This is a genomic window from Accumulibacter sp. (genome assembly GCF_036625195.1).
Taxonomy (GTDB): Bacteria; Pseudomonadota; Gammaproteobacteria; order Burkholderiales; family Rhodocyclaceae; genus Accumulibacter.
The window spans coordinates 5,141,822-5,194,397 of the sequence record NZ_JAZKUG010000001.1 but is presented as its reverse complement, the minus strand read 5'-3'; the positions used below and the strand labels follow the sequence as shown (position 1 = coordinate 5,194,397).

Genomic DNA, 52,576 nt, shown 5'->3' with positions numbered 1-52,576 from the left:
TCAAGGAAGGGCAGGATCTGGTCAACCTCGAAGACATCGCGACGCTGAAGGTCGATTTCCGCCTGCCCGAGCTCGTACCTGCCGCAGTTGCGAAGCCCGGGCAGCAGCTGGAGGTGGCGAGCGACGCGCTGCCGGGCGAGCGTGTTCACCGCCGTCGCTCGAAGCGGTCGACCCGCTGGTCGAGGCCGGCGGCCGCGCGATCTCGCTGCGCGCCCGGATGAGCCAACCCGAGCGGCACCTGCGTCCCGGCATGTTCGTCCGCGTGCGCCTGATCTTCCGAGAAGCGCAGCGATGTCGCTGATGCTGCCGGAACAGGCGCTGGTGCCGGACCGGGCAAGCAGCCAGTATCGTCTATCGCGTCGTCGAGGGCAAGGCGCGGCGGTCGAGGTCGCACCGGCATGCGGCGCGATGCGATGGTCGAGGTGGTCGAGGGCCTGCAGCGCCGGCGAGGTGAAGTGGTCACCGCCGGCCAGCTCAAGCTGCGCGACGGCGCGCCGCGGTGAAGCTGGCCGCGCCGGCGGCAGGCGGCGGCGTGCCACCGGGGCGGCCACCGCGCCACCGCCACGGGGCGGCGGCGGCCGAGGGGCGATGGCGCGGGGTGAGGGCCGATGAAGATCTCCGAGATCTGCATCCGGCGGCCGGTGTTCGCGACCGTGCTGTCGCTGGCGATCATGCTGGTCGGCCTGGTCTCGTACTCGCGCCTGCCGGTGCGCGAGTATCCGAAGATCGACGAGCCGGTGGTGACGGTCGACACGACCTACCGCGGCGCGTCGGCCGAGATCATGGAGTCGCAGGTCACCAAGCCACTCGAGGATTCGCTCGCCGGCATCGAGGGCGTCGACGTCATCACCTCGATCTCGCCGCCAGGAGAACAGCCAGATCACGGTGCGCTTCAAGCTCGAGCGCAACCCGACTCGGCGGCGGCCGACGTGCGCGACCGCGTCTCGCGCGTGCGCAACAAGCTGCCCGACGGCGATCGACGAGCCGGTGATCGCCAAGGTCGAGGCCGACGCCAACCCGATCATCTGGCTGGCGTTCTCGTCCGACAAGCACTCGCCGCTCGAGGTCACCGACGTCGCCAACCGCGTCATCAAGCCGCGCCTGCAGACGCTGCCCGGTGCGGCCGACGTGCGCGTCTTCGGCGAACGCAAGTTCGCGATGCGCATCTGGCTCGATCGCGACCGCCTCGCCGCCTACAACCTGACGGTGCAGGACGTCGAGGACGCGATCCGCGCCAGAACGTCGAGATGCCGGCCGGGCGCATCGAGAGCGAGAGCGCGCGAGTTCACGGTGGTGGCGCAGACCGACCTGTCGCACGGCCCGAGCAGTTCGGCGCATCATCGTCAAGCAGGCGACCGACGCCGCGCGGCTACCCGGTGCGCATCCGCGACGTCGGCCGCGTCGAGATCGGCGCCGCCTCGACGAGCGCAGCAGTCGTCCGCTTCAACGGGCGGCCGGCGGTCGCCGATCGGCGTCATCAAGCAGGCGGTGGCCAACCCGCTCGAGCTCTCGCGCGCCTGCGCGCCGAGGTGCCGAAGCTCGTCGCCGACCTGCCGCCGGGCATGAAGGCGACGTCGCCTACGACACGTCGGTGTTCATCGACCGCTCGATCGACGCGGTGTTCAAGACCATCGGCGAGGCGATGCTGCTCGTCCTGCTGGTGATCTTCTTCTTCCTGCGCAACCTGCGGGCGACGCTGATCCCGCTGGTGACGATCCCGGTGTCGCTGATCGGTGCCTTCGCGCTGATGCTGGTGCTCGGCTTCTCGATCAACACGCTGACGCTGCTGGCGCTGGTGCTGGCGATCGGGCTGGTGGTGGACGATGCGATCGTCGTGCTGGAGAACATCTACCGCCACATCGAGGACGGCATGCCGCGCCGTCAGGCCGCCTTCCAGGGGGCGAGCGAGATCGGCTTCGCGGTCGTCGCGATGACGATCACGCTGGCCGCGGTGTATGCGCCGGTGGCCTTCATGACCGGGCGCACCGGCAAGCTCTTCACCGAGTTCGCGCTGACGCTCGCCGGCGCGGTGATCGTGTCGGGCTTCGTCGCGCTGACGCTGTCGCCGATGATGTGCTCGCTGCTGCTGCGCACGAGACCACGCACGGACGGGCCTACAACTGTGGGTCGAGCGGCTGCTTCGCGGCGCTGACCGCCGGCTACCGCCGGGCGCTGACCGCGGCGCTGCGGCGGCGCTGGCTGGTGATGCTCGTCTTCGCCCTGGTCGCCGGCGGGGAGTCTTCCTCCTCGGCGCGCTGAAGTCGGAGCTCGCGCCGATCGAGGACCGCGGCGTCATCATCGGCGTCTTCCCGGCCCGAGGGCGCGACGCTCGACTACACCGACCGTTACGCGCGACAGATCGAGGACATCTACGCCGGCACCGCCGGACATCGAGCGCTACTTCGTCGTCGCCGGCAACCCGACGGTCGTCGCAGGGCATCTCCTTCGTCGGCTGGTGGACTGGGCGGAGCGCGCGCAAGGCGGCGGCCGATCGTCGAGGAGCTGCAGCCGCAAGTTCATGCGGCGTCCCCGGCGTGCTGGCCTTCCCGATCAACCGCCATCGCTCGGGCAGAGTCCGCGCTCGCGGCCGATCAGCTTCGTGGTCGTCGACCTCGGCTTCCTACGCCGAACTCGAGCGCGATGACGGCGACAGATTCCTCGACGAGGTGCGCGAAGAACCCCGGCTTCACCAACGTCGATACCGACCTCAAGCTGAACAAGCCGGAACTGCGGTGATCGTCAACCGCGACAAGCGATGGCCGACACTCGGCGTCAGTCGAGACCGTCGGCCGCACGCTGGAGACCATGCTCGGCGGTCGCCAGGTCACGCGCTTCAAGCGCGACGGCGAGCAGTACGACGTGATCGTGCAGGTGGCGCCGCCGAGCGCCGCGACCCGCCGACATCCGCGACATCTACGTGCGCGCGCGCGACGGCAGCATGGTGCCGCTCGCCAACCTGGTGCGCGTGATGAGACGCGTCAGCGCCGCGCGAACTCAACCACTTCGGCCAGCGCGCGCGGTGACGATCACCGCCAACCTGGCGCCGGGCTACACCATGGGCGAGGCGCTGAAGTGGATGGAGCGACGGCGCGCGCGCATCCTGCCGCCGGGCTATGCGGTGGACTACGACGGCCAGTCGCGCGAGTTCAAGCTCTCGTCGGAGTCGCTGGCGCTGACCTTCGTGCTCGCGCTGGCCTTCATCTACCTGGTGCTGGCGGCGCAGTTCGAGAGCTTCCGCGATCCGCTTCGTCATCATGCTGACGGTGCCGCTGTCGATGACCGGCGCGCTGCTGGCGCTGCTGCTGACCGGCGGCACGCTCAACGTCTATAGCCAGATCGGCCTGGTGACGCTGGTCGGGCTGATCACCAAGCACGGCATCCTGATCGTCGAGTTCGCCAACCAGCTGCGCGAGCGCGGGCAGGAGATGCGCGAGGCGGTGATCGAGGCTTCCGCGGCGGTGCTGCGCCTGCGGCCGATCCTGATGACCACCGGCGCGATGGTGCTGGGCGCGCGGATGCCGCTGGCGCTGGCGCGGCCGGCGCGGCGCGGAGAGCCGCCAGCAGATCGGCTGGGTGATCGTCGGCGGCATCTGCTGCATCGGCACCTTCTTCACGCTGTTCGTGGTGCCGCCGCCCGGACGGTGTAGATCGAGCGTCTGCTGCCCAGGCTGGCGTTGTCGCCCTTCTTCCGTGCCCGGCTGGCGCCCTTGCCGCTGCATTTTGCCAATCCGCTGTGGGTCGATGGCGGGATCCCCGATTTTGCGCGGCATCTGCAGCGGATCGTCCTGCCGCAGCCGGGCGGCGTCGCGGAGCTGCACGCCTGCGTCGCAGTCCTGCACTCGACCGTGCTCGATCGCCACGCTCCGCTGTGGCAGCTGGCGATCATCGACGGGCTGGCTGCTGGCGAGGTGGCGATCTACCTCAAGGTGCATCATGCCGCCATCGATGGCATCTCCGGCCTCGGGCTGGCGGCGTCGATCTTCGACGACAGCCCGGACCCGCCGCCGCTGCCTTCCGACTGGCGGGCGCTGGTTGGCGAGGCGGAGCGTGCCGGCACCGGCGCGCGACTTACCGGCGCCTTGCGCCATACGGCGACGCAGTCGCTCAGCCTGCTGGCGCAGGTGCCGTCCGCCGTGCGACTGCTGGCTGGACTGATCGGCGGGCGGCGTCAGCCAGCGGCAGAAGGGATGCGGCAGAATCTGGGCTTCGGGCCGCGTACCGCACTCAATGGTCCGATCACCGCCGAGCGCGGCTTCGCCGCCGTGTCACTGCCACTCGCCGGGGTCAGGGCCATCGCCGAGCGGCATGGGGCGACGCTGAACGATGTCGTGCTGGCGCTGTGCAGCGCTGCCCTGCGCGATTACCTCGCCGCGCACGGTGGCGTGCCGCGCAAGTCGCTGCTGGCGACGATGCCGGTCTCGCTGCGCGACGCCGGCAACACCGAAATGACGATCCAGGCGACGCTGACGCTGGTCCGCCTGGCGACCGATGTCGCCGATCCGCTGCGCCGACTGCAGGCGGTACGCGCCGCCGCCGGCGCCGCCAAGGCGCTGACGAAGCGTGCCCGATCGATCATTCCGACCGATTTCCCCTCGCTCGGCGTGCCCTGGGTCGTCGGCGGGCTGGCGTCGCTTTACGGGCGTTCGGGACTGGCGGCGCACGTCCCGCCACTGGCCAATCTGGCGATTTCCAACGTGCCGGGTCCGCGGCAGCCGCTCTATGTTGCTGGAGGACGCATCCGTGCCTGCTGGCCGCTGAGCATCGTCACGCACGGTCTCGGGCTCAACATCACGCTCTTCAGCTATTGCGGATCGCTCGATTTCGGCCTGACCGTGGCGCGTGCCGCGGTGCCCGAGGTGCAATCGCTGGCGACGGCACTGCAGGCGGCCTATGTCGAGCTGGCGCAGTTGTCCGACGTGCCGCCGGCAGCCGGGCAGGCGCAGCAGCCCCGGCGCCGCACGGTGGGTGCCCGGCAGCGCCCGGCAGCGCTGCCGGCCGCTGCCCGCGGCGCGTCTCGCCGAAGGTCTTCGACAGGAGGAGCCTGAGCGCATGTACGAGCCGCATCAGTGGTATGAACTCGGTCTCCTGCGCTCGCCCGGATGGCTGCGGCTGGCGCTCGAGATGCGTGCCGGCTGGGAGTATGGCGCGAGCATCGCGGCGACGCCTTTGCTGAGCATGGCTCCGAGTGGTGACGGCCATCCCGTTCTGGTCTTCCCTGGCCTGATCACCGGCGACCTGTCGACGCTGCCGTTGCGCAACTATCTGCGTAGCCGTGGCTACGCGGTCTACCCATGGGGACTGGGGATCAACCGCGGTCCGCGCGATGGCGTCATCGATGCCTGCCTCGCGCTGCTCGACCGCCTCGCGCGGGAACACGGGCGCTCGCTGAGCCTCGTCGGCTGGAGCCTTGGCGGCATCTACGCGCGCGAGCTGGCCAAGGCGCGACCGGATGTCGTGCGCCAGGTGATCACCATGGGCACTCCGTTCACCGGGCATCCGAAGGCGACGAACGCCTGGCGGATCTACGAGTGGGCGACCGGCCACAAGATCGGCGCGCCGGACATCCATGAACCGCTGCGGACGCCGCCGCCGGTGCCGACGACGTCGATCTTCAGTCGCAGTGACGGTGTCGTCGCCTGGCAGTGCAGCCTCGAGCGCGACAGTCCGCATACCGACAACATCGAGGTGCAGGCGAGCCACCTCGGCATGGGGATGAATCCGCTGACCCTGTACGCGATCGCCGATCGCCTGGCGCAGGCGGAGGATGCCTGGCAGCCGTTCGACCGCTCGGGGTTCAGGAGCTACCTCTACCCCGATCCGCGACGGCGGGCCAGGTACTGATGCCCGCCCTCGCGTCGCTGCCGGGCAGGGAGGCCAGCAGGCCCGCCGCTGACGACGCGCTGCCCGGCGAGTCCTTCGTCAACGCCAACGGCATCGAAATCTGCTACCAGAGTCTGGGCGACGACGACGCCCCGGTGATCCTGCTGATCATGGGGCTGGGCATGCAACTCGTCGCCTGGCCCGACGAATTCTGCCATCGTCTCGTCGAGCAGGGTTTCCGCGTCATCCGCTTCGACAACCGCGACACGGGCCGTTCGACACGCATCGTCTGGCGGCAGCGACCGCGCCTCCTGCTGGCCATTGCGCGCGGCCTGCTGCGTCTGCCGGTACCGGCGCCCTATCTGCTGGCCGACATGGCCGACGATGCCGTCGGATTGCTCGATGCCCTGCAGGTGCCGCGTGCGCACATCGTCGGAGTGTCGCTCGGTGGCATGGTCGGCCAGTGCCTGGCGGCTCGTCATCCGCAGCGGGTGCTGAGCCTGTGTTCGATCATGTCGGCGACCGGCAACTGGCGGAGTTCGCTCGGCAAGCCCGCCGCCCTGCGCCAGCTGCTCGGCCGGCCGGCGAAGCCCGACTGTCTGCGCAGTCGGGCCGACCACCTGCTGCGCGTCTTCAGCGTCATCGGCAGCCCCGGCTTTCCGTCGGATGCGGTCGAGTTGCGCCGGCACGTCGAGCGCGGACTTCGCCGCGCGTACCATCCGCGTGGACAGGTGCATCAGCTCCTGGCCGTCATCGCTGCCGGCGACCGGCGGCGCGAACTGGCATCGATCCGGGTGCCGACGCTGGTGGTGCACGGAGCCGACGATCCACTGCTGCCCGTGTCCGCCGGCCGCGAGACGGCACGGCTCATCCCCGGCGCCCGCCTGCAGATCATCGAGGGAATGGGTCACGATCTGGCGCCCGGCGTGCAGGCGCTCCTGCTCGTTGCGATCGTGGAGCACTGCCAGCAAAGTTACGGGGACAGTATATTTAACTCGCCGTATGGGGAGACGGTCCACCGCCCTGACCCAGCGCCGCGCCGGCTTGGCGACACTGACGGCAATTAAGTATACTGTCACCGATTTGCGTCAAGCCTTGCGTCGAGCGAAGGCGAAGCCGGAAAGTGCGAGTCCGAACAGGGCGAGGGCCGATGGCTCCGGGACACTGGCCGAGTCCACCGAAATGCGCAGATTCTCGAGGGCGAATGATTCGTCATCGATGCCTTGAGAATTCGCAAACAGGAACTCGACGCTCATCGTCGACGCCGAGTGTGCGATGCCTTGCAGCGCGGCGACCGAGGCCATGTCGTAAGCCGCGTCGTTCCATCCCGAGAAGCCGAGCGCGACGTTGTAGGCGAGCTGCGTGCCGCGCACTGGCGACTGGTCGGCAGCGTCAAAGATGTCGTATCCCGCCGAGAATACGGTGGTGCCGTCGACCTTGACTTCGAAGATGTCCGGCACAACTGCTGGGAGTGAGTCCGTCCCAGCTGTCGATCACGGCAAGCAGGAAGTCGATGCCGACGGTGGTGTGCGTCGGCAGCCCGTCCAGGAAAGCCGTGATCGCGGTGCCGCGCGCAAACTGTGAGTCGAAGCCGGCGACGGTCGAATAGAGCTGAGAGGACTCGCTGAGGTTGCCGTCGGTCCCAATGCTGCACAAGCTGAGGGTCCCGCACGACAGGCCGTTCTGGTACGTGAAGACCACTGCGGACTCGGCGGGCGCATGGGCGAGCAGACCAACGGCGAGAGCAGCAAGCGAGGACTTGAGATACGTTTTCATGGTGATATTCTCCGCAGTGAGGATTGGGCTCGGTACGATCCGGTGCCATCCCAGAAGCAGATTCTGTGCCATCAATACATCGCTCTGATATAACGCATAAAACAATTCCCGACCCGGCCGCCCTGTAAGATTTTTCGACACGGACGAACGCTGCGCGCAGACCGGGCCCCTCATCGGGACGCGGCGCTGCCCATCGCGGGCCGGATCCGATCGACGGCCCGACGGCGGGCACGAGCAGGACTTCCTCATCCGGTCCTCCGGTTTGACCGGAGCTCCGGCGCTTGCCAGCGGCTTCTGCCGCACGCGGTCGAGCGCGCCGGCCCAAGGCTGCCCGCTCCTCCTTCGCGCGACGACCCGTCACTGGCGCCGTGCTTCGCGGTCAGTGCAGCAGCACCGCGGGGATGATGACGATCCGTGAGGTCGGCACGGTTCCGCAACCGGGCCGTGCGGCGCTGTTCGGTCGCGCCGGTCTTGCCGCCTGGCGCCGGCGCGGCTGCGCGCTTCCAGCGGCGCGCTGAGCTCTGCCGAGCGCGCCATTGACGCCCGTTGTCGCCGTCCTGGGCTTCAGCCGAAGCGGCCGGTGATGTACTCCTCGGTCAGTTTCGACGAGGGGTTGGTGAAGATGCGCTTGGTGTCGTCGAACTCGATCAGTTCGCCGATGTACATGAACGCCGTGTAGGCCGAGACGCGTGCGGCCTGCTGCATGTTGTGGGTGACGATCAGGATGGTGACCTTTTCCTTCAGTTCGCTGACCAGTTCCTCGATCTTCGCCGTGGCGATCGGGTCGAGCGCCGAGGTGGGTTCGTCGAAGAGCAGGATCTCGGGGTCGGTCGCCAGCGCGCGGGCGATGCACAGGCGCTGCTGCTGGCCGCCCGAGAGGTTGAACGCGAGATCGTCGAGGCGGTCGCGGACCTCGCCCCAGAGGGCGGCGGCGCGCAGCGCCTCCTCGACCTTCTCGTCGATCAGCGAACGGTTGCGGACGCCGCGCACGCGCAGGCCGTAGGCGACGTTCTCGTAGATCGACTTCGGGAAGGGATTCGGCTTCTGGAAGACCATCGAGATGCGCATGCGCACCTCGATCGGGTCGACGTGCCGGTCGACGATGTTGACGCCGTCGGGATAGAGCAGGATCTCGCCCTCATAGCGCATGTTCGGGTAGAGGTCGTGCATGCGGTTGAAGCAGCGCAGGAAGGTCGACTTGCCGCAGCCGGAGGGGCCGATCAGTGCGGTGACCTGGTTTCTCTCGACCGGGAAGTCGATGTTCTTCAGCGCCTGGAAGTCGCCGTAATAGAAGCTCAGGGCTTTCGCCTGCGCCTTCAGTTCGGCGCCGGCTTTCGCGGTGGGGAAGGTCTCGGGATTCACGATGATGGTCCTCTCGTGGCGAGCCGCGGGCTCACCATTTGATCCTCTTGCGGAAGTGATAACGAATCCAGATGGCGAGGGCGTTCATCGACAGCGTCATCAGCAGCAGCACCAGGCCGGCAGCCGCGGCGTTGGCCTGGAAGGCTTCCTCGGGGCGCGAGATCCAGTTGAACATCTGGATCGGCATGACGGTGAAGGGTGCCAGCAACCACTCGAAGGAGATCAGCTGCTCGGGATTGGAGAACGGTGAGGGCGGCAGGAAGGCGATGAAGGTCAGCGCACCGATGGTGATGATCGGCGCCGTCTCGCCGATCGCGCGGGCGAGCCCGATGATGACCCCGGTCATGATGCCCGGCAGCGAGTAGGGGATGATGTGGTGCGAGACCACTTGCCATTTGCTGGAGCCGCAGGCGTAAGCCCCTTCGCGGATGTTCTGCGGGATGGTGCGGATCGCCTCGCGCGTGGCGACGATGACCACCGGCAGGATCAGCAGCGCCAGCGTCAGGCCGGCTGCGGCGATGCTCTGGCCGAGGCCGAACTGGTAGACGAAGAGGCCGAGCGCGAGCAGCCCGTAGATGATCGACGGCACGCCGGCGAGGTTGGTGACGTTGATCTCGATGATGTCGGTCAGCAGGTTCTTGCGCGCGTACTCTTCGAGATAGATGCCGGCACCGATGCCGAGCGGCACGGCGACGATCGCCGTCACCAGCATTACCAGGATCGTTCCGACCCAGGCCGAGAGGATGCCGGCGCTGGCGGCGCGGCGTGAGGGAAAGCTGGTGAAGAATTCCCACGACAGGTGCGGTGCCCCGTTGACCAGCATCTGGCCAAAAAGTGCGGCGAAGACCACGGTCGCGAAGAGCAGGGCAAGGGTGCCGAGCAGGCCGAAGAGCCAGTCCCAGGTCTTGTGGCGGGAGATCAGGCGGCGCATTTCGGCGACGCCGGATTCGGAGGAGGAAGCGCCAATCGATGTCGGGATCATGTTCAGTAGGCCTCGCGGAACCGCTTGCGCAGGAAGTGGCCGATGATGTTGAAGACGAGGGTGATGAGCAGCAGGGTCAGGCCGGCGGCGAAGATCGTCTGGTAGCCGATGGAACCGTGCGGCAGGTCGCCGAGCGCGACCTGGACGATGTAGGCGGTGATCGTCGCCGCCGGCTCGGTGGGGTTGAAGCTGAAGTTCGGCTGCATGCCGGCGGCGATGGCGACGACCATCGTCTCGCCGACGGCGCGCGAGATGCCGAGGATGTACGACGAGGCGAGACCCGACAGGGCCGCCGGGGTGACGACGAAGACCGCCGTCTGCAGGCGGGTCGCGCCCATCGCGTAGGAGGCCTCGCGCATGTGCATCGGCACCGCCCGCATGGCGTCCTCGGACAGCGAGCTGACGTAGGGGATGATCATGATGCCCATCACCAGTCCGGCCGAGAGCATGTTGAAGCCCGGCAGTTCCGGGTAGATCTTCTGCAGCACCGGCGTGACGAAGAGCAGCGCGAAGTAGCCGTAGACGATCGTCGGGATGCCGCCGAGCAGCTCGAGGAAGGGTTTGGCCACCTCGCGCACGCGAAACGGCGCGAACTCGGAGAGGTAGATGGCGAGAATGGTACCGAGCGGTACCGCGACCAGCAGCGCGACGATGGTCGTCGTCAGCGTGCCCGAGAGCAGTGCGATGATGCCGAAATGGGCGTCGTCGAAAAGCGGTGTCCACTGCGTGTCGGTGAGGAAGTCGAGCAGCGGGACGGTGCGGAAGAAGACCACCGACTCCCAGACGAGAATCGCGACGATGGCGGCGGTGGTGAACACCGAGACCAGCGCCGCCAGCATGAGCAGCGTTTCGATCGCCCGTTCGGCGAGCCGGCGGCGCAGCCGCGCCGCCGACCATCCCTGCGGCAGCGCACCCGGTGTCGCCGCCAAGGTGCCTGGCGGATGCTTCAGGGGAAGGATGCTGCTCATCATGCGGACTCCTGTTGGCGGCAGATCGCCGGTGGCCGGGCGTGCCTCAGAGCTGTGCCTCGCGCTTCATCAGTTCCTCTATCGTCAGGCCGGTTTCGTTCTCGCCACCGAAGACGGTGCCGATCTTCTTGCGGGCGATGTGGTCGAGGTTGCCGCTGTAGGCTTTCGCCGGCAGCGGGATGTACTTGACCTCCTTCACCAGCGGCCGCGCGTTCTTCATGTAGAAGTCGACGAAATCCCGGACCTCGGGCTTGTCGAGCGACTTCTCGCTGACATAGATGAAGATCGGCCGGGACAGTGGCTGATAGCTGCCGTTGTCGACGTTTTCCGGTGTTGGCGCGACCGGCCCCTTGCCGCCGTCGATCGCCACCGCCTTCAGCTTCTTCTGGTTCTCGATGTAATAGGCGAAGCCGAAGTAGCCGAGCGCGCCCTTGTCGCCGGCGATTCCCTGCACCAGCACGTTGTCGTCTTCGGAAGCCGTGTAGTCGCCGCGGCTCGATTTGGCCTTGCCGACGATCGCTTCGGTGAAGTAGTCGAAAGTCCCGGAATCGGCGCCGGCGCCGTAGAGCTTGAGCTTCTGGTCCGGCCACGCCGGGTTGACGTCCTTCCAGTTGTTGATCCTGCCCTGCGCGCCGGGCTCCCAGATCTTCTTCAGTTCGGCGACGGTCATGCTCTTGATGAAGGTGTTCTGCGGGTTCACCATCACCGTCAGTGCATCGTAGGCCACCGGCAACTCGTAATAGCGGATGCCGGCCTTGCTGCAGTCATCCATCTCCTTCCTGGAGATCGGCCGCGAGGCATTGGCGATGTCGGTTTCGCCACGGCAGAATTTCTTGAAGCCACCACCCGTGCCGGAGATGCCGACGGTGACGTTGGTCGCCCCCTTGCGGGCTTTCTGGAACTCTTCGGCAACGGCTTCGGTGATCGGGAAGACGGTGCTCGAACCGTCGACCTTGACCACCGGCGGCGCGGCGAAAGCCAGTGGGCTGAGGAAAAGGCTGCCGAGGATGGCGACGGCGGCAGCGGTGGAATGTCGTGCAGGCTGCTTCATCATGGTCTCCTGTTGTGCGGTCCTGACTGCAGAACGAAGTGTGCGCTGGCGCTGTGACAGGTTGATGACGGTCGCCTGCGTCCATCTTGCATGCGTGTCAGTTTCCCTCCTGCAGTCGTTGTCTGGCGGCGATCATCGCGCGCAGAGCTTGCACGAAAGCGTCTCGGTCGAGGTCGGTGAGCATCAGCAGGCCCGCGCGGACGAGTGCCGGCCGGCTTGCGCGGATTCCGGCAGCGGCCAGCCGCTGTTTCAGTTGTCGCAACTGCCGGTATTCCTTCCGTGTCAGCCACAGTTTGCAGGAAGTGCGTGCCGCAACCTCGCCTTTTCCGCGCTTGCGGCCTTTGCTCGGTGACGACGCGACGGCGGTTGCGGCCAGTCGTCTGCGTTTCAGTTCATCGGCGGCTGCGGCGATGACGTCGGCGTTGCGCGATGTGCGGGATGAAGACATAAGGGACTCCTTGGGGAATGCTGGGGGACAGATCAGATGTCGCGGGCCGGGTTACCGCGCGGCCTGCGGTGCCGCTGGCTGCGCGGGCTGCTCCTGCCCTGCAGGTGGCGATCGTGGTCAGGAACCGTGCATCAGTGCCTTGAAGATCTCCAGTGAGTCAGCCGGCCGCATGCGCGCCTTGTTCTCGCCGCCATAAACGCTGCCAAGCTTCCGTGCCGGGATGCGCTCAAGGTTGTCCGCATAGGCGCGTGTCGGCAGCGGCAGGTAGTTCGCCTCGACGACGAGGCGGGGCGCGTTCTTCATGCAGAAATCGACGAACTCCCTGACTGCAGCCTTCTCGAGCGACTTCTCACTGACGTAAAGGAACAGCGGGCGCGACAGGGGCTGGTAGCTGCCGTTGCGGATGTTTTCCACCGTCGGCGCAACGGCTTCCTTGCCGTCGCTGATCGCCACGGCCTTGAGCTTCTGCTTGTTCTCGACATAGTAGTCGAGGCTGAGATAGCCGAGTGCGTCCTTGTCTGCGGCGATGCGTTCTGCCAGGACCCCGTGGTCCTCGGCCGTGCTGGCGTCGGCACGGCTTGCCTTGGCGGTACCCACGACCACCTCGGTAAAGGACTCGAAGGTGCCGGAGTCGGCTCCAGGGGCATAAAGCCTGATCCTGTCGGCGGGCCACGCCGGGTTGAGATCCCGCCAGGTCGTGACCCGCTTCTCGGCTCCCGGCTCCCACAGCCTGCGCAGATCGCTGACGCTGAGGCTGTTGACGAAGCTGTTCTGAGGATTGACGACGACGGTCAGCGCGTCGTAGGCGAGGGGCATTTCGTAGAAGCGGATTCCAGCCTTGGCGCAGGCTTCCATTTCCTTGCTCAGAATCGGTCTCGAGGCGCTGGCAATGTCAGTCTCACCGCGGCAGAATTTGCTGAGCCCGGCTGCGGTTCCCGAGACCCCGATGTTGACGTGCACCTCGTGCAGCTTGGCGCGCTGGAAATCCTGCGCCGCCGCCTCGGTGATCGGATAAGCCGCGCTCGACCCATCGATCCGGACCACCGGGCTGGCGCCGATGGCGAGTGGGCTGCTGCAGGCGAGTGCGGCAGCGAACCAGGTCGCGCCAAGCCAGTTGCGTGCTGTAGACGGGGCGGTATTGTGCTTCATGGTGAGCCTCCTTGGCTGCGGTGGTCGTGGCTGCGTGAGCCGGCGAATCCATTGTGTGACGGCTTGTTGACGAATTGATGACGGTTCTTTGCGCAGGGATCCGTGCAGCCGGTGAGCGGCAGCCTGCAGGCCATCGTGCTGCCCGACTGGCGTCGCGGTTCTCCCTGACAGTCGCTGGCGGCGCTCGCCGCGCTCCCCGGAACGGCGGGCACATGCGCTGCGGGCACCCGATATAATGCGCCCTGACGCTGGCCGCTGCGGTCGGCAATGGCAGGAGGTCTGGCATGGATTTGTGGGCATGCCCCGCGGTCGTCACCGGGGCGGCATCGGGCCTGGGCGCGGAAACCGCGCGCTATCTGAGCGAGGCGGGCGCACGGGTGGCGTTGATCGACATCGATGCCGACAGCGTGCACCGGGTCGCGAAGGACATCGGCGCGCTGGCGATTCACTGCGACGTCGCCGACTCGCAGTCAGCCGAGGAGGCGATCGCGCGCGCACGCGCGGCGCACGGTGCGGCGCGCGTGCTCGTGCACTGTGTCGGTCGCGGCCACAACGAACCCATTCTCGGGGCCGCTGGGCCGGTGGCGCTCGAGGATTTCCGCAAGCTCGTCGAGGTCAACCTGATCTCGACCTTCAACATGATTCGCCTGGCCGCTGCCGACATGGCTGCCCTGCCGCAGCAGAGCAACGGCGAGCGCGGCGTCATCCTGTCGACGGCTTCGGTCTCGGCCTACGAGGGGCAGAGCGGCGAGGCCGCGTATTCGGCATCGAAAGGCGGTGTCGTCAGCATGATCCTGCCGGCGGCGCGCGAACTGGGCCCCTTGGGAATCCGTGTCGTCGGCATCGCGCCGGGGCTGTTCGGGACGCAGACGCTGTTCGACATGGAGAAGAACCTCGACTCACGGCTGGCGCGGCAGATTCCGTTTCCGCACCGCTTTGGTGATCCGGCCGAGTTCGCCATGCTCGTCCTGCACGTCATCAAGAACGTCATGATCAACGGCAGCGTTCTGCGCCTCGATGGTGGCTATCATCGCTGAGTCGCCGCTGCCAAGCGGCCACGGGAGGAAGCCCGGGTGAGCCGGACGGTTCTTCTGTATCTGGTCTCGCATGCCTCGGGTGAACTGGTCGAGATGCTGGCGCGCAACGCCGTCACCCAGCTGGCCGGGGTCGAGGTCAGGCGCCGCCTGTGGAAGACCGTCCGCCGCCTCGACCAGGTGCCGGAAATCCTCGGTGTGCTCGCCGCCGCCCCCGGCTACGTCCTGCACAGCATCAGCCACAGCGATGTGCGCGAAGCCCTCGAGGAAGGCTGCCGCCATCTCGGAATTCCCTTCCAGTTCGCGCTCGAGCCCTTGGTCGGTCAGCTCGCGGAATACACCGGGGCGGCCATCCTGTCGCATCACAGCTCGGGCGATGCCTTCGATGAGGACTACTTTCGCCGTGTCGAGGCGATGAAATACACCCTTGCGCACGACGACGGCGTCGCCAGCGACGATCTCGACGGTGCCGACGTGATCATCGTCGGCGTCTCGCGGGCGACGAAGACGCCGACCTGCATGTATCTCGCATCGCGCGGCATCAAGGCGGCGAACGTGCCGCTGGTGCCGGGCGCGCCACCGCCGGTCGGCCTGCTGCGCGCGAACGGGCCGTTGATCGTCGGCCTGACCGTCGACCCGGCGCGCCTGGCGATGATCCGTGCCGCTCGCCTGAGCGCGCTGAAGGACGAGTCGAACGGCGACTACGCCGACCTCGACGCCCTGCGCAAGGAGGTGCTGGAAGCTCGTCGCCTGTTCATCCGTCGCGGCTGGCCGATCATCGATGCCAGCCACCGCTCGATCGAGCAGACGGCGTCGATGATCATCGAGATGCTGCGCAAGCGGGCCGGCGAGGCGAACTAGAGGGTTTGGCGTCGCCGCCCTCCGGTCATCGGCTGTCCACCTAGAACCACAGGCGATGCAGGAAGAAGGCAGCCAGGCCGACGGCGATCGTCGCCAGCAGCTTGCGCGTGACGATGCCGGCAGCGATGCTGCAGAGCGCGGCGACCAGGTAGGGGTTGGCGGCGGAGAGTTGCCATTGGCCGTCGGGCAGCAGCACGGCGGGAACCGTGATCGCGGTGAGCACCGCCGGTGGGATGAAGCGCAGCGAGTCGCTGAGCCAGGCCGACAGGCTGATCCGTCCGGCGAGACCGAAGAGCAGGTAGCGGATGCCGAAGGTCACCGCGAACATGCCGGCGATCAGCCACAGCTCGTCGCTGCTCATCATCGGGCGAGCGCCGCTTGCGCCCGCAGCAGTCGCTGCGCGAGCATGCCGGAGGCGATGCCGGCGAAGGCCGCGACGAGGATCCCCAGCTTGTAGGGCATGGCCAGCGTCAGCAGCGAGGCGGCGCCCGCGGTGAGGACGCTGATTGCCACCGGGAGCGTACGGACGAAGGGAATGATCATGCCGATGAAGGTCACCGGCATCGCCACGTCGAGCCCCCAGCCCTGGGCGTCGGGAATGCGGTCGCCGAGCAGCAGTCCGGCGAAACAACACAGTTGCCAATTGAGGTACATGGCGATCGACGAGCCAAGCTGGTACCAGTGCTTGCAGGGTGAGGCGTCGGCGCGCTGGAAGCGGTGCACGGTGACGGCGAAGGTCTCGTCGGTCAACCAGAAGGCAAGCGGGATCCGCCAGCGCTGCGGCAGGCTGCGCAGATGCGGCAGGAGGGTGGCGCTGTACAGCATGTGCCGCAGGTTTACGATCAGCGTCGTCAGGACGATGATCGCCACCGGCGTCTGCGCAGCGATGAGCCCGACGGCAATGAATTGCGACGAACCGGCGAAGACGAATGCCGACATCGCCAGCGCGGCGGCGAACGACAGCCCGGAGGTCGCAGCGATGGCGCCGTAGATCAGCCCGAAGGGCAGCGCGCCAAGCAGCAGCGGCAAGGTGTCGCGGACGCCGGCGATGAATTCCTGCCGGCGCAGGGATGATGGCTCGTTCATGGGTCGCCTGGTGGTCCGGGTCGTCGTTGGGGACCCGGATCTTAAACCGAATGCCCGCCGCCTTGCCGTCGCATCGGCGACCTGCAGGGCGGCGACCACGCCACGCGCCCGGTTGCTGCCGCCGTCCGCTCGGCGCTCGCCGGGCCGGGTCCAGGCTGGCTCAGTGGCCGAGCGCCTCGCTCAGGGTGCGGATGTTGTGGCGCATCATGCCCAGGTAGCTGTCGCCCGGAGTACCGGGCGGCGACAGCGAGTCCGAGTACAGGGTGCCGCCGATGCGCGCCCCCGATTCACGGCTGATGCGCTCGAGCAGGCGCGGGTCGCTGATGTTCTCGACGAAGATGGCCGGGATCTTCTCGCGGCGAATCTGCCGGATGATGGCAGCGACTTCGCCAGCGGACGGTTCGGCATCGGTGCTGACTCCGACCGGGGCGATGAAGCGGATGCCGTAGGCGTGCCCGAAGTAGGCAAAGGCGTCGTGCGAGCTCACCACCTTGCGCTGCGTGGCCGGAATGGCGGCGAAGGCGCTGCTCGCCTCACGCGCGAGCGCGGCCAGTTCCCCCTGCAGGCGGACGGCGTTGGCGGCGTAGGTCGCCCGGTTGGCCGGGTCGGCAGCGGCCAGCGCCTGCGCGATGTTCGCCACGTAGCGGCCGCCATTTGCCAGGTCCTGCCAGGCATGCGGGTCGACATCGTCGCCGTGCAGGTGGCCCTTGCCGCCCTCCGCATGCGCTTCGTGCAGCGCTTTCACGCCCTTGCTGGCGACCGCGAGCTGGCCACGATAGCCCGATGACTTGATCAGGCGGTCGATCCAGCCCTCGAAGCCGAGGCCATTGACGATCACCAGGCGGGCGCGCGCCAGCGCCCGCGCGTCGCTCGGCGTCGGCTGGTACACGTGCGCGTCGGCGCCTGCACCGACGAGCGTGTGCACCTCGACTAGCTCGCCGCCCACCTTCTGCGTCAGGTCGCCGAGGATGCTGAAGCTGGCGACCACCGGCAGTCTTTCCGCCGCACTGACGCTGCCGATGCTCGCCAGCAGCAGAACGCGCAACAGCCATCCCAGGGCAGCGCAGATTGTCCGCTTCATTCCGTTTCTCCTTGAGCGTTCAACGTTCGAAATGCCAGCCCGATCGCCGGCGGCTGGCCAGCGGTCCGAGCGGACCGAGGGCGAGCGACAGCAGGTAGGTCGCGCCGAGGGTGAGGACGATCGCCGGCCCGGCCGGCAGGTCGGCGTGGTAGGACAACAGCAATCCGGCGAGCGATCCGGCGAAGCCGATGCCGCTGGCGATCAGCAGCAGCGGTCCGACGTTGCAGACCCAGAGGCGGGCCGCTGCCGCCGGCAGGATCATGATGCCGACCGCCATCAGCGTACCGAGCGCGTGAAAACCGGCGACCAAGTTGAGCACCAGCAGGACCATGAAGCCATAGTGCGCCAGCGGCGACAGGCGGCTGATGCGCGCCAGGAAGGAGGGGTCGCAGGCCTCGAGGACGAACAGGCGCAGGCCGATGGCGAGGGCGACGATCGACAGCGATGCGAAGGCGCCGAGCAGCAGCAGCGCCGGATCGTCGAGCGCCAGCACGCTGCCGAACAGGACATGCAGCAGGTCCACGCTGCTGCCGCGCAGCGAGATGAGCAGCACGCCCGCCGACAGCGACAGCAGGTAGAAGGTGGCGAGGCTGGTGTCCTCCCTGATCACCGTGTTGCGCGCGACGCCGCCGGCGAGCAGGGCGACCGCGAGGCCGGCGGCGAGACCACCGAGGGTCATCGCCGGCAGCGACAGGCCGGCGACCAGATAGCCGATCGCCGCGCCCGGCAGGATGGCATGCGACATCGCGTCGCCGGCCAGGCTCATGCGGCGCAGCATCAGGAAGACGCCGATCGGCGTCGCGCCGAGCGACAGCGCGAGGCAGCCGGCGAGCGCCCGGCGCATGAAGGCGAACTCGACGAAGGGCGAGAACGGCGGCAGGGTCGACAGGAGCTCGCTCACGCCGCATCCCGGTCGAGGCGGCAGACGGCTGCCTGCGTGCCGTCGCCCTGTCCTTCGGCGAGTTGCCGGGCACGCTGCAGGTTGGCGGGGTTGAGGACGCTCGCCGTTTCGCCACGTGCCACCAGTTCGCGGGCCAGCAGCAGCGTCTCCGGGTACTCCTGGCGAACGTGCGCGAGATCGTGCAGGACGGCGATCACCGTCCGCCCTTCGTCGTGCCACTGGCGAACCAGCGCCGCCAGGTCGCGGACGCTGGCCGCGTCGATCGCGCCATAGGGCTCGTCGAGCAGCACCAGCGGCGCATCCTGCAGCATGACGCGGGCGAACAGCGCGCGCTGCAGTTGTCCGCCGGAAAGGGCGCCGATCGGGCGCTTCTCGAGTCCGTGCAGACCGACGCGCTCGATTGCCGCCTGCACCCGCCGCCGGTGCGCGCTGCCGAGGCCGAGAAAGGCGCCGATCTCGCGCCAGAGCCCCATGGCGACGAAATCATGGACGACGATCGGGAATGTCGGGTCGAGTGTCGCCTGTTGCGTCAGGTAGGCGATCTGCCGACGGTCGAGTCCGTTCCGCTCGATGCTGCCCTGCAACGGTCGCAGCTCGCCGGCGATCGCCTTCAGCAGGGTTGACTTGCCGGCGCCGTTCGGACCGACGATGGCGATCAGGCTGCCAGTGGCGATTTCGCCTTGCAGGTGATGCACCGCCGGATGCCGGTTGTAGCCGAGGGTCAGATTGTCGAAGCGCAGCAGCGCCGTACCCTGCGGGCGGGCGATGCGTCTCATGCCAGTGCCCAGAGGATGAAGCTCCAGAGCAGGATCAGCGCACCGGCGGCCCACGCCAGCCGGGCGGCGGCGCTGGCGCAGAGAACCGGGTTGCCGGCTTGCAGGCGGCGGGGGTGCGGGGGTGCTGAGGGTCGGGGTGGCGACGACATGCTGGGCAGGGCTGGGTCTCTGTCATCCGGGCCATGTTGCGGAGGCCGAATCATGCCCCTTTTGCGAGCCAAATGCAACAATGTTGCAAGAGAATGGTCGTTGCGGCCGTGCTGCCGCCGTGCCGCAGGGTGCTGCGCGTCTGCCGGTCGTCGGCCGAGAGCCATGCCGTGGCCGGTGTCTTGCCGCAGCTTGCTGCGCAGCGGTCGCGCTTGCGTCAGCAGCGGTCGGTGAGGTTCCGCGTTCTGCTGTACAGCGGTAGCGGTCCGGCGGGAGGGGGCTGCGCCGAAAACGCTCAGCTGCGATGCTCGTCCGTCGGAATTTAGTATACTGTCACCGGAAATGTGAGGCCGCGGTAGATCGACGGGGGCATGCCGCTCCAGCGCCGGAAGGCGCGGGTGAAGGCGCTCTGCTCGGAAAAGCCGAGGAGGAAGGTGATCTCGGTGACCGACTTGGTGGGATCGTCGAGATAGCGCCGCGCCAGTTCGTGGCGGGTTTCGTCGACGACGCCCTGGAAGCTCAGGCCGAGCGCCGCCAGCCTGCGCTGCAGGCTGCGCTGGCTGAGGCCGAGTGCGCGCGCCACTTCCTCCGCCGACGGCATGCCCGAGGTCAGGTGCTGCAGCACATGCGCCTTGCAGCGGCTGACGATGTCGTCGTCGAACAGCGCCGCAAGCTGTTCGGTGAGAATCGCGTCGAAGGTGTTGGCGAGCGGGATGTTGGCCGAAGGCAAGGGCGCGTTGGCGACCTCGCCAGCGAGGAGGAAGCCGTCGACCGGTTGGCCGAAAGCGATCGGGCAGCCGAAGAAGGCCTGCCAGGGTTGCGGGTTGGCGGGTTCAGGCCGGCGCAGATCGACGCTGGTCGGGCTCATCGGCTTGCCGGCATTGACCCGACACATGGCGATCAGGATCGACAGCGAGAAGTCGGCCAGAAGCGGGCCGACGGCGGCGTCGCCGCGTCCGTGATCGAAGCCGAGACGGACGCCGTCCGCCTCTTCGGAACAGCGGTAGGTGATCCGGCTGCCGAGAATGCGCGAGAAACGCTCGATCCGTTTCAGCCCGGTATGCAGCGTGCGGCTCGACAGCCAGGCGTAACCCATTGTTCCGAGATTGGACGGATGCCAGCATTCGGCAGCGCGCAGGGCGAAGGCCTCGTCGCCGATCTGCGCGGCGGCCAGCTCGAAGCCGACATCCACCAAGTGGGAAGGCAGCCGCGCATGCACGTCGCGCAGTGCTTCACGGCGAATCCCGAGAGTCTTGCGGAACTGCTCCGGATCGATCCCGTGCTCCTCGAGCAGGCGCAGCATGACCAGCCAGAGCGTGGCCAGCGTGCTCCCCGATTCGTCCATGCTTCCCTTGTCCCGTGCGATGGCTGTCGACGACGGCGGCAATGGTCATGCGATTGGCGCCGCGAGTCAAGCAACCGCGCCGGCAGCCGCTTAGTCTTGCGCAGCGGCGCCGACGGAACGATTGCAGAGAGATCCGTTCGCCTGGTTCCGGAAAGGAGCGAGATCATCAAACGGAAAGGGACGGCAGGCGGCAGGTTTCGGTTGCGGGCACGGGCAATGACCGGCTCACCGCCGGCCCGCCGCGACACGACGACCGGCTTCCTCCTGCGCAACGCCGCTCGGACCGAGGTCGCACGCCTGTTCGCCGCGACAGACCGGGTACCGGCATCGCTGTGCGCGATGTGGCTCGACCTCGACCGCTTCCGTCAGGTCAACGATTCCTTCGGCTATGCCGAGGCGGATGCCGTCATCGCCCTGATTGCCGGCCGCATCCGGTCGGTCGCCGGTGAGCGCGCGACCTGCCTGCGCATGGGCAGCGACGAGTTCGCCATCCTGCTTCCCGCCGTCGAGACACCGGACGCCGAACGGATCGCCGGACGCCTGCTGGCGACCATCGATCAGCCGATACCGCTCGGTGGCATCCTGTTGCGGCCTTCGGTGAGCATCGGCATTACCTGGCGGCTTGCCGCCGATGACCCGCTCAGCCTGCTCGCACGCGCCGACCGCGCGATGGGCGAAGCCAAACGCCAAGGCGGCGATCGCTTCGTCGTCATGGCCGTCGAGCCACCCGGAGTGACGTCCGCAGCGCGGTCGGCAAGGCAGGATCTGGAAATCGAGAGCGTCCTGCACGCGTCACTGGCAACCGGCGATCTCGCGCTGCACTATCAACCGATCGTTCGTGCGGACGGCAGCGTCGAGGCGGTCGAGGCGCTGATGCGCTGCGCCGTCGGCGGCCGCCAGGTTTCCCCGCTGCAGCTCGTCGCCGTCGCCGAGAAGACCGGCTTGATCGTCCGCATCGGCGAATGGATCCTGCTGCAGGGCGCGCGCTGCGCTGCCCGGCTGCGCGCGCAGGGCTGCCCGACGAAGGTCGCGATCAACATCTCGCGCCTGCAACTCTGTTCGCAGAGCTTTCTCAGCAACCTGCACGCGGCCCTGATCTGCGCCGGCCTGCCGGCCGACGCGATCGAACTCGAACTGACCGAGTCGTTGTTCGTCGACGCTTCGCCGGTCGTGCAGGCGAACCTGCGGGGCGCGCGCGAAGCCGGGGTCGGCCTGGCGATCGACGACTTCGGCACCGGCTACTCGAGCCTCGCGAACCTCAAGGACCTGCCGGCGACCAAGCTCAAGTTCGATCGTGCGTTCATCAACGAGCTGCCCGAAGACCGTCGCGCCTTCGCCATCCTGAGCGCGATCACGCGCCTCGCCGGTGAGCTGGGAATGGTCGTGGTCGCCGAAGGGGTCGAGACCGCTGCACAACTTGCCGCCTGCGAGGCGGCGCGGGTCGATGCGACGCAGGGTTTCCTGCACGCGAAGCCGATGTCGGAGGAGGCGTTGTCACAGTGGATGGAAACGAGGAAGTCCCGCTGAGGGAACCGTGTTCACCCGGCCCGGCGGGTGTGGAAGCCGCGCTCGAGGAAAACCTGCGGGCGATCGACATTCCGCCGCGACCGATGATCCTCGACCGCATCCGCGACGAGATGATGCAGGACGACCCCTGTCTGCGTCGTGTCGGGCAACTGATCAACGCCGACGTCGGCTTGGCCGCCGGCCTCATCAAGACCGCCGGCTCGCCTTCCTTCGGCCTGCGCACGCGCGTGCGCTCGGTTGCCGATGCGCTCATGCTGCTCGGCCTCGATGTGACGAGCCGGGCGGTTGCCGCGATCAACCTGCGACGCGCCTTCCCCAACAGCGGTCACTACGTCCGCTTCTGGGACGCGTCGGCGCGCATCGCCGCGCTCTCCGGCTGGCTGGCGCAGGAAATCAGCCTGCCCGGTCTGCATGCTGCCGATGCCTACACCTTCGGCCTCTTCCGCGACTGCGGGATCGTCATCCTGCTGCGCCGGCTACCCACCTACATGCAGACCCTGGCGCGCGCGAACGGCGACGCCGAACGCTCGTTCACCGCTGTCGAGCGCGCCGAACATCCGACCGATCACGCGGTCGTCGGTGGCCTGATGGCCGTCGACTGGTGGCTACCCGATGAGCTCTGCCAGGCGATCCGGCATCATCACGAGCGGGCTGCGCTGGCTTCGCTGCAACCCGACCTGCCGCCACCGAGCCGTCGCCTGATCGCCGTCAGCCAGACCGCCGAACACCTCCTGCAGCAACTCAGCGGCGCGAGTCGGACACAGGAGTGGGCAAAGCTCGGCGAAGTCTGCCTGCCGCTGCTCGGCATCGACGAGAAAGACCTGCGTCAGCTGCATTCCGGCGCAACGGCGATCATCCAGACCGCCGCCTGAAATTCGAAATTCGGTGACTGAAATTCGGTGACGAAATTCGGTGACAGTATATTCAATGGAACTGCTGGCGGGGTGAGAAAAGTATACTGTCACCGTAATGATTCTGGGGTGTCGTCGTCCGGTACCTGCTGCCGGGACGCTTGGCGGAGGAACGCCATCTGCTCGCGATAGCGGGCGCAGCCGGAACAGAGCAAGGTGTGCAGGCGCAGCGCCAAGCGGTCGCCGGCGGCGAGATCGCGGTCCATCTCTTCCGACATCAGTCGTGTCGCCTGTTTGCAGTTCATCATGCCGCGAGCCCTCCGCTGCCGGCAAACCAGCGCTGGTCGAGGCACAGGCGCAGCCCCATGCGCGCCCGGTGCAGAACGACCCAGCAGTTGTTGCTGCTCATCGACAGCTCGGCGCAGATTTCGTCGGTTTCGAGGCCGAGCATTTCGCGCATCATGAAGACGCGCGCGGTTCCCGGTGGCAGCCGGTTCATGCAGGCGTCGAAGATCGCCCAGAAACTGCGGTTCTCGAAGCTGCGCTCCGGGTCGCCCCAGTCGGAGGGGCGCGTGTCGCGCTGCCAGTGACCGTTGCTCTGGAAGAGCGGGTCGAAGTCGGCGTCGTCGATCTCGCCCAGCGGGTCTTCGTAGGTCGGTTCACGCACCCGCCGGCGGATGATGTCCACGATCTTGTTCTTCAGGATCGAGAACACCCAGGTCTTCAACCGGGCGCGCTCGCCAAAGCGGTCCGCTCCCTGCAGGGCGGCCAGCATGGCTTCCTGCACCGCGTCTTCGGCACTCGCCTGGTCGCGCAACTGCAGCGTCGCGAAGCGCAGCATCTCGCGCCGGAAGCTGGCAAGCTCGGTGGCGATGTCGGCGGCCTGCGGTGGCAGGCCGCGCTGGGCGGTCGAGGTCGGCCTCGCGCCGGGGTCGGTGCTGGATTTCATCTTCCTGGTCGGCGGGTGGTGAATGGCAGTGATGGCATGCTTGTGGTGTCCGCGAGCCTGGCGGCAAGCGATCGCCTGCTCCGGCTGGCGTGCGACGCAGCCGCTGCCCGAGCATCCACGGCCGGCGCCGCGAACAATCCGACGCGCAGTGTACATCCTGACTGCGACCGGGAACAGCCCGTGCAGTCAAGGACTTCTCGTTTCCGAAACGGCAGGGTATAGTCGGCCGCGTTCCCAGAGCCCGCACACCCCGGAAGACCGCTCATGTTCCGTACCCTTGCCCGACCCGAGGTCCTGGTCACCACTCTGGCGGCCGCCGGCATCCTGATGGTGACGATGGGTGCCCGCCAGTCGCTCGGGCTCTTCGTCAGTCCGCTCAACTCCGCGACCGGTCTTGGCATCGCCACCATCAGCCTGGCGCTGGCGGTCGGGCAATTCACCTGGGGCGCGATCCAGCCGTTGGCCGGCGCCGTCGCCGACCGCTACGGGCCGCGCATGGTGCTGGTCGGCGGCCTGCTGCTGCTCGCCCTGGGCAGCGCGATGACGCCGTTCATGGACTCGGGCCCGGGCCTGATCGTCTCGCTCGGCTTGCTCTCGGCCATCGGCTCCGGCGCCGGCAGCTTCTCGGTGCTCATCGGCGCGGCGGCGCAGCGCCTGCCGCTCGAGTCGCGCGCCGCCGCGTCCGGAGTCATCAACGCCGGTGGGTCGTTCGGCCAGTTCGTCTTCGCGCCGATCCTGCAAAAGCTGATCCAGAGCATCGGCTGGATCGGCGCGATGTGGTCGCTGGCGCTGATGACGCTCGCCGCCTTGCCGCTGATCGGCCGGCTGGCGGGATCGAAGGCGGCACCTGCGGCGCATCGTGCCGACGCCGGCAACGGGTTGCGGGCCGCGATCGGCGACGCCCTGCGCGACCGCAGTTACCTGCTGCTGCATGTCGGCTTCTTCACCTGCGGCTTCCACATCGCCTTCCTCGTCACCCATCTGCCGGGCGAGGTCGATCTGTGCGGCCTGCCGCCGGCGGTCGCCAGCTGGTCGCTGGCGATCATCGGGCTGGCGAACATCTTCGGCAGCCTTTACGCCGGTTCGTGTGTCGCGCGCTACCGCAGCAAGTACGTCCTCGCGGTCATGTACGGTTCGCGCGCGCTGCTCATTGCCGGCTACCTGCTGCTGCCGCGCAGCGAGACGACCTTCTACCTCTTCGCCGCCGGCCTCGGTTTCACCTGGCTGGCGACCGTGCCGCCGACGGCCGCCATCGTCGGCAAGCTGTTCGGTGTGCGGTACCTCGCCACCCTGTTCGGGCTGACCCTGCTCTCGCACCAGATCGGCGGCTTCCTCGGCGCCTGGCTCGGTGGCTTGGCGATCACCCGCCTCGGCGATTACACGTGGATGTGGTACGCGGACATGGCGCTGGCGGCATTCGCCGCGATCGTCAACCTGCCGATTCGTGAAGCACGGCCACAGCAGGCCGCGGTGCCCGCCTGAAGGGCAAGGCACGGGATGAGGCCGCGGCGCAGACGCCTGCTGGCAGGGCTGGCGGTCTTCCTGTCGATGCTTGCGGTGGTCGCGTCCACCGCGGCGTTGTTGCTCGTCGGCGAGCCCGCCGCCGGTGCTGACGGTGACGCTCTCGCGAGCCGGCTGCTCAAGCTGATACCGGTGGTCCTGATCGCCTCGGGAGCGGGCTGCTGGCTGTCGTTCAAACTCGATACGCTGTACGTCCAGGCGCCACTGCGCCTGGCGGAACAGCTCGCGGCAACGCTGCCGCATGCCGGCCTGCGGGTTGGTCGCTACGAGGCGCCCGAAGTCGAGCAACTGGCGCAGGTCGTCAATCAGCTGCTCGCCCAGCGCGAAGCGGACCGCAGCGAGGTCGCCGAGCACTTCCGCGCCACACAGGCATCGCTCGAGGAGGAACGGGGCCGCTTGAGTGCGCTGATGGCTGACCTCAGCCAGAGTGTCGTCGTCTGCAACCTGGATGGTCGCGTGCTGCTGTACAACCAACGGGCAAAGCAGGAGCTCTCGACCGGACCGGACGGCGACAGGACCGAGTTGCTCGGTCTGGGACGTTCGATTCATGCCGTTCTCGACCGCGCGGTCATCGGCTATGCCATAGCCCGCCTGCAGCAGGCCAGTGCTGCGGCGGACTCCGGGCATGCCCCGGAGGTCGTCGGCTCGACGCACTTTGTCACCGGGACTGCCAGCGGTCGCTTGCTGCGTGCCCACATGTCTCCGGTCCTGGGACAGACGGGTCGGCATCATGCCGACGGCGGCGCGCTCTCGATGACCGGTTTCGTTCTCGTTCTCGATGACGTGACCATGACCAACGAGCGACATACGCGGCGGGACGCGGTCATCCAGTCGCTGATCGAGGGGTGCCGCGGGCCGCTCGGCAGTGTGCGCGCGGCCGCCGAGATGCTCTGCGATTTCCCGGACATGTCGAGCGAGCAGAAGGACCGCTTCACGCTGGCGATCCGCGACGAAGCCACGGTGCTGTCGGCGCAGTTCGACAAGGCGGCGCGGGCGTTCTCGAGCGACCTGCGCGAGCGCTGGGTGCTGGAGGAGATCAACGGTGCCGAGATCCTGCTGGCGACGGCTGGCAGCATCCAGGAAAAAGGCGGCGGCGGCCGGCCTCCGCTCGCCGTCAAGACCGAGCACGTCGAAAAGGGGCTCTGGCTGCGCGTGGACAGTTTTGCCTTGCTGCAGGCGCTGCGTCATCTGGCGCTCCGCCTGCAGGACGACTACGGGATTCGTGAAGTCCGCCTGTCGCTGACGCGCAGCGGACATCTGGCCCAACTCGACCTGTCGTGGCAGGGCGGCTTCATGAACAACGAAACGGCGATGAGCTGGTTGCAGGATCCGATGAACGTCCCTGGCAAGTCATCCTCGCTGAGTGTGACCGACGTCGTCGAGCGCTGCAACGGCGACATCTGGTTCCAGCGCGAACGCGTCTCGCATCGCGCCTTCTTCAGGACCGTACTGCCGATGGCGGCGGCACCCGGCAACCTGCCCATGCCGATGCCCGTGGCAACGGCTGAAGAGCGTCCCGAGTTCTATGACTTCGACCTGTTCGGCTGGTCGGCGAGCGGCCATGAACTCGACGACCGGCCGCTCAGCGAACTCGCTTACACGGTTTTCGATACCGAGACAACCGGTCTGCACCCCGCCGAAGGCGACGAGATCATCCAGATCGGCGCGACGCGGATCGTCAACGGCCGTCTCCTGCGGCATGAGTGCTTCGACCAACTGGTCAAGCCCCAGGTCCGCCTGTCACCTGGTTCGGTGGAGGTGCACGGCCTGACGCGCGAACTGCTCGCCGGTCAGCCGGGCATCGATGTCGTCTTGCCCCGCTTCCACGCCTTCTGTGCCGATACCGTCCTGGTCGGCCACAACGCGGCTTTCGACATGCGCTTCCTGCAGCTCCAGGAGAAGCGGACTGGCGTGCGTTTCGAGCAACCGGTGCTCGATACCCTGCTGCTCTCCTCGGTCCTGCACCCGAACCAGGCAACGCACCAGCTCGAAGCGATCGCCGAACGTCTGGCGGTGCCGGTTCTTGGACGGCATACGGCGCTCGGCGACGCGATGGTGACCGCCGAGGTCTTCCTGAAAATGCTGCCGCTGCTCGCCGAGATCGGGGTCAGGACCCTGCGTCAGGCGCGCGAAGCCAGCCAGACGAGCTACCTGGCGCGGGTCAGGTACTGAGGCGAGTGCAGGACGATCCGACGCCGCTGCATGGCGGCTTCCTTGGCGCCCGGCTCGGCTGCCCTGCCGTCCCGTGCGCCGTCAAGCCTGCAGCGCAGCCGTCAGCGAGGCGACATCCGCGGCCGATTCGCGCAGGATGTCGCGCAGCGTCTCTTCGCCGACGAGCAGGTCGATCGACGCCGCCATTCCTTCGCGCGGGCAGCCGTCGAGGTCGCGCAGCGGGCTCTCGACCGGCGCCAGTTCGTCGGCGAGCAGCAGCGTATCACCCAGCGTCGTCGGCGGCATGGCGAGAAAGCCCTGCCAGCAGACCTCGATGGCGTCGATGATCGGCTGCGGCACCGCCAGCGCCTTGAGCACCGCCCGTCCGACCTCGGCCTCGCCGCTCTCGCTCCAGGCGGGAAAATCCTCGTCGAGCAGACCCGGATGGTCGCGCGTGCGCGACACCAGGTAGAAGGCGCCGACTTCGTGCACGATGCCGGCGAACAGGGCCGTCTCCGGGTCGAGCCGTGTGACGCGGCGGGCGATGACCTGCGCCAGCGCGGCGACATGGGCGGTGTGTTGCCACAGCCGGTCGGCCAGTTCGCGGTCTCTTGCCGTCGCCGGCGCCGCCAGTTGCCGGCTGACGACGGCGCTGGCGAGTGCACGCAGATAGCGGAAGCCGAGCCGCAGGACCGCCGTGCGCACGTCGGTGATCGGTCGCCCGGAGCGGTTGCAGACGGTCGAGTTGGCGACGGCGACGACCTTCGCCGCCAGCAGCGGTTCGGCCTGCACCAGTCGCGCCGCGCGGTCGAGCGGGCAGTCGGGATCGTCGAGCGCGCGCTTGAGTTTCAGCGCCACGACGGCGCTGGTCGGGAAGCTGACCTCGCCGCGTTCGATCTCGGTGGCGATCTTCTTCAGGATTTCGTAACGTTCCACAGTCCTTCTCCACGGTCCTGGCGGATCGCCGGGGCGGCGATCAGCGGTCGGCGGCGACGAGCGCCGGGGCAATCTGCGACAGTGGCAGCACCCGCTCGACTCCGCCCAGTCTGATCGCCTCCCTGGGCATGCCGAAGACGACGCACGACGCTTCGTCCTGGGCGATCGTCACCGCACCGGTATCGCGCATCTCCTTCAGGCCGCGGGCGCCGTCGTCGCCCATGCCGGTCATGATCACGCCGACGGCGTTGCGGCCGGCGAAGCGGGCGACCGAACGGAAGAGTACGTCGACCGATGGCCGGTGACGATTGACCGGCGGCCCATCGACGACCTCGACGTGGTACTGGGCGCCGTTGCGCTTGAGCAGCATGTGGCGGCCACCGGGTGCGATCAGGGCACGCCCGGGCAGGACGCGGTCGTTGGAACGTGCCTCACGCACCTCGATCGCCGCCAGTGAATCGAGTCTTTCGGCGAACATCGCCGTGAAGCGCTCGGGCATGTGCTGCACGACGACGATTCCCGGCACGGTCTTCGGCAGGCTCGTCAGGATCGCCTCGAGCGCCTGCGTGCCGCCGGTCGAGGTGCCGATGGCGATCACCCGGTCGGTCGTCTGCAGCATTGGCGTCGTCGCGGCGGGCAAGATCACGTCGGCGCGGTGCAGCGCCTGTCCTGGCGCAAGGGGGGCAGCGGCGGTGCCGTGGGTGGCACCATTCGTGGCCGCTCCGCCGCGCAGCGCGCCGACGTTGGCGCGGGCGGCGGCACGCACGGCGGCGACGACATCGTCCGCAGAATCCTCGAGAAAGGTCTTCACCCCGAGCTTCGGTTTGCCGATGACGCTGAACGCGCCGGCCGCCAGCGCCTGCGCCAGAGTCTCACTGCCGGTGGTCACCAGGGACGAGCAGATGATCACCGGCGTCGGGCGCTCGGCCATCAGCGCGCGCAGGAACGAGAGACCGTCCATGCGCGGCATCTCGATGTCGAGAATGATCACGTCCGGCCAGCTCCGGCGCATCTTCTCCATCGCGAACAGCGGATCGGCAGCCGTTGCGACGAGTTCGATGTCATTGGTGCGGGTGACCGCCAGCGCCACCGCCTGGCGGACGACGGCCGAGTCGTCGACCACCAGCAGGCGAATCCTCGCACCCGCGATCGCCACTCGCCCGGCCATCACCCGGGCTTCCGGTAGATCGTCGGCCTGACCATCCGGAGGCCATCGGCGAGGCCATTCAGGGACTCCGCATGGCCGACGATGAAATGGCCGCCGGGCTTGAGGCACGGCAACATGTGGCCGATGACCTTGCGTTTCGTCTCGACGTCGAAGTAGATCATCACGTTGCGCAGGAAGATGACGTCGAAATGGCCAACGCCGCTGATCGGCTGCGTCAGGTTCACCTGCGCGAAGCGGACCCGTTCGCGAAGTCCGCTGTCGATCAGCAACTTGCCCTCCTGCCCGCGGACGCCCCTCAGGCAATACTTGCGCAGGCACGCCAGCGGGATTCCCGCGATGCGCTCCTGCGAGTAGACGCCGGCCCTCGCCTTTGCCAGCACGGTCAGGCTGATGTCCGAGCCGAACACCTCCCACGGCCGCTGCAGGCAGTACTCGGCGAGCACCATCGCCATCGAGTAGGCTTCCTCGCCGCTCGAACTGGCGCCGCTCCAGATGCGGAATGGGTTGCCTGCGCTCGCCTCCTGGCGCACCAGGTCGCGCAGGAAATCGAAGTGCTGCGGTTCGCGGAAGAAGTAGGTTTCGTTCGTCGTCAGCAGGTCGACCATCTTCTGCACTTCGTCGGGATCCCTGCCCGAGGACAGCAGCCGGTAGTACTCACTGTAGGTGAGCAGACCGTGATGCTCGAGGCGGCGACCGAGGCGGCCGACGAGCAGCACGCGCTTGGCGTCGGAGAGGCTGATTCCCGCGAGGCGGTGGATCAGTCGCTGGAAGAGGGCGAACTCCTGGTCGGTGATGGTCGGTCGGGAGGCGTGCATGTTCGCTCAGAAGAGTTCGATGTCCGCCTTCTTCGGCGCCACGAGCAGCGTGCTGGCGTAGGACCGTTCGGCTTCGACGATGCTCTGGCTGGTCTGCCCGCGTTTGCAGAAGACATCGCCGGTCTGTGGGTCGAGGATGACCTTGCGCGACCACGGCCCCATCAGGTCGGACGCCAGCAGGCTGATGCCTTCACGCGCCAGCCACTCGCGCGCGAACTCGGCATTGCGTTCGCCGATGCTGACGCCGGTGAGCGACGAAATCACGTTGCCACCGCCGAAGGCCTTGCCCTGCAGGCGCTGTTTCCTGGCTCCGCGGCCGAGCATGCCGTTCATCAGCGCCTCCATGCAGAAGTTGCCGCAGAGCAGGATGTCGAGATCCTGGTTCGCCGAGCGCTCGAAGCGCGGCAGCATGAAATGATTGAGACCACCGATGCGCAGCGCCGGATCCCAGAGGCAGACGGCGACGCACGAGCCGAGCAGCGTCGCGATCGGTCGTTCGCTTTCGATCGCCCAGCCGCCGGGGTTGACGTTGCGAGCCAATCGTTCGAGATTGCGGGGTGTGCTCATTCGATCCTCAGCACGCGACATCATCGCACATTTTGCTCACTGACCGTCCTCCGGTGGTCGGTGTGCGACCCAGGGATTGGACAGCGGACAACGGAGTGCCGTCACGTCGTCGTAGATGACGGCGACTTGGCCGTATTCGGGGCAGTACGCGGTGAGCCGATAATGGCGGTCGAGATCGCTGCGGAAGTCATCGTACTGCGCCCCGTCGCCGGTAAGGGCGACGGCCGCATAACGTTCGATCCAGCGGCGGTCGTGTTGCGGCACGACAGCTGTTGCGCAGCGGCCGATGATCCGCGATCGCTCGAGTCTGGTGATCGCTTCGAAAGCGGCATTGGCCTCGAGGAAGCGGTAGTCACAGGCGTTGCCGGCTGCGTCCAGGACGATCTCGTGCAGCGCGAAGCCGGAAGTCAGTGCTTCGAAGATGCCGCGGTAACGGCCTTCGCCGGCCGGCTCGCCGAGTTCCCCAGCGAGCTGTGCCGCCGGATGTCGGATGGTCAGGATCAGATAACGCGTTGCGACAGCCCTCGCGTGGCTGCCAACAGGAGTCAGCGACCAGTGCCAGCGGTCGAGATCACCGCCGTGTCCGGGTTGCGGCCGGCCAGGCCGCGCTGCGCGCGCCTGCCCCACTCCCGAATCGCGGACCTGGCGAAACATGGCCTCACTCGGGGCATGCGGAAAGAGTTCGAAGTACTTGCGACCAGGGAAGAATGCTGGCGGCTTGCCGATGGTTTCTGCATAGCTCTGGCTGACGCGCAGGAAAGCGAAATCCGCGTCGAGTACGGCAACCGAGATTCCGGCCTGCGTCAGGACCGTCGTCCACGGGTAACCCGCCTCGATGCCGGCCGTGAGGCGACGGTCGATTCTCGCTCGGGTCCTGCTGCTGGTTGCCTGTTCGGTCCGGGTTCGAGTGAGCTGGGTCATCGCAGGCTCCGTGTCAGAAACGCTCCAGGTCGTGTTCGGCAGTGGTGACGACTGTCGCTCGGTGACCGGTGGCATTCCCCGGCCTGCGGATCGCCGCCCCGGCCCGACCGCTGTCGGCGAGCTGGAAGAAGGTCATCAGCTGCTGCAACTGCTCGGCCTGGCTGCCCATTTCCTCGGCGGTGGCGGCGAGTTCCTCGGAGGCCGATGCGTTCTGCTGCGTCGCCTGGTTGAGCTGGCCCATGGCGCCGTTGATCTGTCCGACGCCGGAGGACTGCTCTTGCGAGGCGGAAGCGATTTCCTGGACGAGGTCGGAAGTCTTCTTGATCGAGGGGACGATTTCGGTCAGCAGGGAGCCGGCGCGTTCGGCGAGTTTGACCGAGTCCCTCGCGACGTTGCCGATTTCCTGCGCGGCGACCTGCGAGCGTTCGGCGAGTTTGCGGACTTCGGCGGCGACGACGGCGAAGCCCTTGCCGTGTTCGCCGGCGCGCGCCGCTTCGATGGCGGCGTTGAGCGCCAGCAGGTTGGTCTGGTAGGCGATGTCGTCGATGATGCCGATCTTCTCGGCAATGCTCTTCATCGCCTCGACGGTCCTGGCGACGGCGTCGCCGCCCTCGACGGCCTGTTTGGCGGCACTCGAGGCCATGCCGTCGGTGACTCTGGCGTTCTCGGTGTTCTGCACGATCGAGGCGCTCATCTGCTCCATGCTCGCGGTCGTTTCCTCGACCGAGGCGGCTTGCTCGCTCGACGACTGTGACAGCGACCGGGCGGTGGCGGACACCTGTCCGGAGGCGTTCGAGAGGTTGTCTGCGGCGGAGCGCACCTCGTCGATGGTCTCGATGAACTTGGCGACCGTCTGGTTGATGGCGTTCTTCAACTCGTCGAAGTCGCCCTGGTAGCTGGAGGAGATGGTCTGGGTGAGATCGCCTTCGGCCATCGCCCCCATGATGCGGCGGACCTCGTTGATCGGCCCGATGACGTTGTCGAGGGTGTCGTTGACCCCGGCGACGACCTTGCGGAAATCGCCCTGATGGCGGCTCGCGTCGGCGCGCGTGGCGAGCCTGCCGGCACCCGCCGCCGCGGAGAGCATGGTGGCGTCGGCGACCAGCGCATTGACCGCGTCGATGCAGGTGTTGAGATTGTTCCCCAGGGCGTTGAAGTCACCGCTGTAGCGTTCGCTGATCTTCGGCGGGATGTCGCCGCGCGAGATGCGGTCGACGGTGTGCGCGGCGACCGTGATCGGGTTGATCACGGCGTCCAGCGTGTCGTTCACGCCGACGACGATCTTCTGAAAGTCACCCTGGTGCCTGGCGGGATCCGCGCGTGTGGAAAGTTTGCCGTCGACGGCGGCCTGCGCCAGTAGCGTGGCGTCGGCGACCAGCGCACTGACGGCATCGATGCAGGTATTGAGGTTCGTCTTGATGACGTTGAAGTCACCGTTGTAGGGATCGGTGATTCGCGGCGGGATGTCGCCCCTGGAGATACGGTCGACGGTACTGGCGGCGACCTTGAGTGGGCCGATGACCGCATCGAGCGTATCGTTGACGCCCTTGACGACTTTTCCGTAGTCGCCCTGATGGCTGGCCGCGTCGGCACGTGTCGCGAGCTTGCCGTCGACGGCGGCACGAGCCAGCTGGTCGGCATCGGCGACGAGTCGCTGAACCGATGTCTGGATGGCGGTGGCGGCTCTGGCCAGGAGTCCGACCTCATCCTGGCGAGCAAGCGTGATCGTCTGGCTGAGGTCGCCATCGGCAATTCTCAGCGCCGCCGAGGTGACGGTCTGTACGTCGCGCAGCATGCCTGCGAGCATCCAGGTGAGCGACCCGGACAAGAGACCGGCGATGAGCGTGAGTGCAATGGCGAGCGCCATGGCATTTCGTGAGTCCCGGTACTCGCCCTCCGCGGCAGCGACGGTCCGGCTGGCAAGCCTGTCTTCGAGCGCCTTCATGGCGTCGATCTTCCTGGTGATCGTCGCTGCCCACTCGCCTGGCACGATGCCGAAATTGCCGTCGTTGGCGGAGTCGAGTGCGATCTTGCGCATCGCGGCCGCATTCCTGGAAAAGTCCGCGGCGAGCAGGTCGTCGAGCGTTCCGATCAGATCCTGGTCCGAAGAAAGCGTGCGGAAGGTGTCGAGGTGCGTATTCTGGTTCGTCACGATGCCGAGCAGCCGATGCAGGACCGTGTCGGACATTGGCAAGTCGGTGGAAAAGGCGCCATTGAGCGTCGCGCGTTCCCGCCCGGTGTACTCCTTGGCCTGGACCAAGCCGTTGTAGGCGATGAAACGGCGCACCATCTCGGCGTTTGTCAAGGTCGGCGCGACCTGCGCGACGGCGGCGAGGTTGCCGTCGATCAGGCGCGTGTAGAAGTCGAAGGACTCGCTGCCCGAGATCACCAGGCCGCTCACCCGCTGCCGGCGCTCGGCGAGTTGCTCGCCGAAATCGGCCGCTTCCTTGAGACGACCGACGAACTGCGCGGGCAGCGCGCTCGCCCGTTCCGTCCGGATTCTCACCAGCGCTTGTGCGCGTGCGTCGGTGAGCCTGCGCTGGCCAAGCAGCTCGTCGGCGAACTTCTGGCCTTGCGAGGCGATGAAGCCGGCAGAGAGACCGCGTTCCTTCTGCAGTTCGTGCACCAGATCGCTGGTGGCGACGGCGACCTCGCTCACGGCCAGCAGTTGGCCGTTTTCCTGCATCACGCGATGGTTCGTGACGACCGCAGCGAGCAGGTAGGCGGCAAAGCCGATACCCAGGAGGCTGGTCATCGCCAACAGCCGAACGCGGATCGAGCGCAGGTTCATGATTGTGCCGTCCCGTCCGGGCGCGCCTTGCCCGCCGACGAACGCCGACGGCCGGCCAGCGTGAAGAAGTTCATCGTCTGCTGGAGTTGAGCGGCCTGCGCGCCGAGTTCCTCGGCGGTGGCGGCGAGTTCCTCGGAGGCCGCGGCGTTTTGCTGCGTCGCCTGGTTGAGCTGGTGCATGGCGCCGTCGATCTGGCCGACGCCGGTGGATTGTTCGGAGGATGCGCGGGCAATCTCCTGCACCCGCTCGGAGGTCTTGCCGATGGTCGGTACCATCTCGCCGAGCAGATTGCCGGCGCGTTCGGCCTGCCTGACCGACGAACTGGCGAGGTTGCTGATTTCCTGCGCGGCGACCTGAGAACGCTCGGCGAGCTTGCGTACTTCGGCGGCGACGACGGCGAAACCCTTGCCGTGTTCGCCGGCGCGCGCGGCCTCGATGGCCGCATTGAGTGCCAGCAGGTTGGTCTGGTAGGCGATGTCGTCGATGATGCCGATCTTGCCGGCGATGCGCTTCATGTCGTCGACCGTCCTGCCGACGGCTTCGCCGCCGTCGGCCGCCTGCCTCGCGGCAGTCGCCGCCATGCCGTCGGTGAGGCGGGCGCTGTCGGTGTTGCGGGAGATCGAAGCCGCCATCTGCGCCATTGACGAAGTCGTCCCCTCGACCGAGGCGGCCTGCTGGCTCGCCGACTGCGACAGCGCCTGCGCGGTGGCCGAGACCTGAGCGGCGGCGTTCGAGAGGTTGTCGGCAGCCGTACGGACCTCATTGATGATCTCGACCAGGCGGACGATGGTCTGGTTGATGGTGGATTTCAGCTCGTCGAAGTCGCCGCGGTAAGCGGTGACGATCGTCTGCGACAGGTCGCCGCCAGCGATCGCACTCATGATGCGGCGGACTTCCGCGATCGGCTCGACGACCTCGTCGAGCGTGTCGTTGACGCCGGCGACGATCTTCCGGAAGTCGCCCTGGTGCCGGGATGCATCGGCGCGTGTGGCAAGCCTGCCCTGCATGGCGGCGTCTGCCAGCATGGCGGCGTCGGCGACGAGCGCGTTGACCGCGTCGATGCAGGTGTTGAGGTTGTTCTTGAGGAGGTCGAAGTCGCCGTTGTAGGGATCGCTGATCTTGGCCGGGATGTCGCCGCGGGCGATGCGGTCGACGGTGGCGGCGGCGACGTTGAGTGGGCCGATCACGGCGTCGAGCGTGTCGTTGACGCCGCTGACGATCTTCCGGAAGTCGCCCTGGTGCCTGGCGGCGTCGGCGCGCGTGGCGAGCTTGCCGTCCACGGCGGCACGGGCGAGGCGTGCGGCGTCGGTGACCAGCGCATTGATGGCGTCGATGCAGGTGTTGAGGTTGTTCTTGAGGATGTTGAAGTCACCGTTGTAGGCGTCGCTGATCTTTGCCGGAATGTCGCCCCGGGCGATGCGGTCGACGGTGGTGGCAGCGACGTTGAGCGGACTGATCACGGCATCCAGCGTGTCATTGACGCCCTCGACGACCTTGCGGAAGTCGCCCTGGTGGCGGGTCGCGTCGGCGCGTGTCGCCAGCTTGCCGGCGACGGCGGCACTGGCCAGCAGGTTGGTGTCCGCAAGCATGCGCTGTACCGAAGCCTTCACTCCGGCAACGGCTGCCCCCAGCTGGCCGACTTCGTCCCGGGCCTCGACGTCGAGATCAAAGTTGAAGTCGCCTTTGGCCATGCTGTTTGCCGCCTCGACGAGCAGATTGACTGGACGGGTGATGCTGCGCATGCTGATCCAGGAGACAAGCAGGGTCGTCAGCACGGCCACGGCACCCAGAATCGCGATCAGGCGCTCCGCTGTGGCGGACATCTCCTCGGCATTCCTGCCGGTCTCGATCATTCTGTCGGACAGATAGCCGATCAGGTCATTGACGCCGCTGATGTGCTGGTTCTGCGTCTTGCGCAAGCTGGTGAGCATGAAGTCGACGGCCTCATCCCGCTTGCCGGTGCTAACCAGATCAAGGAAGGCTTTCTGGTCATTCTCATAAGCTGTCCGCTCGTCGTCGACTTTGGCCATCAGTTTCCTGTCGGGCACCGTGACCATCGCCTTGTGCAGCTTGGCGAAGCCCGCGGCGATCTTCTGGCGCGCTTCACTGACACGCTCGAGCTCTTTGCGGACTTCCTGCGGCTGCCTGACCAGCAGTGTATTGCGCAGCGCGCGGGCGATGATGTTGAGTTGGTCGACGATGTCGTGGGCGGTAGCGGTTGTCGGGTATCGGTGGCGGACGATGTCCTCGATTTGCGTATTGAGCTCCTCGAGCCTGGAATAGGCAAGGGTGGAGACCAGGATCAGCAAGCCAAGTACAGCGCCAAAACCCACTCCGAGCCGGACGCCAATTCTCAGATTCTTGAACATGTTTCGACCTTGTAAGTGGGCAGACGTCAATGGTTCTCAGGCGCGACGCCGGTGACGCGTGCCGACGCTGGTCGCGAGCCGGCCCTCGCCTTGCCTCCGGCGCCGGGATGCGCGACCTTCTGCCTCCTGCGGGAGCCATCGGCCAGCGTGAAGAAGTTCATCGTCTGCTGGAGTTGGGCGGCCTGCGCGCCGAGTTCCTCGGCGGTGGCGGCGAGTTCCTCGGAGGCCGCGGCGTTCTGCTGCGTTGCCTGGTTGAGCTGGTGCATGGCGCCGTCGATCTGGCCGACGCCAGCGGATTGTTCGGCGGATGCGCGGGCGATCTCCTGCACCCGCTCGGAGGTCTTGCCGATCGTCGGTACCATCTCGCCGAGCAGATTGCCGGCGCGTTCGGCCTGCCTGACCGACGAACTGGCGAGGTTGCTGATTTCCTGCGCGGCGACCTGCGAACGCTCGGCGAGCTTGCGTACTTCGGCGGCGACGACGGCGAAACCCTTGCCGTGTTCGCCGGCGCGCGCGGCTTCGATGGCCGCATTGAGTGCCAGCAGGTTGGTCTGGTAGGCGATGTCGTCGATGATGCCGATCTTGCCGGCGATGCGCTTCATGTCGTCGACCGTTCTGCCGACGGCTTCGCCGCCGTCGGCCGCCTGCCTCGCGGCAGTCGCCGCCATGCCGTCGGTGAGCCGGGCGCTGTCCGTGTTGCGGGAGATCGAAGCCGCCATCTGCGCCATTGACGAAGTCGTCCCCTCGACCGAGGCGGCCTGCTCGCTCGCCGACTGTGACAGCGCCTGCGCGGTGGCGGAGACCTGGCCGGCGGCATTCGAGAGGTTGTCGGCGGCCGTACGGACCTCATTGATGATCTCGACCAGGCGGACGATGGTCTGGTTGATGGTGGATTTCAGCTCGTCGAAGTCGCCGCGGTAAGCGGTGACGATCGTCTGCGACAGGTCGCCGCCAGCGATCGCACTCATGATGCGGCGGACTTCCGCGATCGGCTCGACGACCTCGTCGAGCGTGTCGTTGACGCCGGCGACGATCTTCCGAAAGTCGCCCTGGTGCCGGGATGCATCGGCGCGTGTGGCAAGCCTGCCCTGCATGGCGGCGTCTGCCAGCATGGCGGCGTCGGCGACGAGCGCGTTGACCGCGTCGATGCAGGTGTTGAGGTTGTTCTTGAGGAGGTCGAAGTCGCCGTTGTAGGGATCGCTGATCTTGGCCGGGATGTCGCCGCGGGCGATGCGGTCGACGGTGGCGGCGGCGACGTTGAGTGGGCCGATCACGGCGTCGAGCGTGTCGTTGACGCCGCTGACGATCTTCCGGAAGTCGCCCTGGTGCCTGGCGGCGTCGGCGCGCGTGGCGAGCTTGCCGTCCACGGCGGCACGGGCGAGGCGTGCGGCGTCGGTGACCAGCGCATTGATGGCGTCGATGCAGGTGTTGAGGTTGTTCTTGAGGATGTTGAAGTCACCGTTGTAGGCGTCGCTGATCTTTGCCGGAATGTCGCCCCGGGCGATGCGGTCGACGGTGGTGGCAGCGACGTTGAGCGGACTGATCACGGCATCCAGCGTGTCATTGACGCCCTCGACGACCTTGCGGAAGTCGCCCTGGTGGCGGGTCGCGTCGGCGCGTGTCGCCAGCTTGCCGGCGACGGCGGCACTGGCCAGGCTCATCGTGTCGGAAGTCAGCGTGTGAATGGCGGTGGACATTCGCTTCATGGCCGAGAGCAGGCTGCTGGTATCTCCCGTACGTACCACGATGGCGGTGGAAATGTCGCCCCGGGAGATGCGATTGGCGATCGCGGTGGCCAGCGCGGGTTCGCCGCCGAGAACCCGCAGCACAAAGCGGCGAATGAAGAAAGCGAAGAGGGCGATGAGCGGGAAGCAAAGCAGCGCCGCCGTGCTGATCCCCTGCCACATGAGCGTGCTGACGGCCGCGTCGACCTTGTTCAGCGAGATCTTCATGCTGACCAGCCCGAGAGGTGTCCCGACTTCCGCGATGTGGCAGCCGGTGCAGTCCTTGCCGAGATAGTTCGTGGACGCCAGCGTCGGCCGGACAACGCGCAGATAGTGGCCAATCTCGGTATCCCGCTCGATGCGCAGAATCTCCTTGCGCTGGGTCAGTGCCTCCCTCTCCAGCGCATCCAGTACGCGGATGGCCTGACCGCCATCACCGAACTGGCTGATGACCGCTTGGCTGCGGATCACTTGCAGGTCCTTGATGACGGACAGCTCCTTGATCTGGTCGAGAAAGACCTCGCGCTGTCCCACCGTGCCGGTGATCATCATTCCGGTCAGGCCGGCCATCGTCATCTCGTGAATACTGTTCGAGAAATCCTCCGCCTGCTCGAGAATCGTCTGGCGATTGACCCTGGTTTCCCAAGCGATCAGGCTGCCGAGCGCGAGCGCCAGCATCAGCCAGATGGCCACGGTCAGGCGCAGCCAGACAGGCATCGTGGAAAGAGTCATCGCCATTTCTCCCTCGGTCAGGCGCATGGCCGGGCCGCGCTTGCCCGGAAATGGTCGCTCAGCCTGGCGTCGGCATCGCCGTCGCGTCGGCAACGGCTTCCGTGCCCGTCAGCTGCGCGATTTCCTCGACCGACAATACCCGGTTGATGTTGAGCAGGATGACGAACTTGCCGCCGACATTGCCCATCCCGAAGATGAAGTCGGCGCGGATCCTGGCCCCGAACGACGGTGGCGGTTCGATGTCGCTGCCGGGGATCTCGAGCACTTCCGAGACCGCGTCCACCATGATGCCGATGTCGTGACGCAGGTCGTTCTCCGTGACCTCGACGATGACGATGCAGGTGCGCTTGCCGACCTGACTCTGGGCGTGTCCGAAACGTGCCGAGAGGTCGATCACCGGCACGACACTCCCGCGCAGGTTGATGACGCCGCGAATGAACGGCGGCATCATGGGAATCTCGGTCAGGTTGCCGTACTCGATGATCTCCTTGACGTTGAGGATGCCGACGGCGAACATCTCGCCGCCAAGCAGGAAGGTGAGGTATTGCTGGGGAGCGTCGGCGGCCGCCTGCCTGGCCTGCAGGGCGGCTGCCTGCTGCCTGGCGACCGGGTTGGCGGCACCGCCTGCGGGCCGGGCATGGGTGAGCTGGGTCATCGCGGGCTCCTGGTCAGAATCGCTCGAAATCGTGTTCGGCGGCGGCGACGGCGGCGACGCGTGCCGACCCCTTGGCGCGCGGCGCAGCGACGACGACCGGTTGGCGACCGGTGGCATTCCCCGGCCTGCGGATCGCCGCCCCGGCCCGACCGCTGTCGGCGAGTTGGAAGAAGGTCATCAGCTGCTGCAACTGCTCGGCCTGGCTGCCCATTTCCTCGGCGGTGGCGGCGAGTTCCTCGGAGGCCGATGCGTTCTGCTGCGTCGCCTGGTTGAGCTGGCCCATGGCGCCGTTGATCTGTCCGACGCCGGAGGACTGCTCTTGCGAGGCGGAAGCGATTTCCTGGACGAGGTCGGAAGTCTTCTTGATCGAGGGGACGATTTCGGTCAGCAGGGAGCCGGCGCGTTCGGCGAGTTTGACCGAGTCCTTGGCGACGTTGCCGATTTCCTGCGCGGCGACCTGCGAGCGTTCGGCGAGTTTGCGGACTTCGGCGGCGACGACGGCGAAGCCCTTGCCGTGTTCGCCGGCGCGCGCCGCTTCGATGGCGGCGTTGAGCGCCAGCAGGTTGGTCTGGTAGGCGATGTCGTCGATGATGCCGATCTTCTCGGCAATGCTCTTCATCGCCTCGACGGTCCTGGCGACGGCGTCGCCGCCCTCGACGGCCTGCTTGGCGGCACTCGAGGCCATGCCGTCGGTGACTCTGGCGTTCTCGGTGTTCTGCACGATCGAGGCGCTCATCTGCTCCATGCTCGCGGTCGTTTCCTCGACCGAGGCGGCTTGCTCGCTCGACGACTGTGACAGCGACTGGGCGGTGGCGGACACCTGTCCGGAGGCGTTCGAGAGGTTGTCTGCGGCGGAGCGCACCTCGCCGATGGTCTCGATGAACTTGGCGACAGTCTGGTTGATGGCGTTCTTCAACTCGTCGAAGTCGCCCTGGTAGCTGGAGGAGATGGTCTGGGTGAGGTCACCTTCGGCCATCGCTCCCATGATGCGGCGGACCTCGTTGATCGGTCCGATGACGTTGTCGAGGGTGTCGTTGACCCCGGCGACGACCTTGCGGAAATCGCCCTGATGGCGGCTCGCGTCGGCGCGCGTGGCGAGCCTGCCGGCACCCGCCGCCGCGGAGAGCATGGTGGCGTCGGCGACCAGCGCATTGACCGCGTCGATGCAGGCATTGAGGTTGTGCTTGATGATGTTGTAGTCGCCGCGATAGCTGTCGCTGATCTTCGGTGGGATGTCACCCTTGGAGATGCGGTCGACGTAGCTGGCGGTGACGTTGAGCGGGGTGACGATGTTGGTGATGGTGTCGTTGACGCCCTTGACGAGTTGGTTCCAGCCGCCGACGAAAAGGTCGGCGTTGGCGCGCTTGCCGAGCTCGCCGTCGGCGGCGGCGCGGATGATGATTTCGGTCTGGGCGAGCAGCTCGCTCATCATCCGGACCATGTTGTTGAGGTTGGTCTTGATGAGGTTGAAGTCGCCGTTGTAGCTGTCGGTGATGACCGGCGGGATGACCCCTTTCGCGATGTCGTCCACATAGCGGGCGGTGACGTTGAGCGGGTTGATGACGGCGTCAAGGGTGTCGTTGACGCCCTTGACCACCTTCTGGAAGTCGCCCTGATGCTTCGTGGCGTCGGCGCGCGTCGCCAGCTTGCCGTCGACGGCGGCCTTGGCCAACATGTCGGCATCGGCGATCATCCGCTGCACGCCAGCCTGGACCGCGTGCACGCCTTTCGCCAGTTGGCCGATTTCGTCCCGGCTGTCGATGTCGAGCTTGAAGTCGAAGTCGCCGGACGCCATCTTGCCGGTCGCGACGACCATCTTGCTGGTTGGGCCGGTGATCGAGCGGGTGATCAGGAAGGCGAGCAGGCTGCCGACCAGCACGGCGACAGCAGTGAGGCCGAGAATCAGTGTGCGGGTCGATGCGGCCAGGTTTTCCGCTTCGGCGCCGACCTTCTCCGCCAGTTCGGTCTGGTAGTCGAGGAAGCTGTTGACGGATTTGACATAGGCGTCGAAAGCGGGGCGGTAACTGTCGTTGAAGTACTTGATCGCCTCGTCCCATTGCTGCGCCTTGATCATCTCCTCGACTTTCAGGGAAGCGGCGACGTAAGCCTTGCGCCCGTCCTTGGCGGTATCGAGGAGGGTCTTGCCCCTGTCGCCGTAGCTGAACTTGTCGAGCCCGTCGAAGAGTGCCGTGACCGTCTTCCTTCCTTCGGTGACCTTCTCCATTTCACTGCGCGTCGCTGCGTCGTTGCGCAGCAGCAACATGTTGCGGTGCCAGCGGCCAACCCCGTTGATGGCATCGATGACGTCGTTTCCGAGCTTGGTCTTGACGTTCTTGTCCTTGACCAGTCCGGTGATTTCGCTCTGCAGTTCACCGACCCGGGTGACGCCGATGGTGGCAACGATGACCAGCAGCACCAGGGCGATGGCGAAGCCGATGCTGAGGCGGATGCCGATCTTGAGATTGGAAAGCATGGTGAGACCTCTCTGAGGATGGATCGAAGGACGACTGGATGGTGCAGCCCGGGTGGCGTGGGCGTTGCTTCAGGGCGGCCGGTGTGGGGAACCGATCGGTTTGACGAACTGCCGGTCGGCGCGAGGCGTAGTCATGTCGGCCTCCCTTCAGGCGATCGCGGCTGGTGAGCGCTGCAACAGACGCTGGCCCTCGCGAGCGCTGGCGCGTTCGACCAGCGCCGGCACGTCGACGATCAGCGCGACCTCGCCGGTGCCCAGGATCGTCGAACCGCCGATGCCGCGCAGGTGCTTGAAGAGCGCGCCAAGCGGCTTGATCACGGTCTGGAATTCGCCGAGGAGGGTGTCGACGACGAGGCCGGCCTTGTGCCCGGCGTACTGGACGATGACCACGTTCTGACGACTGGGAACTTCGCCGCCGATGTCGAACAGTTCGCGCAGGCGGACGAAGGGGAGCACCTCGCCGCGCAGGTTGAGATAGTTGCGCTCGCCCGGAACGTTGGCGAGCTCGATGCACTCGACGACCGAGTCGAGCGGCACGACGTAGGAAGCTCTGCCGACGCCGGTCAGGAAGCCGTCGATGATCGCCAGCGTCAGCGGCAGGCGGATGGTGAAGGTCGAGCCTTCGCCCTCGATCGAGGCGACCTCGACACTGCCGCGCAAGGACTGGATGTTGCGCCGGACGACGTCCATGCCGACGCCTCGGCCGGAGATGTTGGTCACCTGGTCGGCGGTCGAGAAGCCGGCTTCGAAGATCAGGTTGGTGATTTCCTGGTCGCTGAGTGTCGTGCCGGCGTCGATCAGCCCCTTGTCGATCGCCTTGGCGCGGATCTTGTCGCGCGGCAGGCCGCCGCCGTCGTCGATGACCTCGATGACGATGCTTCCCGAGTCGTGATAGGCGTTGAGCTGCACCGTGCCGTTCTCGGGTTTGCCGCGCTCGGCGCGTAGCGCCGCCGCTTCGATGCCGTGGTCGATGGCATTGCGCACCAGATGCATCAGTGGGTCGCCGAGTTTTTCGACGACCGACTTGTCGAGTTCGGTTTCGCCGCCGGTGATGACGAGGTCGATGCTCTTGCCCATCTCGCGCGAGCTGTCGCGGACGACGCGGTTGAAGCGGTTGAAGGTGTCGCCGATCTGGACCATGCGCAGTTGCAGCGCCGAGTCGCGGATGTCCTCGACCAGTCGCAGGAGGATCGAGGTCGATTCCATCAGATCGGACTGGCCGCTGCGCTGTGCGAGCAGGTTGGCGCCGGCGCCGGCGATGACCATCTCGCCGACGAGATCGATCAACTGGTCGAGCTTGTCGGCGTGGATGCGCACCATGCGCGCCTCGACCGCCTTCTTTTCGGCGACGACGCTCTGCCGGCTGGCGGCGGCGTCGACGAGCTCGCGGTGTACCACCTTCTGCTCGACGAGGATGTCGCCGATCGGCATCTGCTGTGGCGCGTCGCCAGCGGCCGCCGTGCTCGCGCTGCGCGCTTGCAGTGACAATCCGGCGTCGAGTTCGGCCTGCGTCAGGGCGCCGGAGCGAACCAGGATTTCGCCGAGGCGCATCGCGTCTTCGGGGAGCGCGTTGATCAGCTCGATGTACTCGCTGATCTTCGAGTGTGGCGGCAGGATGCGCAGCGCGCAGTCATCGCGGACGAACTCGAAGACCTGCTCGATCTGTGCTTTCGAGGCACGTGTCTGAAAGTGGATCTCGAAGCCGAGATAGCAGCACTCGGGGTCCATTTCCGTTGCCGCGGGCATGCCATCGGCCAGCGTGGTGATGGCGATGATCTCGCCGAGCGAACTCAGGTACTGCAGGAACGACAGCGGGTCCATGCCGTTTCGCAGCACTCCGGGGCCGAAGCGTATCGAGATGTGCCAGGCGTCGGTATTGACGACCCCGCCGCCCGACGATTCGAGATCGCTGCTCTGCTCGACCGGCAGCTCGTCGTTCGGGGCGCCGTTGACATCGGTCGCGCGCATGCCGCCGAGGAACTGTTCGCTCAGCGTCGCCAACAGCGCATCGCCACGTGCCTGCACCTCGGTGTCGGGTTGCGGCCGGCCGGCGGCGAGGACGTCGAGCAGGGCGCCGATGTGGTCGCAGCACTCGAGCATCACGGTCGACAGCTCGCCGCTGACCGGGATTTCGCCGTTGCGCAGCTTGTCGAGGACGTTCTCGACCTTGTGCGTGAAGGCCTCGATGAAGTGGCATTCGACGACGCCGGAGCCGCCCTTGATGGTGTGCGCGGCGCGGAAGATCGCCTTCAGGTTGTCGGCGTCGTCAGGGTTCTGCTCGAGCCGCAGCAGGCCGTCTTCCATGGCGATCAACTGGTCGCGGCTTTCATTGACGAAGGTGCTGGTCAGCTCATCCATTCTGCTTCCTCATCAGGGCGGTTCGCAGGGCGTTCAGGCGTTGGCGGGGATGACCATCGGGTCACCGAAGACGCCGACCAGGTTGCAGAAGTCGAGGATCTGCTGGACGCGGGGGCTGTGGCCGCTGATCGTCACTTGCTTGCCCTGCCGGACGCCTTCGCGCTTGAGCAGCAGCAGCAGTTGCAGGCCGGCGCTGTCCATCTCGCCGACTCCCGAGAGATCGAGTTCGAGGTTCGCGGTCGCCGCCAGTGCGGCGAGCAGTTGGTCCTTCTGCGCTTGCGCCTGGTAGATCGTCATGTCGTCGAGAAAGGCCAGTCGGCTGGCTGCGGCAGTGGTCACTGTTTTTCCTCGTAGTCTTGGATGCGGCGGCTCAGAAGAGCTCGACGTTGGACGGCTTCGTCACGGTGGCGGGTTTCGGGCTGGCCATGGCACCACGTGGCGCTGCCGGTTCGCGGGCCGGACGGCTGCGCGGTAGTGCCATCGCCTGCGTGTGGGCAGCGCGCTGTTGATCCATGACATAGCTGGAGTACTGTTGCTCGAGCTGCTTGCCGAGTGGCTCGACGGCGTCCTCGCGACGCACGTCTGCGCCGCGTTCGAGGACGCCGGCGAGGGCATCCGCGTGCGTGTCGAGACGTTCGATGCCGCCGATCACCTGTTCGACCTGTTGTCGCGTCACGTCCTGGAACTGCACGCTGGCGAGCGTGTCCATGAACATCGCGGCAAGCTTGCCGCTGCTCTCGGTGATCCGCGCCAGAATGCCTCGCTCGCGGGCGCTCAGGTTCTCATAGCTGGTGCCGAGCGAGGAGAGCTGCTGGGCGAAGCGTTCCAAGCTGTCCCGCTCCTCGGTGATATGTGAATGAGCGAGTTTGTCCTTGAACTGGCGTTCGATGATGCCGGCGACGGCGATGATCCCGTCGTTGATCTTCTTGACCGCGGTTTCGGTTTCCTGTGACAGCTTGCGCACCTCGTCGGCGACGACCGCGAAGCCGCGCCCGGCCTCACCGGCACGGGCAGCCTCGATCGCCGCATTCAGCGCCAGCAGGTTGGTCTGGCCGGCGATGTGCCGGATCAGGTCGACCAGAGTCTGCAGCGATTTGGCTTCGCGCACGGCTTCGGCGCTGCGCGCCTGGTCTTCGACCGCTTCCTCGATGCGCTGGGCGATGAAGGCTTCGAGCTTGTTGATCAGTTGGCGATTGCCGCCGATCTCCGCTTCCGACTCGTGCGCCATCGCCGCCGACTCTGCCGCGGCCTCGGCAACGAAGCTGTTGAGGTCGGTGACCACCTCGTCGATCGTCTGCAGCCGCGAGGTGACGTCGTAGGCAGCCTTCTCCGTCTGCTCGACGACGCTGCGCAACTGGCCGACGAGCACCTTGTTGAAGCGCGGAATTTCCCGCAGTTCGGGCATTGCGACGCGCTGACAGACCTTGTTCGCCGGGCAGCGCTGGCGTTCATCCTTGAGTCCCTCGGCGATCCCCATGCTGACATCGCTGTACAGCACGCGTGAGACGCTGCGTTGGACGGCGATGAAGATGAGCAGGCCCAGCAGGGTGATCAGGGTGTCGACGCGGCGGTCGTCGAGGTTGAAGGTGGTGCTGAGGAACTCATCATAGCTGTCGTGCGCCACGAAGACGACGAGGACGAGGACGAGGGCCGCCGCGACGCCAGTGATGAGCGTGCGCTGGCGGTACCGTCGATACGGATTGCTGGGAGCGTTGTCCATCGTCGGCGGCTAGCGGATGACCAGCTTGATGGTATTCAACAGATCGTCGGCGGTTGCCGGCTTGACGATCCACCCCGAGGCGCCTGCTGCTTTCGCTTCGAGCTTGCGGCTCTGCTGCGATTCGGTGGTCAGGAAGAGGATCGGCAGAAAGCGGTAGGCGGCGAGCGCGCGAACCTTCTTGATCAGCTCGATGCCGTTCATTCCGGGCATGTTGAGATCGGTGATCAACAGATCGACCTTGATGCCGGCGCTGAACTTCTGCAGCGCTTCCTCGGCGCTGGCCGACTTCTCGACGGCATAGCCGGCCTTGCCGAGGATGCTCGACACGCTGAGCAGGATGGTCGCCGAATCGTCGACGAGGAAGATTGTCTTGGCCACGTTGAGACCTCCATCGGTTGCGGCCAGCCGGCGCAGCGGGCCCTGTTCGATGAGGACGTAGCGTAGCGGCGCCGCGGTTGCGCCGCCATCCGGAAATTCACGGGAGGATCAGGGGAAATACGGAGAAGAGCGCGCTGGCGTCGCCACCGTGGGAGGCCAGAGGTGGGTCGCGGACTGGCGTCCTTTCGGCTAGACTACGTGCCCGTACCTGTCCGCTTCGAGGTCGGTCGATGTCAAACGGGGAACACCAGTGGGCGCTGCAGAAACCATGGCCGGCCGGTGCCAGCGGTGAGCGGGCGGCCGCTCGCCTGGCACCGGAAGCTCAACCCGGCTGTCGCTTTCCGATCGCCATCGCCACCAGTTGGGCTGCAGTGCTGGCGCCCGCCTTGGCCATGATGCTGGCGCGGTGGCTCTCGACCGTCCGTTCGCTGATGCCCAGCTCGGCGGCGATGACCTTGCTGCGCTTGCCGTCGATGACGCCGGCGAGCACCTCTTTCTCGCGCGTCGTCAGCGCATGTTGCCAGCCCGCGTTGTCAGCGGTCGCGGCCGCAGCTTCCGCGACCCGGCGGACGGCCTGGTTGACCCGCTCGATGAGTTGTTGCACGTTGAAGGGTTTTTCGATGACGTCGAAAGCGCCGAGGCGCATCGCGCGCACGGCAGTCGTCACGTCCGCGTGGCCGGTGAGGAAGATCACCGGCAGATTCGGTTCCCGTTCGCGCAGCCAGTCGTGGATCTCGGGTCCGGTGATTCGCGGCATGCGGATGTCGAGCAGGACGCAGGCTGCCTTCGCCGGTTGCCAGCGGCGCATGAAATCCTCTCCGGATGCATACTCCTCGGCGATCAGTCCAATGCTTCCCAGGACTTCGGTGAGGAAGCGGCGAATCTGCGCATCGTCATCGACGATGCAGACCGTTTGCCTGCCGGATGCAGTCACGATTCGAAGAAAGATGGCATGGCTGAATCCTACGGGGGCTTTTTGGTTGATTCTAGCGACTTTTCGCGGTTCAATCCACTGTCGGCCGACGGTTGCCACTGCCGATCGCTGCCGTCTCCGGATGTCGCTGTGGGGTGAGTTCATGCCGGCTGACGACGAGCCGACCCGTGGCGCCCGCGCCTGAGCCCGGGTCGCCGGCAGCCTCCAACTGCCGGCAGGCACGGCAGGCGGAGGCGCCGCGCGAGGTTGAGCGTCTGGTCGCGATGGGCGCGGTGGCCGCCGGTCTGGCGCACGACTTCAACAATCTGCTGCTTGCCATCCAGGGTTTCGCCGGGTTGGCAAAAGCGCTTCTGCGGGCCGGCGGGGACACGGAGCGTGTGCTGGCGTACGTGGACGAGATCGAAACGGCCGGTCGGCACGCGCAAGTCCTCGTGCGACAGGTGGCGGCGCTGGCGCGCGACGGGGCGCCACGGCTCGATGTGGTCGAATGTTCGGCAGTTGCCCGGGAGGTGGTCGCGGCATTTGCCAGCAGCGTGGCTGACACGGTGACGATCTCGGTGGCGATCGACGACGACCTGCCGCCGCTCGCCGTCGATCGCTCGCACCTGCAGCGGATGTGGGCCAACCTGTGCCGCAACGCCTGCCAGGCGATGGGCGATGACGGTACCGTGCTCCTTTCCGCTCGCCGATCCGGACGGGTCGAGGGGGAGCTATGCGCCGCGTGTCGCAGCCGCTTCAGCGGCGACTTCGTTCGCCTGGCGGTCAGCGATGATGGCCATGGCATTTCGCCTTCGATCCGCGACCGGGTCTTCGAACCCTTCTTCAGTGGCGACGGCCGCGGCACGGGGCTCGGTCTGGGTCTGACGGCGGTGGCAGCGCTGGTGCATCTCTACGGCGGCCATCTGCAGGTCGTCGATCGATCGGCGGGAGGGACGGAACTGGTGGCTTTCCTGCCCTCGTGCGACGAGAGCCGGGGTGCCACGGCGGACCAGCGCTGAGCTTGCCGTGGCGGATCGTCAGGCAGGGGGCGAAGAGCGCAACCAGCGCGTGACGGTATCGAGCAGTACACCCAGGGAGAACGGCTTGGCGACGAAATCGTTCATTCCAGCCTGTTGGCATGCATCGGCAACGTCGTCATCGCTACGGCCGCTGAGTGCGATGATGGGAACCGACGCGCAGTGCGGCAGCTGGCGAATGCGGCGAGTCGCCTCCATGCCGTCGATCGCCGGCAACTGCAGGTCCATCAGGATCAGCGCGTAGCGCTCGCTTGCGGCCAGGGTGACTGCCTCCTCACCGCTGCGCGCGCAATCGGCCTGCAGGTCGATGCTGGCAAGCATCGCGAGAATCAGGTTGCGGTTCGTCCGCTCGTCGTCGACGATCAGCAGGCGCATGGCTGTGCGTCCATGGTCCGCTGTTTCGCGGGTGGCGTGGGGCTCCAGCGGCGGCGTTTCGACCGGCGGTCTGCCGGAACCTGGTTGCAGCCAAAGGCTGAAGCAGCAGGTCGTGGCGTTGCCGGCGACTGCGTCAATGCCGACGTCGCCGCGCATACGTTCCAACTGCTCCCCGGTTTCAGTCGGCAGCCGCCACCCGCGCGTCACGCGGCACGGTGACAACGGTGGACCCCATCGCAACGCTTCCTGCAACAGGTTCGGCACGGCCGATGACGGCCGGCGGTTCACGCTGGAGCGGCAGAGAAAAATTCGTCGCGGCCGGCGAATTGGCATAACATGGTTGGCCCCATGAACCAGTTTCGAGGAGACAGGGATGCACATTGGCGTACCCAGGGAGATCAAGAACCACGAATATCGCGTCGGTCTGACGCCTTCATCGGTACGGGAGATGGTGGCACATGGCCATCGGGTGGCGGTCGAGGCCGGTGCCGGACGCGGCATCGGTGCCACCGACGAAGTCTATCAGAAAGCCGGAGCGGTGATAGCCGCTTCAGCGGAGGAGATCTTCGCGACCGCCGAGATGATCGTCAAGGTCAAGGAGCCGCAGGCGGGCGAGCGCGCCATGCTGCGCGAGGGGCAGATCCTCTACACGTACCTGCACCTGGCACCCGATCCCGAGCAGTGCGCCGACCTGGTGCAGAGCGGTGCCGTCTGCATCGCCTACGAGACGGTGACGCAGCCCGGCGGTGGTCTGCCGTTGCTGGCGCCGATGTCCGAGGTCGCTGGCCGGCTGTCGGTGCAGGCCGGCGCCTACTGCCTGGAGAAGGCGCATGGCGGCATGGGCGTCCTGCTCGGTGGCGTCGCCGGCGTGCCTTCGGCGCGGATCGTCATACTCGGCGGTGGCGTCGTCGGCTCGAACGCGGCACAGATCGCCGTCGGCAGCGGCGCGCAGGTGGTGGTCATCGACCGCAACATCGACGTCCTGCGGCGCATGGACCGGCTTCTCGGCGCACGCGTGATGACCGTCTTTTCCAATCGCGACAACGTCGAGCAGCATGTGCTGCGCGCCGACCTCGTCATCGGCGGCGTCCTCATCCCCGGCGCTGCCGCACCGAAGCTGATCAGCCGGCAGATGGTCGACGCGATGAAGCCGGGTTCGGTGATCGTCGACGTGGCGATCGACCAGGGCGGCTGCTGCGAGACGGCGAAGGCGACGACGCATGCCGCGCCGACCTACATGGTCGGCAACGTCGTGCATTACTGTGTTGCCAACATGCCGGGCGGCGTGCCGCGGACCTCGACCTACGCCCTGAACAACGCGACGCTGCCCTTCGCACTGCAGATCGCCGACAAGGGCTGGCGGCAGGCGCTGCAGGACGACGAGCATCTGCGCAACGGGCTGAACGTCGCTTTTGGCAAGGTCACCTGCCGTGAGGTCGCCGAAGATCTCGGTTACGCGTACCACGACGCGCGTTCGCTGATCGCGGCCGGCTGAGGAGGAAGGGCGGCAGCGGAGTGCTCGCCGCCACAAGCGACCGCGCGCCGCGAACCGGCGCGGGGTGAGCGGCAGCACTCCTTTGATCAGCCGGCCGGCCCCTTGGGGGGGCCGGCTTTCGATTTCTTTCCGGATCGGGCAGCCGGCCCCTTGAGGGCGCCGGCGTTGGACTATCTCGTGGAGAAGGAGAATCCTCAGACCGTCCGGCGCTTGCGCATGCCGCCGATGGCGGCCAGACCGAGACCGAGCAGGGCGAGCGACGCCGGTTCCGGCGCCGCCTGATCGTCGGCAAGGCCGACGACGCCGACGGTGAAGCCGTGCCAGTTCTCGGAGGTGTCGGTGAAGCTGATCGAGGTGTGCACACCCGGCAGGCGGATCACGCCGTGGACTTCACCGCTGCCGAAGAACCCGGTTCCCGCCGCGTTGAGGACCGGCGTCCCGTTGCCCCAGTAGCCGGCACCATAGCTCAGGATCTCGATCGGTACGCCGAAGTCAACCGTGTTGCCGTTCCAGCTCACGAGAGCGATCAGCGGATCCTGCACCGCCTGCGAGAAACTGATGGTCTTCCTGCCGCCGGCGTCCAGCGCGATGATGTCGGATGCCGGCGGTGCGTTGTCCACCACGGCCGAAATGTACGGCGCAGCGGGGTTCCAGAAGTTGGTTCCGCCGGAGGTCTGAACGAAGGTGTAGGCGCCGCTGTAGCTGACATTGACGGTGCTGGCGCCGACGCTGAGGGTGCCGACCGCGCCCGGCGCAGCCGTCGTCACAGTCGTCCAGTCGGTCCAGAAGGCCGGCGCGGCGAACGCGGCGGCCGAAGTCAGTGCCAGCAGCGAGCCGAGAAGAACATTGATTTTCTTGGTCATCTGAATTCTCCAGTCAGGTTGTCCGATATGCGAGGGCCAGCCCCAGTGTGCACCCTGCTCGCGTTCACCGGTGTCGGACGCGGCAGGCAGCTTGCCTCCTGATCTTGCAGGGGTGCTGCTCATGCCGGACATAAAGCAGAGTTCGTGCCAGGATTGCAGTGCCCTGTTATAAATGGAATTCATTCTCTGGCGGGGACTCGATTGTAAAAAAAATCGACGCTCGGCGGCCCGCTGGCGACGCTTCTTTCCTTCGCCCGATCAGGGTTGCCGGTGCTGGTCCTTGTGGCGATGGGCCGCTTCGTCAGGCGTCAGGAGGCTGTTCCGATGTCACGGGCGCAGTGCACGACTCGCGCGACGCGAACGACGCACCGACACGATGGAAGATGAGGTCGCGCCCGTGTGGCAGCAGTGGCACACGCCGTCACCGGTGCGTCGCCGACGCAGCGGCTGGGGCTTGTCGTGCCGTGGCGGCCGCCCTTGCCGGCTCCTTGAGGGATCGT

The 52,576-nt window shown here is 66.8% G+C and carries 47 protein-coding genes and 2 pseudogenes; 15 read left to right on the top strand and 34 right to left on the bottom strand.

The window, feature by feature from the left end; translation table 11 throughout:
- Positions 1 to 221: pseudogene (locus V5B60_RS22100) on the top strand (hypothetical protein); the annotation flags it as partial.
- A gap of 387 nt (positions 222 to 608) precedes the next feature.
- Positions 609 to 2,152: pseudogene (locus V5B60_RS22320) on the top strand (efflux RND transporter permease subunit).
- A 620-nt stretch (positions 2,153 to 2,772) separates the two neighbouring features.
- Here the strand turns inward: V5B60_RS22320 and V5B60_RS22080 are convergent.
- Positions 2,773 to 2,904 (bottom strand): hypothetical protein, encoded by a 132-nt coding sequence (locus V5B60_RS22080; RefSeq protein WP_332350343.1) that lies wholly within the window; start codon positions 2,902 to 2,904, stop codon positions 2,773 to 2,775.
- A 34-nt stretch (positions 2,905 to 2,938) separates the two neighbouring features.
- Here V5B60_RS22080 and V5B60_RS22075 point away from each other — a divergent pair, with 34 nt between their 5' ends.
- From V5B60_RS22075 to V5B60_RS22055, 5 genes are read left to right on the top strand one after another with little or no spacing between them, the layout of a single operon-like run.
- On the top strand, positions 2,939 to 3,331 hold the full coding sequence (locus tag V5B60_RS22075; protein ID WP_332350341.1) for an efflux RND transporter permease subunit: 393 nt from the start codon (positions 2,939 to 2,941) through the stop codon (positions 3,329 to 3,331).
- Positions 3,276 to 3,647 (top strand): efflux RND transporter permease subunit, encoded by a 372-nt coding sequence (locus V5B60_RS22070; protein WP_332350339.1) that lies wholly within the window; start codon positions 3,276 to 3,278, stop codon positions 3,645 to 3,647. The genes V5B60_RS22075 and V5B60_RS22070 overlap by 56 nt, the downstream gene beginning before the upstream one ends.
- 27 nt (positions 3,648 to 3,674) lie before the next feature.
- Positions 3,675 to 5,045: a wax ester/triacylglycerol synthase family O-acyltransferase gene (locus tag V5B60_RS22065; protein ID WP_332350338.1), complete on the top strand. Its 1,371-nt coding sequence runs from the start codon at positions 3,675 to 3,677 to the stop codon at positions 5,043 to 5,045.
- 4 nt (positions 5,046 to 5,049) lie between these two features.
- Entirely contained in the window at positions 5,050 to 5,841 is a 792-nt protein-coding gene (locus V5B60_RS22060) for an alpha/beta hydrolase (protein ID WP_332350336.1), read from the top strand.
- On the top strand, positions 5,841 to 6,887 hold the full coding sequence (locus V5B60_RS22055; RefSeq protein ID WP_332350334.1) for an alpha/beta fold hydrolase: 1,047 nt from the start codon (positions 5,841 to 5,843) through the stop codon (positions 6,885 to 6,887). The genes V5B60_RS22060 and V5B60_RS22055 overlap by 1 nt, the downstream gene beginning before the upstream one ends.
- Positions 6,888 to 6,908: 21 nt before the next feature.
- On the opposite strand, the gene V5B60_RS22050 is transcribed toward V5B60_RS22055, so the two are convergent.
- From V5B60_RS22050 to V5B60_RS22015, 8 genes are all read right to left on the bottom strand, one after another.
- The gene (locus V5B60_RS22050) at positions 6,909 to 7,193 is read right to left on the bottom strand and encodes a PEP-CTERM sorting domain-containing protein (RefSeq protein WP_332350332.1); all 285 of its coding nucleotides are present in this window, start codon (positions 7,191 to 7,193) and stop codon (positions 6,909 to 6,911) included.
- 19 nt (positions 7,194 to 7,212) lie between these two features.
- Positions 7,213 to 7,596, bottom strand: coding sequence for a hypothetical protein (locus tag V5B60_RS22045; RefSeq protein WP_332350330.1), 384 nt, complete (start codon positions 7,594 to 7,596; stop codon positions 7,213 to 7,215).
- A gap of 564 nt (positions 7,597 to 8,160) precedes the next feature.
- Positions 8,161 to 8,958, bottom strand: a complete 798-nt coding sequence (pstB, locus tag V5B60_RS22040) for a phosphate ABC transporter ATP-binding protein PstB (protein WP_332350328.1) — start codon at positions 8,956 to 8,958, stop codon at positions 8,161 to 8,163.
- A gap of 31 nt (positions 8,959 to 8,989) precedes the next feature.
- Positions 8,990 to 9,940, bottom strand: a complete 951-nt coding sequence (gene pstA / locus V5B60_RS22035) for a phosphate ABC transporter permease PstA (RefSeq protein WP_332350326.1) — start codon at positions 9,938 to 9,940, stop codon at positions 8,990 to 8,992.
- A 2-nt stretch (positions 9,941 to 9,942) separates the two neighbouring features.
- Positions 9,943 to 10,908: a phosphate ABC transporter permease subunit PstC gene (gene pstC, locus V5B60_RS22030; RefSeq protein ID WP_434735387.1), complete on the bottom strand. Its 966-nt coding sequence runs from the start codon at positions 10,906 to 10,908 to the stop codon at positions 9,943 to 9,945.
- A gap of 46 nt (positions 10,909 to 10,954) precedes the next feature.
- Complete coding sequence (locus V5B60_RS22025; RefSeq protein WP_332350322.1) at positions 10,955 to 11,962, bottom strand: PstS family phosphate ABC transporter substrate-binding protein; 1,008 nt, start codon at positions 11,960 to 11,962, stop codon at positions 10,955 to 10,957.
- 94 nt (positions 11,963 to 12,056) lie between these two features.
- Positions 12,057 to 12,407, bottom strand: a complete 351-nt coding sequence (locus tag V5B60_RS22020) for a hypothetical protein (protein WP_332350320.1) — start codon at positions 12,405 to 12,407, stop codon at positions 12,057 to 12,059.
- A 117-nt stretch (positions 12,408 to 12,524) separates the two neighbouring features.
- Positions 12,525 to 13,556, bottom strand: a complete 1,032-nt coding sequence (locus tag V5B60_RS22015) for a PstS family phosphate ABC transporter substrate-binding protein (protein ID WP_332350318.1) — start codon at positions 13,554 to 13,556, stop codon at positions 12,525 to 12,527.
- Between the two features lie 284 nt (positions 13,557 to 13,840).
- Here V5B60_RS22015 and V5B60_RS22010 point away from each other — a divergent pair, with 284 nt between their 5' ends.
- Positions 13,841 to 14,593: an SDR family oxidoreductase gene (locus tag V5B60_RS22010; protein WP_332350316.1), complete on the top strand. Its 753-nt coding sequence runs from the start codon at positions 13,841 to 13,843 to the stop codon at positions 14,591 to 14,593.
- A gap of 36 nt (positions 14,594 to 14,629) precedes the next feature.
- A complete protein-coding gene (locus V5B60_RS22005) occupies positions 14,630 to 15,451 on the top strand; it encodes a pyruvate, water dikinase regulatory protein (protein WP_332350313.1) in 822 nt (273 codons plus the stop codon).
- 40 nt (positions 15,452 to 15,491) lie between these two features.
- Here V5B60_RS22005 and V5B60_RS22000 read toward each other — a convergent pair whose 3' ends face one another.
- The 6 genes from V5B60_RS22000 to V5B60_RS21975 form a co-directional block, all read right to left on the bottom strand.
- Positions 15,492 to 15,815, bottom strand: a complete 324-nt coding sequence (locus V5B60_RS22000) for an AzlD domain-containing protein (protein ID WP_332350310.1) — start codon at positions 15,813 to 15,815, stop codon at positions 15,492 to 15,494.
- Entirely contained in the window at positions 15,812 to 16,537 is a 726-nt protein-coding gene (locus tag V5B60_RS21995) for an AzlC family ABC transporter permease (RefSeq protein WP_332350308.1), read from the bottom strand. The genes V5B60_RS22000 and V5B60_RS21995 overlap by 4 nt, the downstream gene beginning before the upstream one ends.
- Before the next feature lie 160 nt (positions 16,538 to 16,697).
- Positions 16,698 to 17,618, bottom strand: a complete 921-nt coding sequence (locus V5B60_RS21990; RefSeq protein WP_332350307.1) for a metal ABC transporter substrate-binding protein — start codon at positions 17,616 to 17,618, stop codon at positions 16,698 to 16,700.
- 19 nt (positions 17,619 to 17,637) lie between these two features.
- Positions 17,638 to 18,462: a metal ABC transporter permease gene (locus tag V5B60_RS21985; RefSeq protein ID WP_332350695.1), complete on the bottom strand. Its 825-nt coding sequence runs from the start codon at positions 18,460 to 18,462 to the stop codon at positions 17,638 to 17,640.
- A 53-nt stretch (positions 18,463 to 18,515) separates the two neighbouring features.
- Positions 18,516 to 19,295: a zinc ABC transporter ATP-binding protein AztA gene (aztA, locus tag V5B60_RS21980; RefSeq protein WP_332350305.1), complete on the bottom strand. Its 780-nt coding sequence runs from the start codon at positions 19,293 to 19,295 to the stop codon at positions 18,516 to 18,518.
- A 469-nt stretch (positions 19,296 to 19,764) separates the two neighbouring features.
- Positions 19,765 to 20,787, bottom strand: a complete 1,023-nt coding sequence (locus V5B60_RS21975) for an AraC family transcriptional regulator (RefSeq protein WP_332350303.1) — start codon at positions 20,785 to 20,787, stop codon at positions 19,765 to 19,767.
- A gap of 216 nt (positions 20,788 to 21,003) precedes the next feature.
- Here V5B60_RS21975 and V5B60_RS21970 point away from each other — a divergent pair, with 216 nt between their 5' ends.
- Together V5B60_RS21970 and V5B60_RS21965 are read left to right on the top strand one after the other, a co-directional pair.
- Entirely contained in the window at positions 21,004 to 22,314 is a 1,311-nt protein-coding gene (locus tag V5B60_RS21970; RefSeq protein ID WP_332350301.1) for a putative bifunctional diguanylate cyclase/phosphodiesterase, read from the top strand.
- Positions 22,287 to 23,186 carry an HDOD domain-containing protein gene (locus V5B60_RS21965; RefSeq protein ID WP_332350299.1) on the top strand — a complete coding sequence of 300 codons (900 nt, stop codon included), beginning with the start codon at positions 22,287 to 22,289 and terminating at the stop codon, positions 23,184 to 23,186. The genes V5B60_RS21970 and V5B60_RS21965 overlap by 28 nt, the downstream gene beginning before the upstream one ends.
- A gap of 89 nt (positions 23,187 to 23,275) precedes the next feature.
- Here the strand turns inward: V5B60_RS21965 and V5B60_RS21960 are convergent, their stop codons facing one another.
- The gene (locus V5B60_RS21960) at positions 23,276 to 23,473 is read right to left on the bottom strand and encodes a zf-HC2 domain-containing protein (RefSeq protein WP_034938175.1); all 198 of its coding nucleotides are present in this window, start codon (positions 23,471 to 23,473) and stop codon (positions 23,276 to 23,278) included.
- The gene (locus V5B60_RS21955; protein ID WP_332350295.1) at positions 23,470 to 24,114 is read right to left on the bottom strand and encodes a sigma-70 family RNA polymerase sigma factor; all 645 of its coding nucleotides are present in this window, start codon (positions 24,112 to 24,114) and stop codon (positions 23,470 to 23,472) included. The genes V5B60_RS21960 and V5B60_RS21955 overlap by 4 nt, the downstream gene beginning before the upstream one ends.
- 264 nt (positions 24,115 to 24,378) lie before the next feature.
- Here V5B60_RS21955 and V5B60_RS21950 point away from each other — a divergent pair, with 264 nt between their 5' ends.
- Both V5B60_RS21950 and V5B60_RS21945 read left to right on the top strand, forming a co-directional pair.
- Positions 24,379 to 25,596: an MFS transporter gene (locus tag V5B60_RS21950; RefSeq protein WP_332350293.1), complete on the top strand. Its 1,218-nt coding sequence runs from the start codon at positions 24,379 to 24,381 to the stop codon at positions 25,594 to 25,596.
- 15 nt (positions 25,597 to 25,611) lie between these two features.
- Positions 25,612 to 27,807 carry a 3'-5' exonuclease gene (locus tag V5B60_RS21945; protein ID WP_332350292.1) on the top strand — a complete coding sequence of 732 codons (2,196 nt, stop codon included), beginning with the start codon at positions 25,612 to 25,614 and terminating at the stop codon, positions 27,805 to 27,807.
- Positions 27,808 to 27,888: 81 nt separating this feature from the next.
- Here V5B60_RS21945 and V5B60_RS21940 read toward each other — a convergent pair whose 3' ends face one another.
- From V5B60_RS21940 to V5B60_RS21870, 15 genes are all read right to left on the bottom strand, one after another.
- Positions 27,889 to 28,722 (bottom strand): HDOD domain-containing protein, encoded by an 834-nt coding sequence (locus V5B60_RS21940; RefSeq protein ID WP_332350290.1) that lies wholly within the window; start codon positions 28,720 to 28,722, stop codon positions 27,889 to 27,891.
- A 40-nt stretch (positions 28,723 to 28,762) separates the two neighbouring features.
- The gene (locus V5B60_RS21935) at positions 28,763 to 29,890 is read right to left on the bottom strand and encodes a protein-glutamate methylesterase/protein-glutamine glutaminase (RefSeq protein ID WP_332350288.1); all 1,128 of its coding nucleotides are present in this window, start codon (positions 29,888 to 29,890) and stop codon (positions 28,763 to 28,765) included.
- Positions 29,890 to 30,705, bottom strand: coding sequence for a CheR family methyltransferase (locus V5B60_RS21930; RefSeq protein ID WP_332350286.1), 816 nt, complete (start codon positions 30,703 to 30,705; stop codon positions 29,890 to 29,892). Before V5B60_RS21930 ends, V5B60_RS21935 begins: the two co-directional genes overlap by 1 nt.
- Before the next feature lie 6 nt (positions 30,706 to 30,711).
- A complete protein-coding gene (locus V5B60_RS21925; RefSeq protein ID WP_332350284.1) occupies positions 30,712 to 31,272 on the bottom strand; it encodes a chemotaxis protein CheD in 561 nt (186 codons plus the stop codon).
- Positions 31,273 to 31,308: 36 nt separating this feature from the next.
- Entirely contained in the window at positions 31,309 to 32,193 is an 885-nt protein-coding gene (locus tag V5B60_RS21920) for a PAS domain-containing protein (protein ID WP_332350282.1), read from the bottom strand.
- A 13-nt stretch (positions 32,194 to 32,206) separates the two neighbouring features.
- On the bottom strand, positions 32,207 to 34,984 hold the full coding sequence (locus V5B60_RS21915) for a nitrate- and nitrite sensing domain-containing protein (protein WP_332350280.1): 2,778 nt from the start codon (positions 34,982 to 34,984) through the stop codon (positions 32,207 to 32,209).
- On the bottom strand, positions 34,981 to 37,353 hold the full coding sequence (locus V5B60_RS21910) for a methyl-accepting chemotaxis protein (protein ID WP_332350279.1): 2,373 nt from the start codon (positions 37,351 to 37,353) through the stop codon (positions 34,981 to 34,983). The genes V5B60_RS21915 and V5B60_RS21910 overlap by 4 nt, the downstream gene beginning before the upstream one ends.
- Before the next feature lie 26 nt (positions 37,354 to 37,379).
- Positions 37,380 to 39,809, bottom strand: coding sequence for a methyl-accepting chemotaxis protein (locus V5B60_RS21905; protein ID WP_332350277.1), 2,430 nt, complete (start codon positions 39,807 to 39,809; stop codon positions 37,380 to 37,382).
- A gap of 58 nt (positions 39,810 to 39,867) precedes the next feature.
- Entirely contained in the window at positions 39,868 to 40,464 is a 597-nt protein-coding gene (locus tag V5B60_RS21900; protein ID WP_332350275.1) for a chemotaxis protein CheW, read from the bottom strand.
- Positions 40,465 to 40,477: 13 nt separating this feature from the next.
- Positions 40,478 to 42,937: a methyl-accepting chemotaxis protein gene (locus V5B60_RS21895; RefSeq protein WP_332350273.1), complete on the bottom strand. Its 2,460-nt coding sequence runs from the start codon at positions 42,935 to 42,937 to the stop codon at positions 40,478 to 40,480.
- A 147-nt stretch (positions 42,938 to 43,084) separates the two neighbouring features.
- Entirely contained in the window at positions 43,085 to 45,295 is a 2,211-nt protein-coding gene (locus V5B60_RS21890; RefSeq protein WP_332350271.1) for a chemotaxis protein CheA, read from the bottom strand.
- A gap of 33 nt (positions 45,296 to 45,328) precedes the next feature.
- The gene (locus V5B60_RS21885) at positions 45,329 to 45,634 is read right to left on the bottom strand and encodes an STAS domain-containing protein (protein ID WP_332350269.1); all 306 of its coding nucleotides are present in this window, start codon (positions 45,632 to 45,634) and stop codon (positions 45,329 to 45,331) included.
- Positions 45,635 to 45,665: 31 nt separating this feature from the next.
- Positions 45,666 to 47,015 (bottom strand): methyl-accepting chemotaxis protein, encoded by a 1,350-nt coding sequence (locus V5B60_RS21880; protein ID WP_332350266.1) that lies wholly within the window; start codon positions 47,013 to 47,015, stop codon positions 45,666 to 45,668.
- 9 nt (positions 47,016 to 47,024) lie between these two features.
- On the bottom strand, positions 47,025 to 47,393 hold the full coding sequence (locus V5B60_RS21875; protein WP_332350265.1) for a response regulator: 369 nt from the start codon (positions 47,391 to 47,393) through the stop codon (positions 47,025 to 47,027).
- Positions 47,394 to 47,715: 322 nt separating this feature from the next.
- Complete coding sequence (locus V5B60_RS21870) at positions 47,716 to 48,327, bottom strand: response regulator transcription factor (protein WP_332350263.1); 612 nt, start codon at positions 48,325 to 48,327, stop codon at positions 47,716 to 47,718.
- Positions 48,328 to 48,494: 167 nt separating this feature from the next.
- Here V5B60_RS21870 and V5B60_RS21865 point away from each other — a divergent pair, with 167 nt between their 5' ends.
- Positions 48,495 to 49,325, top strand: coding sequence for an ATP-binding protein (locus V5B60_RS21865; protein WP_332350261.1), 831 nt, complete (start codon positions 48,495 to 48,497; stop codon positions 49,323 to 49,325).
- 18 nt (positions 49,326 to 49,343) lie between these two features.
- Here V5B60_RS21865 and V5B60_RS21860 read toward each other — a convergent pair whose 3' ends face one another.
- A complete protein-coding gene (locus tag V5B60_RS21860) occupies positions 49,344 to 50,120 on the bottom strand; it encodes a response regulator (RefSeq protein ID WP_332350259.1) in 777 nt (258 codons plus the stop codon).
- Between V5B60_RS21860 and ald the strand changes: the two genes are divergently transcribed.
- Positions 50,092 to 51,213 (top strand): alanine dehydrogenase, encoded by a 1,122-nt coding sequence (gene ald, locus V5B60_RS21855; RefSeq protein ID WP_332350257.1) that lies wholly within the window; start codon positions 50,092 to 50,094, stop codon positions 51,211 to 51,213. The two genes, V5B60_RS21860 and ald, sit on opposite strands and share 29 nt — an antisense overlap.
- Positions 51,214 to 51,407: 194 nt before the next feature.
- Here ald and V5B60_RS21850 read toward each other — a convergent pair whose 3' ends face one another.
- On the bottom strand, positions 51,408 to 52,076 hold the full coding sequence (locus V5B60_RS21850) for a PEP-CTERM sorting domain-containing protein (RefSeq protein WP_332350255.1): 669 nt from the start codon (positions 52,074 to 52,076) through the stop codon (positions 51,408 to 51,410).
- Positions 52,077 to 52,576 lie beyond the last annotated feature (500 nt).

Coding starts and splice junctions, on each gene's coding strand:
- aztA (WP_332350305.1), bottom strand. CDS start 19,295: ATGAGACGCATCGCCCGCCCGCAGGGTACGGCGCTGCTGCGCTTCGAC.
- V5B60_RS21890 (WP_332350271.1), bottom strand. CDS start 45,295: ATGGATGAGCTGACCAGCACCTTCGTCAATGAAAGCCGCGACCAGTTG.
- V5B60_RS21945 (WP_332350292.1), top strand. CDS start 25,612: ATGAGGCCGCGGCGCAGACGCCTGCTGGCAGGGCTGGCGGTCTTCCTG.
- V5B60_RS21935 (WP_332350288.1), bottom strand. CDS start 29,890: ATGGCCGGGCGAGTGGCGATCGCGGGTGCGAGGATTCGCCTGCTGGTG.
- V5B60_RS22080 (WP_332350343.1), bottom strand. CDS start 2,904: ATGTCGGCGGGTCGCGGCGCTCGGCGGCGCCACCTGCACGATCACGTC.
- V5B60_RS22010 (WP_332350316.1), top strand. CDS start 13,841: ATGGATTTGTGGGCATGCCCCGCGGTCGTCACCGGGGCGGCATCGGGC.
- V5B60_RS21905 (WP_332350277.1), bottom strand. CDS start 39,809: ATGACTCTTTCCACGATGCCTGTCTGGCTGCGCCTGACCGTGGCCATC.
- V5B60_RS22045 (WP_332350330.1), bottom strand. CDS start 7,596: ATGAAAACGTATCTCAAGTCCTCGCTTGCTGCTCTCGCCGTTGGTCTG.
- V5B60_RS21950 (WP_332350293.1), top strand. CDS start 24,379: ATGTTCCGTACCCTTGCCCGACCCGAGGTCCTGGTCACCACTCTGGCG.
- V5B60_RS21970 (WP_332350301.1), top strand. CDS start 21,004: ATGACCGGCTCACCGCCGGCCCGCCGCGACACGACGACCGGCTTCCTC.
- pstA (WP_332350326.1), bottom strand. CDS start 9,940: ATGATCCCGACATCGATTGGCGCTTCCTCCTCCGAATCCGGCGTCGCC.
- V5B60_RS21985 (WP_332350695.1), bottom strand. CDS start 18,462: ATGCGCCGGGCGCTCGCCGGCTGCCTCGCGCTGTCGCTCGGCGCGACG.
- V5B60_RS21900 (WP_332350275.1), bottom strand. CDS start 40,464: ATGACCCAGCTCACCCATGCCCGGCCCGCAGGCGGTGCCGCCAACCCG.
- V5B60_RS22055 (WP_332350334.1), top strand. CDS start 5,841: ATGCCCGCCCTCGCGTCGCTGCCGGGCAGGGAGGCCAGCAGGCCCGCC.
- V5B60_RS22015 (WP_332350318.1), bottom strand. CDS start 13,556: ATGAAGCACAATACCGCCCCGTCTACAGCACGCAACTGGCTTGGCGCG.
- V5B60_RS21880 (WP_332350266.1), bottom strand. CDS start 47,015: ATGGACAACGCTCCCAGCAATCCGTATCGACGGTACCGCCAGCGCACG.
- V5B60_RS21850 (WP_332350255.1), bottom strand. CDS start 52,076: ATGACCAAGAAAATCAATGTTCTTCTCGGCTCGCTGCTGGCACTGACT.
- V5B60_RS21960 (WP_034938175.1), bottom strand. CDS start 23,473: ATGATGAACTGCAAACAGGCGACACGACTGATGTCGGAAGAGATGGAC.
- V5B60_RS21930 (WP_332350286.1), bottom strand. CDS start 30,705: ATGCACGCCTCCCGACCGACCATCACCGACCAGGAGTTCGCCCTCTTC.
- V5B60_RS21995 (WP_332350308.1), bottom strand. CDS start 16,537: ATGAACGAGCCATCATCCCTGCGCCGGCAGGAATTCATCGCCGGCGTC.
- V5B60_RS21925 (WP_332350284.1), bottom strand. CDS start 31,272: ATGAGCACACCCCGCAATCTCGAACGATTGGCTCGCAACGTCAACCCC.
- V5B60_RS21975 (WP_332350303.1), bottom strand. CDS start 20,787: ATGGACGAATCGGGGAGCACGCTGGCCACGCTCTGGCTGGTCATGCTG.
- V5B60_RS22070 (WP_332350339.1), top strand. CDS start 3,276: ATGACCGGCGCGCTGCTGGCGCTGCTGCTGACCGGCGGCACGCTCAAC.
- pstC (WP_434735387.1), bottom strand. CDS start 10,908: ATGAGCAGCATCCTTCCCCTGAAGCATCCGCCAGGCACCTTGGCGGCG.
- V5B60_RS22025 (WP_332350322.1), bottom strand. CDS start 11,962: ATGATGAAGCAGCCTGCACGACATTCCACCGCTGCCGCCGTCGCCATC.
- V5B60_RS22020 (WP_332350320.1), bottom strand. CDS start 12,407: ATGTCTTCATCCCGCACATCGCGCAACGCCGACGTCATCGCCGCAGCC.
- V5B60_RS21910 (WP_332350279.1), bottom strand. CDS start 37,353: ATGTTCAAGAATCTGAGAATTGGCGTCCGGCTCGGAGTGGGTTTTGGC.
- V5B60_RS21920 (WP_332350282.1), bottom strand. CDS start 32,193: ATGACCCAGCTCACTCGAACCCGGACCGAACAGGCAACCAGCAGCAGG.
- V5B60_RS22000 (WP_332350310.1), bottom strand. CDS start 15,815: ATGATGAGCAGCGACGAGCTGTGGCTGATCGCCGGCATGTTCGCGGTG.
- V5B60_RS21915 (WP_332350280.1), bottom strand. CDS start 34,984: ATGAACCTGCGCTCGATCCGCGTTCGGCTGTTGGCGATGACCAGCCTC.
- V5B60_RS22060 (WP_332350336.1), top strand. CDS start 5,050: ATGTACGAGCCGCATCAGTGGTATGAACTCGGTCTCCTGCGCTCGCCC.
- ald (WP_332350257.1), top strand. CDS start 50,092: ATGCACATTGGCGTACCCAGGGAGATCAAGAACCACGAATATCGCGTC.
- V5B60_RS21955 (WP_332350295.1), bottom strand. CDS start 24,114: ATGAAATCCAGCACCGACCCCGGCGCGAGGCCGACCTCGACCGCCCAG.
- V5B60_RS21895 (WP_332350273.1), bottom strand. CDS start 42,937: ATGCTTTCCAATCTCAAGATCGGCATCCGCCTCAGCATCGGCTTCGCC.
- V5B60_RS22075 (WP_332350341.1), top strand. CDS start 2,939: ATGGTGCCGCTCGCCAACCTGGTGCGCGTGATGAGACGCGTCAGCGCC.
- V5B60_RS21990 (WP_332350307.1), bottom strand. CDS start 17,618: ATGAAGCGGACAATCTGCGCTGCCCTGGGATGGCTGTTGCGCGTTCTG.